Origin of the sequence: Haloplanus sp., assembly GCF_028275055.1 — an archaeon.
In the GTDB taxonomy this organism is placed as follows: domain Archaea; phylum Halobacteriota; class Halobacteria; order Halobacteriales; family Haloferacaceae; genus Haloplanus.
The window spans coordinates 1-57,671 of the sequence record NZ_JAQCNJ010000071.1 but is presented as its reverse complement, the minus strand read 5'-3'; the positions used below and the strand labels follow the sequence as shown (position 1 = coordinate 57,671).

Annotated in this window: 51 protein-coding genes (1 of these 51 running past the window's edge); 15 read left to right on the top strand and 36 right to left on the bottom strand. The window is 66.0% G+C overall.

Features of this window, described 5'->3' with window-relative positions; translation table 11 throughout:
- A protein-coding gene (gene mdh / locus Q0925_RS09330) for a malate dehydrogenase (RefSeq protein ID WP_299334583.1) crosses the window boundary here: on the bottom strand, positions 1 to 150 show its beginning. Its footprint begins 765 nt before the window's first position; 150 of the gene's 915 nt are visible here — the first part of the coding sequence; its start codon is at positions 148 to 150; the stop codon falls past the left edge of the window.
- A gap of 140 nt (positions 151 to 290) precedes the next feature.
- On the opposite strand from mdh, the gene Q0925_RS09325 reads away from it, so the two are divergent.
- Positions 291 to 938, top strand: coding sequence for an Sjogren's syndrome/scleroderma autoantigen 1 family protein (locus Q0925_RS09325; RefSeq protein ID WP_299334580.1), 648 nt, complete (start codon positions 291 to 293; stop codon positions 936 to 938).
- A 40-nt stretch (positions 939 to 978) separates the two neighbouring features.
- Here Q0925_RS09325 and Q0925_RS09320 read toward each other — a convergent pair whose 3' ends face one another.
- From Q0925_RS09320 to Q0925_RS09310, 3 genes are all read right to left on the bottom strand, one after another.
- Entirely contained in the window at positions 979 to 3,399 is a 2,421-nt protein-coding gene (locus Q0925_RS09320; RefSeq protein ID WP_299334578.1) for a DEAD/DEAH box helicase, read from the bottom strand.
- Positions 3,400 to 3,516: 117 nt separating this feature from the next.
- Positions 3,517 to 3,759, bottom strand: a complete 243-nt coding sequence (locus Q0925_RS09315; protein ID WP_299334576.1) for a ferredoxin — start codon at positions 3,757 to 3,759, stop codon at positions 3,517 to 3,519.
- Positions 3,760 to 3,825: 66 nt separating this feature from the next.
- Entirely contained in the window at positions 3,826 to 4,512 is a 687-nt protein-coding gene (locus Q0925_RS09310) for a DUF5828 family protein (protein WP_299334573.1), read from the bottom strand.
- A 215-nt stretch (positions 4,513 to 4,727) separates the two neighbouring features.
- Between Q0925_RS09310 and Q0925_RS09305 the strand changes: the two genes are divergently transcribed.
- Both Q0925_RS09305 and upp read left to right on the top strand, forming a co-directional pair.
- Positions 4,728 to 5,099 (top strand): cupin domain-containing protein, encoded by a 372-nt coding sequence (locus Q0925_RS09305; protein WP_299334571.1) that lies wholly within the window; start codon positions 4,728 to 4,730, stop codon positions 5,097 to 5,099.
- Between the two features lie 257 nt (positions 5,100 to 5,356).
- On the top strand, positions 5,357 to 6,034 hold the full coding sequence (gene upp / locus Q0925_RS09300; RefSeq protein ID WP_299334568.1) for a uracil phosphoribosyltransferase: 678 nt from the start codon (positions 5,357 to 5,359) through the stop codon (positions 6,032 to 6,034).
- 108 nt (positions 6,035 to 6,142) lie between these two features.
- Here the strand turns inward: upp and Q0925_RS09295 are convergent, their stop codons facing one another.
- The 3 genes from Q0925_RS09295 to Q0925_RS09285 all read right to left on the bottom strand — a co-directional run bounded on the left by Q0925_RS09295 (position 6,143) and on the right by Q0925_RS09285 (position 7,530).
- Positions 6,143 to 6,748: an IMPACT family protein gene (locus tag Q0925_RS09295; RefSeq protein ID WP_299334565.1), complete on the bottom strand. Its 606-nt coding sequence runs from the start codon at positions 6,746 to 6,748 to the stop codon at positions 6,143 to 6,145.
- 1 nt (position 6,749) lies between these two features.
- Positions 6,750 to 7,250: an amino acid-binding protein gene (locus Q0925_RS09290; RefSeq protein ID WP_299334628.1), complete on the bottom strand. Its 501-nt coding sequence runs from the start codon at positions 7,248 to 7,250 to the stop codon at positions 6,750 to 6,752.
- A 118-nt stretch (positions 7,251 to 7,368) separates the two neighbouring features.
- A complete protein-coding gene (locus Q0925_RS09285) occupies positions 7,369 to 7,530 on the bottom strand; it encodes a hypothetical protein (protein WP_299334563.1) in 162 nt (53 codons plus the stop codon).
- 217 nt (positions 7,531 to 7,747) lie between these two features.
- Here Q0925_RS09285 and Q0925_RS09280 point away from each other — a divergent pair, with 217 nt between their 5' ends.
- The 6 genes from Q0925_RS09280 (at position 7,748) to Q0925_RS09255 (ending at position 12,618) form a co-directional block, all read left to right on the top strand.
- Positions 7,748 to 8,071, top strand: coding sequence for a hypothetical protein (locus Q0925_RS09280; protein ID WP_299334560.1), 324 nt, complete (start codon positions 7,748 to 7,750; stop codon positions 8,069 to 8,071).
- A 114-nt stretch (positions 8,072 to 8,185) separates the two neighbouring features.
- Positions 8,186 to 9,964: a nitrite/sulfite reductase gene (locus Q0925_RS09275; protein ID WP_299334558.1), complete on the top strand. Its 1,779-nt coding sequence runs from the start codon at positions 8,186 to 8,188 to the stop codon at positions 9,962 to 9,964.
- Position 9,965: 1 nt separating this feature from the next.
- Complete coding sequence (locus Q0925_RS09270) at positions 9,966 to 10,250, top strand: DUF6360 family protein (protein WP_299334555.1); 285 nt, start codon at positions 9,966 to 9,968, stop codon at positions 10,248 to 10,250.
- A gap of 91 nt (positions 10,251 to 10,341) precedes the next feature.
- The gene (cobA, locus tag Q0925_RS09265) at positions 10,342 to 11,175 is read left to right on the top strand and encodes a uroporphyrinogen-III C-methyltransferase (RefSeq protein ID WP_299334552.1); all 834 of its coding nucleotides are present in this window, start codon (positions 10,342 to 10,344) and stop codon (positions 11,173 to 11,175) included.
- On the top strand, positions 11,172 to 12,245 hold the full coding sequence (locus tag Q0925_RS09260; protein WP_299334549.1) for an anthranilate phosphoribosyltransferase: 1,074 nt from the start codon (positions 11,172 to 11,174) through the stop codon (positions 12,243 to 12,245). The genes cobA (Q0925_RS09265) and Q0925_RS09260 overlap by 4 nt, the downstream gene beginning before the upstream one ends.
- A gap of 37 nt (positions 12,246 to 12,282) precedes the next feature.
- A complete protein-coding gene (locus Q0925_RS09255) occupies positions 12,283 to 12,618 on the top strand; it encodes a ferredoxin (protein WP_299334547.1) in 336 nt (111 codons plus the stop codon).
- Here the strand turns inward: Q0925_RS09255 and Q0925_RS09250 are convergent, their stop codons facing one another.
- Positions 12,619 to 13,266 carry a precorrin-2 dehydrogenase/sirohydrochlorin ferrochelatase family protein gene (locus Q0925_RS09250; RefSeq protein ID WP_299334544.1) on the bottom strand — a complete coding sequence of 216 codons (648 nt, stop codon included), beginning with the start codon at positions 13,264 to 13,266 and terminating at the stop codon, positions 12,619 to 12,621.
- A gap of 79 nt (positions 13,267 to 13,345) precedes the next feature.
- Here Q0925_RS09250 and Q0925_RS09245 point away from each other — a divergent pair, with 79 nt between their 5' ends.
- Together Q0925_RS09245 and Q0925_RS09240 are read left to right on the top strand one after the other, a co-directional pair.
- Entirely contained in the window at positions 13,346 to 13,534 is a 189-nt protein-coding gene (locus Q0925_RS09245) for a DUF7554 family protein (RefSeq protein WP_299334541.1), read from the top strand.
- Positions 13,535 to 13,573: 39 nt separating this feature from the next.
- Positions 13,574 to 14,095 carry a 2'-5' RNA ligase family protein gene (locus Q0925_RS09240; RefSeq protein ID WP_299334538.1) on the top strand — a complete coding sequence of 174 codons (522 nt, stop codon included), beginning with the start codon at positions 13,574 to 13,576 and terminating at the stop codon, positions 14,093 to 14,095.
- On the opposite strand, the gene Q0925_RS09235 is transcribed toward Q0925_RS09240, so the two are convergent.
- From Q0925_RS09235 to Q0925_RS09155, 17 genes are all read right to left on the bottom strand, one after another.
- A complete protein-coding gene (locus Q0925_RS09235; protein ID WP_299334536.1) occupies positions 14,092 to 15,447 on the bottom strand; it encodes a cytochrome P450 in 1,356 nt (451 codons plus the stop codon). The two genes, Q0925_RS09240 and Q0925_RS09235, sit on opposite strands and share 4 nt — an antisense overlap.
- Positions 15,448 to 15,714: 267 nt before the next feature.
- On the bottom strand, positions 15,715 to 16,308 hold the full coding sequence (locus Q0925_RS09230; protein WP_299334534.1) for a hypothetical protein: 594 nt from the start codon (positions 16,306 to 16,308) through the stop codon (positions 15,715 to 15,717).
- A 45-nt stretch (positions 16,309 to 16,353) separates the two neighbouring features.
- Complete coding sequence (locus tag Q0925_RS09225; protein WP_299334532.1) at positions 16,354 to 18,519, bottom strand: ATP-dependent DNA helicase; 2,166 nt, start codon at positions 18,517 to 18,519, stop codon at positions 16,354 to 16,356.
- Positions 18,520 to 18,691: 172 nt separating this feature from the next.
- Positions 18,692 to 19,165, bottom strand: coding sequence for a histidine kinase (locus Q0925_RS09220; protein WP_299334529.1), 474 nt, complete (start codon positions 19,163 to 19,165; stop codon positions 18,692 to 18,694).
- A 153-nt stretch (positions 19,166 to 19,318) separates the two neighbouring features.
- Complete coding sequence (gene argF, locus Q0925_RS09215; RefSeq protein WP_299334527.1) at positions 19,319 to 20,218, bottom strand: ornithine carbamoyltransferase; 900 nt, start codon at positions 20,216 to 20,218, stop codon at positions 19,319 to 19,321.
- On the bottom strand, positions 20,215 to 21,288 hold the full coding sequence (locus Q0925_RS09210) for a [LysW]-lysine hydrolase (protein ID WP_299334524.1): 1,074 nt from the start codon (positions 21,286 to 21,288) through the stop codon (positions 20,215 to 20,217). The genes argF and Q0925_RS09210 overlap by 4 nt, the downstream gene beginning before the upstream one ends.
- Positions 21,285 to 22,409 carry an aspartate aminotransferase family protein gene (locus tag Q0925_RS09205; protein ID WP_299334521.1) on the bottom strand — a complete coding sequence of 375 codons (1,125 nt, stop codon included), beginning with the start codon at positions 22,407 to 22,409 and terminating at the stop codon, positions 21,285 to 21,287. Before Q0925_RS09205 ends, Q0925_RS09210 begins: the two co-directional genes overlap by 4 nt.
- Positions 22,406 to 23,230, bottom strand: coding sequence for an acetylglutamate/acetylaminoadipate kinase (locus Q0925_RS09200; protein WP_299334518.1), 825 nt, complete (start codon positions 23,228 to 23,230; stop codon positions 22,406 to 22,408). Before Q0925_RS09200 ends, Q0925_RS09205 begins: the two co-directional genes overlap by 4 nt.
- Entirely contained in the window at positions 23,227 to 24,264 is a 1,038-nt protein-coding gene (gene argC / locus Q0925_RS09195; protein ID WP_299334516.1) for an N-acetyl-gamma-glutamyl-phosphate reductase, read from the bottom strand. Before argC ends, Q0925_RS09200 begins: the two co-directional genes overlap by 4 nt.
- Positions 24,261 to 25,127: a lysine biosynthesis protein LysX gene (lysX, locus tag Q0925_RS09190; protein WP_299334626.1), complete on the bottom strand. Its 867-nt coding sequence runs from the start codon at positions 25,125 to 25,127 to the stop codon at positions 24,261 to 24,263. Before lysX ends, argC begins: the two co-directional genes overlap by 4 nt.
- Before the next feature lie 2 nt (positions 25,128 to 25,129).
- On the bottom strand, positions 25,130 to 26,350 hold the full coding sequence (locus Q0925_RS09185; RefSeq protein ID WP_299334513.1) for an argininosuccinate synthase: 1,221 nt from the start codon (positions 26,348 to 26,350) through the stop codon (positions 25,130 to 25,132).
- A gap of 273 nt (positions 26,351 to 26,623) precedes the next feature.
- Positions 26,624 to 27,445: a uroporphyrinogen-III C-methyltransferase gene (gene cobA / locus Q0925_RS09180; protein WP_299334511.1), complete on the bottom strand. Its 822-nt coding sequence runs from the start codon at positions 27,443 to 27,445 to the stop codon at positions 26,624 to 26,626.
- 29 nt (positions 27,446 to 27,474) lie between these two features.
- Positions 27,475 to 27,777 carry a DUF6360 family protein gene (locus Q0925_RS09175; protein WP_299334508.1) on the bottom strand — a complete coding sequence of 101 codons (303 nt, stop codon included), beginning with the start codon at positions 27,775 to 27,777 and terminating at the stop codon, positions 27,475 to 27,477.
- Positions 27,777 to 29,540 (bottom strand): nitrite/sulfite reductase, encoded by a 1,764-nt coding sequence (locus tag Q0925_RS09170; protein WP_299334506.1) that lies wholly within the window; start codon positions 29,538 to 29,540, stop codon positions 27,777 to 27,779. Before Q0925_RS09170 ends, Q0925_RS09175 begins: the two co-directional genes overlap by 1 nt.
- A 408-nt stretch (positions 29,541 to 29,948) precedes the next feature.
- Positions 29,949 to 30,548 carry a dolichol kinase gene (locus Q0925_RS09165; RefSeq protein ID WP_299334503.1) on the bottom strand — a complete coding sequence of 200 codons (600 nt, stop codon included), beginning with the start codon at positions 30,546 to 30,548 and terminating at the stop codon, positions 29,949 to 29,951.
- Between the two features lies 1 nt (position 30,549).
- A complete protein-coding gene (glyS, locus tag Q0925_RS09160) occupies positions 30,550 to 32,367 on the bottom strand; it encodes a glycine--tRNA ligase (RefSeq protein ID WP_299334500.1) in 1,818 nt (605 codons plus the stop codon).
- Positions 32,364 to 33,209: a CBS domain-containing protein gene (locus Q0925_RS09155; protein WP_299334497.1), complete on the bottom strand. Its 846-nt coding sequence runs from the start codon at positions 33,207 to 33,209 to the stop codon at positions 32,364 to 32,366. The genes glyS and Q0925_RS09155 overlap by 4 nt, the downstream gene beginning before the upstream one ends.
- Positions 33,210 to 33,307: 98 nt before the next feature.
- Here Q0925_RS09155 and Q0925_RS09150 point away from each other — a divergent pair, with 98 nt between their 5' ends.
- Together Q0925_RS09150 and Q0925_RS09145 are read left to right on the top strand one after the other, a co-directional pair.
- Positions 33,308 to 33,472, top strand: a complete 165-nt coding sequence (locus tag Q0925_RS09150) for a DUF7556 family protein (RefSeq protein WP_299334494.1) — start codon at positions 33,308 to 33,310, stop codon at positions 33,470 to 33,472.
- 55 nt (positions 33,473 to 33,527) lie between these two features.
- The gene (locus Q0925_RS09145) at positions 33,528 to 35,072 is read left to right on the top strand and encodes a sulfatase (protein ID WP_299334492.1); all 1,545 of its coding nucleotides are present in this window, start codon (positions 33,528 to 33,530) and stop codon (positions 35,070 to 35,072) included.
- A 20-nt stretch (positions 35,073 to 35,092) separates the two neighbouring features.
- Here the strand turns inward: Q0925_RS09145 and Q0925_RS09140 are convergent, their stop codons facing one another.
- From Q0925_RS09140 to Q0925_RS09120, 5 genes are all read right to left on the bottom strand, one after another.
- A complete protein-coding gene (locus Q0925_RS09140; protein ID WP_299334490.1) occupies positions 35,093 to 38,236 on the bottom strand; it encodes a PQQ-binding-like beta-propeller repeat protein in 3,144 nt (1,047 codons plus the stop codon).
- The gene (locus Q0925_RS09135; protein WP_299334488.1) at positions 38,233 to 40,002 is read right to left on the bottom strand and encodes a hypothetical protein; all 1,770 of its coding nucleotides are present in this window, start codon (positions 40,000 to 40,002) and stop codon (positions 38,233 to 38,235) included. Before Q0925_RS09135 ends, Q0925_RS09140 begins: the two co-directional genes overlap by 4 nt.
- Before the next feature lie 80 nt (positions 40,003 to 40,082).
- Positions 40,083 to 41,576: a sulfite exporter TauE/SafE family protein gene (locus tag Q0925_RS09130; protein WP_299334485.1), complete on the bottom strand. Its 1,494-nt coding sequence runs from the start codon at positions 41,574 to 41,576 to the stop codon at positions 40,083 to 40,085.
- A 3-nt stretch (positions 41,577 to 41,579) separates the two neighbouring features.
- On the bottom strand, positions 41,580 to 44,948 hold the full coding sequence (locus Q0925_RS09125; RefSeq protein ID WP_299334482.1) for a tubulin-like doman-containing protein: 3,369 nt from the start codon (positions 44,946 to 44,948) through the stop codon (positions 41,580 to 41,582).
- Between the two features lie 151 nt (positions 44,949 to 45,099).
- Positions 45,100 to 47,157, bottom strand: a complete 2,058-nt coding sequence (locus Q0925_RS09120; RefSeq protein WP_299334479.1) for a hypothetical protein — start codon at positions 47,155 to 47,157, stop codon at positions 45,100 to 45,102.
- Positions 47,158 to 47,465: 308 nt separating this feature from the next.
- Between Q0925_RS09120 and Q0925_RS09115 the strand changes: the two genes are divergently transcribed.
- Positions 47,466 to 48,404: an NAD-dependent epimerase/dehydratase family protein gene (locus Q0925_RS09115; RefSeq protein ID WP_299334475.1), complete on the top strand. Its 939-nt coding sequence runs from the start codon at positions 47,466 to 47,468 to the stop codon at positions 48,402 to 48,404.
- A gap of 304 nt (positions 48,405 to 48,708) precedes the next feature.
- On the opposite strand, the gene Q0925_RS09110 is transcribed toward Q0925_RS09115, so the two are convergent.
- Positions 48,709 to 50,001 carry an MFS transporter gene (locus Q0925_RS09110; RefSeq protein WP_299334473.1) on the bottom strand — a complete coding sequence of 431 codons (1,293 nt, stop codon included), beginning with the start codon at positions 49,999 to 50,001 and terminating at the stop codon, positions 48,709 to 48,711.
- Between the two features lie 128 nt (positions 50,002 to 50,129).
- On the opposite strand from Q0925_RS09110, the gene Q0925_RS09105 reads away from it, so the two are divergent.
- Entirely contained in the window at positions 50,130 to 50,423 is a 294-nt protein-coding gene (locus tag Q0925_RS09105; protein WP_299334470.1) for a hypothetical protein, read from the top strand.
- Between the two features lie 87 nt (positions 50,424 to 50,510).
- On the opposite strand, the gene polC is transcribed toward Q0925_RS09105, so the two are convergent.
- The 5 genes from polC to Q0925_RS09080 all read right to left on the bottom strand — a co-directional run.
- Positions 50,511 to 55,631 carry a DNA polymerase II large subunit gene (gene polC, locus Q0925_RS09100; RefSeq protein ID WP_299334467.1) on the bottom strand — a complete coding sequence of 1,707 codons (5,121 nt, stop codon included), beginning with the start codon at positions 55,629 to 55,631 and terminating at the stop codon, positions 50,511 to 50,513.
- Positions 55,628 to 56,044, bottom strand: coding sequence for a PPC domain-containing DNA-binding protein (locus Q0925_RS09095; RefSeq protein ID WP_299334464.1), 417 nt, complete (start codon positions 56,042 to 56,044; stop codon positions 55,628 to 55,630). The genes polC and Q0925_RS09095 overlap by 4 nt, the downstream gene beginning before the upstream one ends.
- Positions 56,045 to 56,158: 114 nt before the next feature.
- Positions 56,159 to 56,551, bottom strand: coding sequence for a NifU family protein (locus Q0925_RS09090; RefSeq protein ID WP_299334461.1), 393 nt, complete (start codon positions 56,549 to 56,551; stop codon positions 56,159 to 56,161).
- 25 nt (positions 56,552 to 56,576) lie between these two features.
- On the bottom strand, positions 56,577 to 56,912 hold the full coding sequence (locus tag Q0925_RS09085) for a DUF5783 family protein (RefSeq protein WP_299334458.1): 336 nt from the start codon (positions 56,910 to 56,912) through the stop codon (positions 56,577 to 56,579).
- Positions 56,913 to 57,196: 284 nt separating this feature from the next.
- Positions 57,197 to 57,671 (bottom strand): DHH family phosphoesterase (locus Q0925_RS09080; RefSeq protein WP_299334455.1); only part of this gene is annotated, 475 nt, incomplete at its 5' end.

The window sequence follows — 57,671 nt, the reverse complement described above, 5'->3', positions numbered from 1 at the left end:
GTTCGTGTCCGCGGCCTCGCCGATGGTCTCGGACTCCTTGTCCGGGATGTCGACGAGAACGAGTTCGTCTGCGACCTCCCGCAACGCGATGTTGTACCCCGTCGCGGCCCCGACGGTCCCTGCCGCACCGATGACGCTCACTTTCGTCATATCGCATACAACTGGCTCGGGATTCCGATTAAACGCTTCGGAAGACCGGGCGACGACCACAGACCGGCCGCCACGGTCGGTCGTTCCCGTGGCGTCCCGTCCCCGTGGGGTTTTTCGACGTCGGTCGCCTCCCTCGATGTATGAGCGGGTTCGACAAGGAGGCCGAACGTGAACGCCTCCGGGAGAAGTACGAACGGGATCAGGAGAAGCGTGCCGCCACACAACGCATGAGCGAACTCCTACTGAAGGGCGCGACGATGACCAACAATCACTGTGACACCTGTGGCGACCCCATCTTCCGCCACGACGGGCAGGCGTTCTGTCCGACGTGCCAGGCTGAGGGTGACACCGTCGACGCGGCCACCACCGACACAGACACACAGACCGGGACCGACTCGGCCTCGGTTTCGGCCTCGGCTCCGACCGCCGAGGCGACAGACCACGAACCGGCCACCCCCGACGGTCCCACCCCCGATGCCGATGCCGATTCCGACGCCGACACCTCCCGCCGGGCCCCGTCGAACGTCGATGCCGAGCGGTCGCCCGTCCGGCCCGACGACGCTCGGGACCGCGTCCCCGTCGACGGGAACGGCGATGTGTCGGCGGCGCAGACCACCGACTCCCGTCCCGACGCAACCGTCGAGACGGCCCGCGGGTCACTTTCCCGGACGCTCGTTCGGTACGCCCGCGCCGCCGAGGACGCGGATGATCCCGCCCGGGCCGCGGAACTGCTCGGGGCCGCCCGCGAGGCGGCCGAGACGCTCGCAGCACTCGAACCTGTTCGTTGATCGAGATTCGACTCGCCGCTCACCGCTTACCGCTTACCCTTCACCGATAATCGCTACCCACCACGTTCCGGATCCGCTCCGCGGTCACCTCCCCGACCCCGTCGACCTCCATCAGATCCGCCTCGCGTGCGGTCATCACGGCCTCGACGGTCCCGAACTGTTCCAACAGGGACCGCGCGGTAACCGGCCCGATGTCCGCGATAGCGCCAACGACATACTCCTGTTGTTCGGCCAGCGTCTTCGAACTCTTCTCGCCGTGGACGCTGACCGCTCGGTCTTTCGTCGTCTGCTCGCGTCCTGCGATAACCGCGAGGAGGTCGGCGGTGTCGGCCTCCCCGTCGGTTCGGAGGACGCTCACCCCAAAGTCGACCGACAGTGATGCCAACGCCCCCCGAATCGCGTCGGGGTGGACGTTTCGCTCCTCGTAGAGACCGTCGCCCTCGAGAACGACGACCGGCCGGGCGTAGTGGCGCGTGAGGTCGCCGACCTGTTCGAACAACGAACGGTCACCCCCGGTGAGAGTATCGAGAAAGTCGGCGACGGATTTGCGCTCGACCGCCACCCGGTCGGAGACGACGTAGTCGCCCACCGCAAGCGTCTCCAGTCGTGTCTCGATCCCTTCTCTGGTCGAGAGGTCGCGCGCGATGGTCGAATCGAGTTCGCGTTGATCGACGACGATCTCGACCGCCTCCTCCTCGTCGGTGCCGGCGGTGGCGACGACCCCGTCACCGGCTCCGTCGTCGGCCTCGCCCGTCTCCGAATCGCCCCCGTCCCCCCCACCGAACGCCCCGAGTCCCGGCTGGGCCGCCGTCCCCCCGTCCGCCTCCGATTTCTCAGTGGCCACGGTTCCGGTCTCGTCCGCTTGGGCGCTGCCGTCGAACGAGTCCAGTGCGGTCTGTGAGTCGTCGAGGTCCGCCGCCACCTCGTCGGCGACCCCTTTTAGTTGCATCAGTTCGTTCTCCATCTCCCGCTCACGGCGGCGAGAGATCCAAAAGAATGCCTCGTCGCGGGTGTCTTCTGCCATGAGCACGACCACCCGACCCTCCTCCTGTCTCCCGGTCCGGCCCTTCCGCTGGATCGACCGGATCGCCGTCGGTACGGGTTCATAAAAGAGCACGAGGTCGACCTCCGGGACGTCCAGTCCCTCCTCGGCGACGGAGGTGGAAACCAGTACCTCGAACTCGCCGGCTCGGAAGGCGTCTAGCGTCTCGCTTTGCTCCGTCTGGGTCATCCCGTCCGACCCTTTCTTGTCGCTCTGTCCGACGAACCGCCGGACGTCGAAGCTCTCGCCCAGAAAGTCGGTGAGCGCCTCGGCCGTGTCGCGGGACTCGGTGAAAACGATAACGCGTTCCCCCCCGCCAATGCCGAGCGTCCGGGCCAACAACACGCGTGTCTGGCGAAACTTGGGGTGGAGGTCGTCGAACGACTCGGCGTTTCGCATCGCCTCGCGGACCGCCGGCTCCGCGATCAGTCGCTGACTCGCTTTTGACGCCCCAGAGGACCGGGCGGCGTTGCGTTGTCGCTCGAAGTACCGCCGGAGCGACTCCACCGACTGTGTCTCCGCGAGTTCGACCGCCCGCCGGAGTTTCATCACCTCCGCGTGGATCGACATCCCTTCGTATCCCTCCGACTGGTCGGCGTCGATGAGCTTTTGTAACTCTCCGCGCATCCGGTTGAGGTCGCGCTGGGAGAGGTCCGGGCTCGTTGCGTTGGTGACGCCGAGTTGTTTCAGTTGCTCCAAGCGATCCGTGATCACCTCGTTTATCCCGTCCCGGATCTCGATCACCTCGTCCGGCAGCGTCACCCGCTCCCACTCCACCTCGGTATCGTGGGTGTAGTCGGCTACGTCTGCGTCGTTTTCGGTCATCACGGTCACCTCCCCGAGACCGAGATTCTCACACACCGTCCGGATCGCCTCCTCGTCGCCGCCGGGCGAGGCGCTCATCGCCGTCACCAGCGGTTGCTCGGCGTCGGCGTGGTAGCGCTCCGCGATGTAGACGTACGCGTAGTCGCCGGTCGCGCGGTGGCACTCGTCGAAGGTGAGGTGTGTCACGTCGGCAAGCGAGATCCGGCCGCCGATCAGGTCGTTCTCGACGACCTGTGGCGTCGCGATGACGATCCGACTGTCCGCCCACAGATCGCCCCGGTCGTCCGGCCGCACGTCGCCGGTGAACACCGTGATTTCGTCGTCGGGGATCGTCAGCGCCTCGCGGTAGAAGTCGGCGTGTTGTTTGACCAGCGGTTTTGTCGGCGCGAGAAAGAGCGCCGTCCCGCCCGTCTCGTGGAGGCGGTCGGCGGTCACGAGCAGGCTTACCGTCGTCTTGCCCAGTCCCGTGGGGAGGCAGACGAGCGTGTGGTCGCCGCGTGCGGTGTCGGCGAGTCGCTGCTGGTACTCACGCCGCTCGATGAGTCCCGAGGTAAGCAACGGGTGGTCGACGTGGCCGCCGTCGGGAACCGACATCGGCTGTCTTTCGTCGTCGTCGTGGTTAAGGGTTGGCGAACCGCGGTGAAAGTAATAGCGTGTGCGTGTCCCGGCGTGCCAGGCGAGATTCGCCCCTTATCGATCGAGCTCCCGAACTCACACGATCTGCTCACCGTCGTCGTCGTAGAGGCGGATCGCATCGACGGGACAGGTCCGCGCGGCGAACTCGGCGTCCAGTTCGGCGTCCTCCGGTACCTCGCGAACGAACAGGTCGGGGTCCGTCTCCTCGCTCCCGGCAAAGTCCGCCTTCCCCTCGTCGCGGTTCTCCTCGAACGCCTCCCACTCCTCGACGCACTGGAACATCCCGATGCAGGTATCACGGTCGAACTCGACGTGCATACGCGACGTTGGACCGAGACGGGCATAGGTGTGGTGGATCGCCCGACCGATCCACGGTCGACGGTTTCAGTTCGTCGTTGACCCCGAACCGTCCCGTTCGGGGGGTGCTTCGACCCCTTCGACGGCCTCGGCGACCGACGTTTCCTTTTCGATGTCGACGTGCCAACGGTCGATGTCGTTCTCGTAGTCGGCGAGACGGTCGCTCACCGCCGTCTTGAGGTCATCGTCGTTAACGTTCACCTCGAAAATAAACTGGTCCTCGTCGCCCCCCCGGGTCGTCTTCTGGATGTTCGCGCTCACGAGCGCGTTATCGAAGTAGTATGGCGCAAGCTGAGTCATCACCTTCCGGTAGACGGTGCCCTCGACCGCCCGAAGCGCCTTCCGGCCCGCGGAGTCTGCCGCGCGGGCGACGTAGTTGATCGAGTCCTGCCACCGCTCGACGGCCTCACCGTTGTCACCTTCTTCGACGTGGTTGTACGACTCGGAGAGTTTTTCTCCGGCCGTCCGGAGATCCTCATCCGGCTCTTTGCCCGCTTTCTCACCTTCACCCTCGCCGACGCTTGCCTGTTCTGCGGTTTTTTGACTCACGTCCTCGCCGAGGCGTTCGTGGGATTTGGGCCGCCACTCGTCCCACTCCTCGAACGCCTCGCCCTCTGCGCCGGCGTCGCGGAGCGCCCGCGTGATGCGCTCCCCGTGTTCGACGATCTCTCCCCACGCGCCCCGGCGTTTGAATCCGGATACGCTCTCTTCCATCGCTCGTCAGTCTCCCATGGTGTTGCCGTATAAAAGGATTCCGTGCCGCTACCGACCGCTCCGCCGGATCGAACCGACCGAAGCAGCCGTTACACGGCCATACGTTCGCGTTCCGATTCGAGCCATCGTGCCCGTCGATACGGGTGGCGAGCGATTAAAACTTACCGCCGATGACGACGGCTGGATTTTTATCCGCCCGCCGATTCGGGGTTCGCATGGGCTATCACGTCGTCGACACGGACGAGGTCGATCCGGACCCCGACCGCCCCTGCATGCGCCGTTCGTTGTCGGAGGTGGCCGGTATCTCGGAGATGGCGATCAACCGCTACACGGCAGAACCGGGCGAGGAACTCCCACTCGCGTATCACTACCACGACGAACAGGAGGAGGCCTTTTATGTCCTTTCCGGAACGCTCCACGTCGACACGCCGGAGGGAACCCTCAAAGCGGGCCCCGATACGCTGCTCACGGTCGAACCGGACAACCCACAGTTCGCGTACAATCCCGAGGACGCCGCCGACACCGTCGACGTTGTCGCCATCGGCGCGCCGGCCGTCGACGGCGACGTCCACGTCTACGAACCGTAGCCACTCCTCATGACCGAGTGAACGACCGTCCGACGCCGTTCGAAACACCCGTGGGTGTGGCCGATGCCCTCGGCCCGACAACACCGCGACCGACACGGGGTGGGCACACGCGCCGAGATGGGGGTTTCCACGCTCCGTGGGTCGTGGGGCGAGCGCTGTCGGTCCCCGATATCGCCCCAATCCACACCGGTGTGACCTCCCTCACCACGCGGTCCCGCGTCAGTCGTTTTAAGTTGTCTCCGGTCGGTTCACCGACGATGACGATAGAGGACCGCGACGAGGCACACCTCGTCACCCACGCACTCGCAAAGGACACGTTGTCGAAGATCCGGGATGTCGACACCGAACAGGTGGCGTTTCGGAAGGGACTGGTGAAACTCGGCCGCATCTGTGGCTACGAGATCATCGACGGCGCGATGGACACCGAGTACGTCGCCCTCGAGACGCCGCTGGCCGAGACGACCGGCGAACGGGTGCGGGGACTCGACAACGTTGTCATCATCAACGTTCTCCGGGCGGCGACGCCGTTCGTCGAGGGCCTGTTGAAAGCGTTCCCGCGCGCAAAGCAGGGCGTCATCAGCGCCGGCCGCGACGAGGCGGCCGGCATGAACGAGTCGGGTGAGTTTCCCATCACCGTCGACTACGTGAAACTCCCGGAAATCGGCTCGGACGACACCGTCATCGTCGCCGATCCGATGCTCGCCACCGGGTCGACGATGTGTGCCGTTCTCGGGCACGTTCTCGAGGAGGCGACCGGCTTCGAGAACCTGTTTGTCCTCTCGGCGGTCAGCGCGCCGGACGGTCTCCTCCGGGTCTCCGAGACCGTCCCCGAGGCGGACCTCCTGACCGTCGCCATCGACGACCACCTCGACGACGACGGGTTTATCGTTCCCGGCCTCGGCGACGCCGGCGACCGCGCCTTCCGAACGACCTGACCCCCTCATTTCCGGTCGAGAACCGCCAAACGGCGAGGCGATGTTCTCCCTCTGAACCGCTACCGAAGCCGACCCCGGTAGCGCTCCGGAGCACTCGGTAGACGGCCGTTACGACAGGTCGACCCGTCCGCTCGTTGCGCTCCGGAGGCGGTCCCGAAGCGCGTCGGCCTCGCCGACCGGCACCCGCACGTCGAAGGCAGCCCGCGTCTCGTAAGCCGCCTCGAACGCGACGCCCTCGCTTTCCAAAATGCTTCGGACCGTTCCCGAGTCGTCGTAGTCGACGGTGACGGTCACGCGTTCGTGGGGTCGCTTCTCGACGACACCTGCGTCCTCGACGGCGTCGCTCACACCTCTGGCGTACGCCCGTGCCAACCCCCCGACACCGAGGTTGACGCCGCCGTAGTACCGGGTCACCACCGCGACGACGTGTTCGATATCACGCTGGACGAGAACGTTGAGCGCCGGATCTCCCGCCGATCCCGTGGGTTCGCCGTCGTCGCTCGCCCACTCGCGGAGCATCTCGCCGCCGGTCGCCGGGACGCGGTAGGCCGGGACGTTGTGTGTCGCGTCGGCGTACGCCTCCCGCACTTCGTCGACGAACGCCTCCGCCGTCTCGACGGAGCCGGCAGGCGCGACGTGACCGATAAACTCCGACCCCTTCACCTCGAACTCGGCCTGCCCGCGCGCCGGAACCGTCCGGTACGTGTCGACCATCTCAGAACTCGACCCGGCGGACGTACGGGAGATCACGGACCTCGACGAGAAGCTCTCCCGGCAGGGTGGCGTCCGTGATGACGTAGAGTTTGGGGTCGTCGACAAACTCGGGGTCCTCGCTGATCACCTGCCGGATGGAGATGTCGTGGTCGGCGACGGCCGCGGTCACGTCGGCGACGATACCGGACTCGGTCTCGTCGTCGACCCAGATCGTCAGCACGGTCAGATCGAGAACAGGTGCCAGATCCATCAGGCTCGGGATCGCCGTGATATTCTGGAAGATCCGTCGAAGCTGTGGGTCATCGAGAATGACGTTTGTCGTTGAGTCGACCACCCGTCGGTCGACATCGATCTCGCGGGCGATCCCCGTGTTGGGGATTTCGATGCCACCGGAGACGACCCGCCCCTCGTCGTTGACAGAAAAGCCCCGCTCGAGCAGCAGCCGAATCACGGCCTGTTGGCTCGGGCTCCCCTTGAACTTCTCCATGATCTCGTCGAACATTCCTCGTCGGCCGTTGACCGGGACGCCCCATATACTCTCGGCTCCTTGCCGCCCGACGGTCGCGTCGCTCATCTTCGCTCGGGTCGGTGTCCGGTCGTGAAAAGCCGTAACTCCGGTTTCAGTCCTGTTCCGCGCCGTCGCGGGTTTCGCTCAGATGCTCCCAGATCTCCGTACAGCCTGCACCGGCCTCGACATCGGAGAGGTGGTTTCGCTCCTCGGCGGCGTCCCGGTCGGTGTCCGCGTCCGACGACCCCGTCACGGTCTCGCTGTTCTCGCTCATCGAACACTCGTACACCGTGTGTACGTATAATACCGTGTGCCGGCGTAATCGCTACCCATTCTCCAACATTGAGGCGGGGATTTCCGGTACCACCGACACCTCGATTCGGGTAAATCGACCGGGGGCGACCGATTAGGGGGGCCACCGCCGCCCGTGACGGGCGGCAATCGTCGCCCACGGCGACGGCCTTAGAACGGTCGGGGCCCAACCGACGACAGTGACCACCGACGTTCACCAGCTCGACGACGGGGCCTGGGTCAGTGTCAACGACTCCCGCGAGGTGAACGTGAGCGACCTCTGGCGGCTTGCAACGCACGATTTCTGTTCCTGCCGCCTCGCGGACTTTCTCGCAGAAGGGTTCGTCGAGGTTGGTGCCGACGGCGCGAACGTCGAGGCACGGATCGCAGGCCGGTGTATCCAGTGTGGCGAGGAAGGCGTCACCGACTGGCTGACGCTCGGTCGCGTCGATCCGAGAACCGACGAGTTCAGACCCGTAGTCCCCGAAAGCGTCCACCTTTCTCGCCGTCGGACGCGTTCCTGACGGATGAGCTGAGTCTCCGACATAGCAGCAATATTTGTCTGCTCCCCGGAGAGGCGGGAAGGTTCCGGGTGGGACCGACGGTATATATGTTCGGATCCATTCCGTGTTAGTATCATGCCATCCAAAGTCGAGCGCTGGAAAGACGAAACCTACGGAATGGAGATACGCGACCATCTCCTCCGATTCGCGGAGGAGGGCTGGGAGGCGATCCCCGAGGACGAACACGACGCCTGGTTCGAGCGGTTCAAATGGTGGGGCCTGTACCACCAGCGGAAGGGTCAAGAGAGCTACTTCATGATGCGAATCGGGACGCCGATGGGCCGGATGACGCCGGACCAGCTCCGGACCGTCGGCGAGGTGGCCCGCGACTACGCCACCGGCCCCGTCGACAACCCCGAGTTCGGGTCGGCGTACGCCGACTTCACCACCCGGCAGTCGATCCAACTCCACTGGATCAAAGTCGAGGATATCCCGGACATCTGGGACGAACTCGAGTCGGCCGGTCTGTCGACGATTCAGGCGTGTGGCGACTCGTGGCGCAACATCGTCGGCTCGCCCGTCGCCGGCCGCGACGCCGACGAACTCATCGACGTCTGGCCGGTCGTTCAGGAACTCCACGAGACGTTCAAAGGCAACGACCTCTACGCCAACCTGCCCCGGAAGTGGAAGGTCGCGATGACCGGCGACCGCCGTGGCTCCGGTCAGGGCGATATCAACGACCTCGCCTTCGAACCCGCGATCAAAGAGATCGACGGCGAGGAGGTCGAGGGGTTCAACGTCAACGTCGGCGGCGGCCTCTCCCGCAAGGAGCCCCGCTTCGCCCGCGATATCGACGTCTTTTGCCGGCCCGAGAACGCCGCGGACGTGGCCGCCGGGATGTCCGCGTTGTTCCGTGACTACGGCGACCGAGACGACCGCTTCAACGCCCGAATCAAGTTCCTCGTCGACGAGTGGGGCCCGGAGAAGGTCCGCTCGGTCCTGCAGGAGGAGTATATCGACTACGAACTCCCGACCGCCGGGGAGGGGCTTCGCGACGAGTACGACTACAACGCCGGCCGCTCGGACGCCCACGGCGACTACGTCGGCGTCCACGACCAGAGCGACGGCCAGAACTTCGTTGGCCTTTATGTCACCGTCGGTCGGATGGGCGCCGACGACGTGATCGAACTCGCGGACCTCGCAGAGTCGTACGGCTCCGAGATGATCGGGCTCACCCAGCGTCAGAACGTTATCGTCGGCGACATCGCCGACGAGGATCTGGACGACTTCCTCGGCGAGGACCTCCTCGACGAACACTCGCCCGACCCACATCCGTTCATGCGTGGTTCCATCGCGTGTACCGGAACCGAGTACTGCTCGCTCTCGATCGTCGAGACGAAAAACCGGATGGTCCGGTACGGCCGGTGGCTCCGGAACAACGTCGAACTGCCCGAGGGCGTCGACGACTTCCATATCCACCTCTCGGGTTGTACCGCCTCCTGTGCACAGCCCCAGATCGCAGACATCAGCCTCCGCGGCATGAAAACGCGCAAGAACGGCGACGCGGTCGAGGCGTTCGATGTCGGCCTCGGCGGCGGCCTCGGCGAGAATCCGACCTTTGCCGACTGGGTGAAGATGCGCGTCCCCGCCGACGAGGTCCCTGGCTACATCGCCAACCTGCTTGCGGCCTTCGAGGCGGAACGTGACGGCCCAGAGCAGTCCTTCCGCGACTTCGTCGCCGAACGCGACGAGGACGAACTCGCTGCCCTCGCCGACGGCGAGGAGACGAGCTACGAGGACCCCTACCTCGGCAACACGAAGCTGACGTGGTATCCGTACGCCGAGAACACCGACATGGGTGCCTCGCCCGCGCCGACGGACCCCAACGATCAGCCGCTCCCATCGGACGACTAGCATGGCCGACCGCGTGATGAAGGTCAACGCCTTCACGACGTTTGACCTTCTCGACGGGAGCGTAGAGGGACACGGCTTCGAGGAGGAGGCCTTCGCCACGTTGAACGTGCGGACCCCCCGGAAGGATCCCGACGAGGTCACACTGGAACTCGAACTCGACAACACGCAACTGCATAACGTTCCCGCCCACGCGGACCGCGCCACCCTCTCGGCCGACGAGGCACGCACCCTCGCGACCGAACTACAAAAGGCGGCGGAGCGCGTGGACGGAACCGAGGACACATGACCGACCGGACGAACACGCTTGTCTCGGCGCCGGTCGACGCGACCCACACGCCGCACGAACCGGTACCGAACCACCCCGACACCCCTCAACGATGAGTACTACGACCACCGGCACGGTGTATCTCGTCGGAGCCGGCCCGGGCGACCCCGAACTCATGACGGTAAAGGCCCGCCGGCTTCTCGACGAGGCGGACGTCGTTCTCCACGACTCGCTCGTGGGCGACGGCGTGATCGAATCGATTTCTGACTCCACCCGCGTCGAACACGTGGGCAAACGCGCAGACGGTGAGCGGACACCACAGGCGGAGATCAACGACCACCTCGTCCGCGAGGCACGGGCTGGTCACGACGTGGTCCGCCTGAAGGGCGGCGATCCGACCATCTTCGCCCGCGGCGGCGAGGAGGCCGAACACCTCGCACGCCACGGCGTCCCCTTCGAGGTGGTGCCCGGTGTCACCAGCGCTATCGCCGCGCCCGGTGTCGCCGGCATCCCCCCAACCCACCGCGACCACGCCTCGACGCTCGCGGTGGTCACCGGCCACGAGGATCCGACCAAAGCCGACAGCGCCCTCGACTGGGGGGCACTCTCCGACCTCGTCGCCGCCGGCGGGACGCTGGTGATTCTGATGGGTGTTGGCCGCCTGCCCGACAACGCCGCAACCCTCCGTGAGGAGGGTGTCGATCCCGAAACACCCGTCGCCATGGTTGAGCGGGCGACCCTCCCCGACGAGCGAACCGTGACGGGCACCCTCGATACCATCGTCGACCGCGTCGACGAGGCCGGCATCGATCCCCCTGCAGTCACCGTCGTCGGGGGGGTCGTCGACGTCCGTGAGACGGTCGCACACTGCCTCGGCGAAACCGACGCGGCGACCGACGGTTCTCCGCCGTCCGGCGTTGAGGTCGTGGAGGTGAACCGACAATGAGCGACGCCGATACCGATATCCAAGCCGGGGAGTCGTGGCCGCTGAAACGCCTGATGACCGAAGTGGTCGGTTCCGGAACGAAATCCGCAGAGGACATGACCCGCGTCCAAGCCGGGGAAGCGATGACGCGGATTCTCGACGGTGACCCCGATCCGACGACGCTCGGGGCGTTCTGGCTCGCCAACCGTTGGAAGCACAACACGCCGGAGGAACTCGCCGCCTTTGTCGACGAGATGTGCGGGCGCGTCGAGTACGCGACCCCCGACGCCGACCCCGTCGACTGCGGCGCCAACTACGACGGCAAGGGTCGGACGGCAATCCTCGGTCTCGCGGCCGGTGTCGTCGCGGCCGCCGCGGGCACGCCCGTCGTCGCCCACTCCGGCGACCGCGTCCCCACGCAGAAACAGGACGCGTACAAACACGTTCTCGACGAACTCGGCGTGGCGACCGAACTCTCGCCCCGTGACTCCGCGGACATGGTCGACGAGACGGGCTTTGGCTTCTACTACCAGCCGGCGTTTAACGCCGTTGTCGACGACCTGTTCGACCGCCGGGATCGGATGGGCGTCCGCACGTTCGTCAACACGGTCGAGACGCTCGCAAACCCCGCGGGCGCGAGCGTCCACCTCGGCTCCTTCTACCACCTCGCCTTCGCGAAAAAGGTCGTCGAGACGTTCGAGCGAAGCGAGTTCCACGACTTAGACCGGGTCGTTATGTTTCAAGGAATGGAGGGGTACGACGACATTCGGCCCGGCTACACGAAGGTTGCGGACTGGTCGGCCTCGGGCGAGTTCGACGATTACGAGATAGAGACGGCCAGCTACGGCATGGATTTCGAGGAGGCGGATCTGGGGGTCGACGACGTGGCCGTAGACAGCGCCCGCCTCACCCGCGAGGTTCTTGCTGGCGACCGGGACGACCACTGGCGCGACGCCATCGCGCTCAACGCCGCAGTCCGGATCCACGCCGGCGGCGACGCCGACTCGCTTGACTCTGGGCTTGACGCCGCGCGCGCCGCCATCGACAACGGTTCCGCCGCGGCCGTTCTCGACGACCTGCGGGCGTTCTGACCCACCCGTTTAACAGCCTCCCTCGACTACCACACTCATGAGCGACGACGGTATCCGGCCAAGCGACGTTGGCGGCGACGACGCCCCGCCAGTCGAGACCAAACCGTACAAGATCATCTTCGAGGCAAGCGGCTGTATCGGCACCGGGAAATGCGCGGAGGTGTCCCCGAACTGGGACCTTTCTCTCGACACCGGGCTGGCACGCCCCCGGACCTACTACGTCGGCGAGGAGGAGTTGTCCCACAACGTCCGTGCCGCCGAGGTCTGCCCGGCCAAAAAGGGGCGGGGAGTTATCCACGTGATCGACCGCCGGACCGACGAGGAGATCGCCCCCGACCCCGAGGGCGACGGTACGTTGAGCGTCGACTGGTGATCAGCCGTCGAGTGTGTCGGCGACGATCCGGTCGGCGACCTCACGAACCCGCCGTTCGTCGCCGGTTTCCCGTGCGACCGCCCACACGGTGTCGGCCTCGGCGACGGCGCGGACGGCCTCACGACGACGCGTCGGGTCGATCGACCGCGTTTTGAGTGCCGCCCGCAGGTCGGCGACGACCGTCGCCACCGCCCCTGCACCCTTTATGCTCGATTCGAGTTCCCGGCGTAACCGCCGGCTCACGGCGGGACTGGTTCCGCCCGTGGTGACGGCGACGCCCACGGGGTCGTCCCGCACGGTCGCGGGGACGACGACGCTCCCTCGCTCCCGCCCGCCGCTCCGGTCCGCGCGGTTGACGAGAACGCCCGCCTCCCTTGCCGCCCGTCCGACCGCGGCGTTGAGGTCGTCGTCGTCGGTGGCGGCGACGACGAGTGCGGGGTCTGTGGCCTCGATCCATCCCGACACGTCCGCCGGGTCGGGCGCGGCGCGGACGAACTCGCTCTCGCCGAACGCCTCGTCAGCGAACACCGGGCTGACGACGACGACCCGTGCCTCCTCCGCAAAACGCCGCGCCTTCCGTGCGCCGACGGGCCCGCCGCCAAAGATCAGCACTACCTCGCCGTCGAAGTCGTGAACCAGCGGGATCACGGTTTCTTCTGGGTGCCGGCGATCAAAAGTCGCCCGGACGGCCGCTACCCTTTTATCGGGACCGTTCCCACCTCCGGCCATGACCCGCGCCTCCCTCGACGTGGAGTCGCTGTTGAAGATCGTTCTCGTTCTGGTGGTGATCTGGATCGCCCTCGAGATCGTCGAGGAACTTTTCGACATCCTCTTTGGCCTGCTCGGGCTGCTTCGCCCGGTCATCGGCCTGTTGATCGTCGTCCTCATCGTTCTCTGGCTGTCCGACCGAATCTGAGCCCACAATCCTCTTTTCGGCGCCGCCGCATCCTCCGACGTGTACAGTCTCAACGTCCCGGTCCCGGGTCGCGTCGACCGCCTCGCCGCCGACCTGTTGTCCGACCTGACCCCCTTCGACCGGATCCGGGACCGCCACACCCTCGTCTGCAAGCGGTTCGAGGCCGAGGCGGACGAGTACCACCACCTCCGGGAGCGACTCCGGGGCGCGCTTTCACCGGCGCCGGCGTTCGAGGCGTCGGTGACCGGGATCGGCGCCTTCGAGACGCCTCCGCACGGTCCGGGACCGGTCGTCTACCTCGCCGTCGAAAGCCCCGGACTCGCCGACCTGCACCGCCGGCTGGTTGAGGCGTTCGGCGTTGTCGACGACGAGTTGGAGGGCGAGGCGTACGTCCCTCACGTCACCCTCGCCCGCGGCGGCGACGCCGCGGCGGTCGGCGATGCCATCGACCGCCTCCACGCAAAGAACCTCGATTCCGTGACGTGGACGGTGTCGGAACTCGACCTCTGGAGCCGCGCCCGGCGCGAGGCGGGGTGGACCGTCTCGTTGCCCCGGCCCTAGCTCCGTTGCTCGACCCGCATCGGCATCCCGCCCTCGGGGTGCATCGTCAGCGACCCCCGAAGGTCGAACGGTCGGTCGCGGTCGTACCGCAGGCGGAACTCCTGCCCGACGACCCCGAGGATGAGTTTCGCCTCCAACAACGAGAACTGCCGTCCGATGCAGGCCCGTGGCCCACCGCCGAACGGGAAATGGGCAAATCGTGGACGGTCGGCGGCACGGCCGCGTTCCCAGCGGTCGGGATCGAACGTCTCGGGGTCGTCCCACCACCGGGGTGACCGGTGGACGGCCCACTGGGGACACATCACGGCGGACCCTGCGGGAACCCGGTAGCCTCCGAGTTTCACGTCTACCGTCGGCTCGCGGAAGATGACGTACACCGGCGGATAGAGCCGCATCGTTTCCTGCAGTACCTTATCGAGGTAGCCCAGTTCGCGGGTGTCGGCAAACGTCGGCGGGCCGTCGAGAACGACGTCGAGTTCCTCATGAACGCGGCGTTCGACCGCCCGGTGCTCCGAGAGCAGGTAACTGGCGTAGGTAAGCGTCAGCGCCGTCGTGTCGTGGCCTGCGAGCAACATCGTCATCACCTCGTCGCGGATCTGCTCGTCGGTCTGGTTACCGCGGTTCTGAGCGCGCAACAACGCCGACAGCAGGTCCATCGGCGGGTCGTCGTCGTCCGCGTGTCCCTCGGTCCCTCGCCGCTCCGCGACGATATCCGCGACCACGTCCTCCAGTTGCCCGACTGCGTCCTCGTAGGCACGGTTCTCTTGGGTCGGGAGCCAGTCCGGCGTGACAAAGCGGAGCGGATCCGGTTCGAACCGTGCGCCGAGCGGTTCGAGGGTCTCCTGGATCGTCCGAACCCGCGTTTCGGAGAGATCGATACCGAGCATGGCGTCGGCGATGATCCGCACCGTCAGCCGCGCCATCTCGATTTCGAGATCGATCCGCTCGCCGTCCTTCCACTCGGCGACCGCCTCGGTCGCGTGCCGGCTCATCGTCTCGGCGATACCGGAGAGCCGTGACATGTTGAACGACGGGTTCGCGATCTCGCGCTGGTTCCGCCACGTCTCCCCCTCGCTCAGGAGGAGGCCGTCGCCGAGGAGGCGACCGAGCGCATCGTCCTGAAACTCCGGCTTCTGGAACTTCTCGTGGTCGCCAACCAGCACCCGTTCGATTTCGTTCGGATCGGTGAGAACGTACGTCTCCATCGGCCCGAGATCAACCCGCGCCACGTCACCGTACGCCGCCTCACAGGCGGTCAAAAAACCGAACGGATCCTTCGCGTACTGCCTGCTATTGCCGAACAACGGCTCCCCGCTTGGACCGGGTGGCCGCGACCGTGGCTTCTGGGGCATCGCGGGTCGTTAGGATGGCAGCGACATAAACGCGTGGCCGGTCCCGATGGTTATTCCGAAAACGAGCGTCCGATGCCGATGTCTACGCCCGTGGTGTCTCGGTTCCCGGGACCCGCCACGCCTCCCGCCACATCGCGGTGCCTGTCTCGTCCGGGTTCGTCGAGACGCCAGCCGCTTTCGGTCCCGCCCGTCGGCTGTCCGACCGGCCGTCGCCGGGCGCTCCGTTCGAGGGAGCCACAACCTCGATGGCTCATCTGAACACCACCGTCACCCCTCGCGCTCGCCGATAACCCAGTAGTCGTATGGGCGGTCGCTCCCGCGGTACGACGACACCGAGAGCCGAACGCGGTAGGGGCCTGCCGGCGCCCCTTCGACCACCGACACGCGCTTGTCGACCCGAATCCCGTCGACGACCGTCCCGTTCGCGTGTGTCGCCGTCACGTTCGTGACGAGGAGCGCGTGTCCTCCGTCGAACCGACCGGGGGCGGTGACCCGACCCAGCGACCGCTCGCCGTCGATATCGGCCGGGTCGAGGGTAATCGGCTCCGACCGGTGACAGTCGCCACTCGGCGGCCGGATGGGCGTCACCGTCGGCTTGTACGGCCCGGAAAACGTCTCCCGCCAGCACGGCCCCACGTCGTCGCGCCGGTCGACAAAGACGACCTGTAGCGTGATGCTGACCGAGGCGATGTCGTCGGGTACCGCTCCCGCGCGGACGACGTGCTCGACGCCGGCGGGGTCGGACACGGCTGTCGTCGTCGACGCGTCCGTCGCGTCGGGTGTGGCTTCGGGTGCCAGCCCCACACAACCGGCACCGAACAACACGATCACCACGACGATGGCGCGTCTGCCTCGTCGCATACGAGGGCCCATCGACGGCACATCAAAATGCGTTTCGGCGGTCGCTCACGGCGCCGGCGGGTCACCATCGTAGGCATCGAGGTCGGCGTAGAAGTTCAGCATCGCGAACTGTAGTTTCTCGGGGGCGACGTCGATGATCTCGTCCCGTTCCTCCGCCGGGAACGAGTCGCGAACACCGTACTTCCCCATGTCGCGCCCGGCGCGCGTGTAGCGTTTATCGAGAAGGACACGAACGCCGAAGTCATCGGGCGATCGGATCACCCGCCCCAGCGCCTGTCGGGTCTTGCGGATCGTCGGAATCTCGACCGCGTATCGCCAGCCCGCGTCCGAGGTCCGGTGGCCGTACTCGCGGTCGTAGGCGTCTTGGACCGCTTCGAGACGTGTCGAGAGGCTGGGATAGGGAACGCCGACGACGACGACGGTCCGGGCGTCGTTGCCGTCGAAGCTCACCCCTTCGCCGAGCGTGCCCCACAACGACGTGAACAAAGCGGCGTCGTCGGCTTCGACGAACCGCTGACGGAGGGTCTCGGTCGGTGTTCCCGCCTCGTCGAGATAGGCGTTCGAAAGCGAGAGGCGGCCGTGGTACCGCTCGGCCTCCGCGTACGAGGGACAGAACACGAGCGTGTTGCCCGGCGTCACTCCGATAACGCCGGCGAGCGTCTCCGCGACCGTCGCCTGTGTCTCGGGGTCGTCGCGGTCGCTAGAAAAGAGCGCCGGTCCCGTGACAGCGTAGGTCCGCCGGCGCTTCTCGGGATACTCCAGCCCGTAGGCCAGTGTCGCCGGCGACTCCAGTCCCAACACGTCCGAGAGAACGTCGAACGGCCGCAACGTCGCGCTCATCAGCACGCTCGCGGCCACCTCATCGAACAACCCTTCGGTCACCTCCCGAGGGATGGCGGTGTACAGTTCCGCCCGGCCGTACACCTCGTTGCTCCCCCGGTCCCGGCGCACCGCCGCCATCGGGCGGCGGCCGAGGTCCGCCCCCATCCCCATCCAGTCGGCAACGAACCGCGCCGCCTGGAGCGTCGACGACTCCTGTCGGGTCGTCGTCTCGCCGCGGCGGTACGCCTCCTCGTAGGCCTCGTCGAGTGCTCCACCCAGTTGGAGCGCGAGGTCGAGTTCGGTGTCGATTCCTTCGCCCTCGTAGGCGTCGAGAAACCCAAGCGTCAGGTCGTCCCGGCGGTCGTCGTTGTCGATATCGAGGTCGTGCCACTCCTCGCCGACCTGGTCGCGTTCTCCAAAGCCCAGCGCACCGTCGACGGCCCTCTCCAGTCCGGTCAGAAACGCCTCGATAACGTTTCGAGCGCTCGATGCCCGCGAGTCGTCGGCGTCGTCGAGTTCCGCGATCGCACCCTCGAGTGTCCGCGCCGAGAGCGTCCGGGTGGCGTGTTCGCGGGCCGCGGCCTCGATGTTGTGTGCCTCGTCGAAGACGGTGATCACCTCCGAGGGATCACGATCCAGCCACCGAAAAAAGTGTTCGCGGATCGAGGGATCGAGCAGGTGGTGGTAGTTGCAGACGACGAGGTCGATTTCCTCCATCCCCTCTTTCAGGAGTTCGTAGCCACAAAGCCCCCGTTCGTCGGCGTAGGCGTAGATCTCCTCTGGGGTGCGAACGTCCTCGAACAGCCATTCCCGGAACTCCTCCGTGTTCCGGGTGAGGTTCGCGCGGTAGTGTTCACAGACGTTCGCCGCCTCCAACCCCTCGATTTCCTCCTCCAATTCGTCGAGTTCGTCGACAACGGCAGTCCGGGCCGCTGCGGCCTCGTCGTCCCCGTCCCGCACTGCGTCGAGGAGGGCGTCGCTCCGGTCGGCGAGTTCCCGACGGTCCCGTTCGGCCTCGACCAGCGATTGGGTGGTCTCCTTGAGACTCCGACACTCCTCGTACCCCACGTCGAGGTGACACATCGACGCCTTTCCCTTGAAAACGACCGCCCGGATCGGCGCCTCGCGAGCGATGGCGCGGGCGTCCTCGACGAACTGGCGCATCTGCTGGTGGACGTTCGTCGTGATGACCACCGTTCGGTCCTCGTCGCGGGCGTGGGCGAGTGCCGGCACGAGTGCCGACAACGTTTTGCCGGTCCCCGGTGCGCCTTCGAGCAGTACGTCCTGTCCACGGGCCAGCGAGTTGGCGATCCGGTCCATCGCCTCACGCTGGTTCGGGTACGGTTCGTCGTAGGGAAAGAACCGCTCGTGTCCCGCCGTGTCTGCCACAGAACCGCGTTACGCGTGCCGGGATTAAAACCCTCGGGCGGGGCGTGGCACGCTGCTCTCGGTTTTCGACCCGGAACGGTTCGACCCGACCGACCGGTTGCACACGGTCCCGACCACTGCCTCCCGACACACCGACCGAGGTCCACGCAGGCCGCGCTCGCTCCCGGCGCACTCAGAGCGCGTCGGCCGTCGCGGCGTAGACGCCGCCGAGAACGCCGCCATAGACGACGTGCCACAGGAGCGAGGGCGGCGCGAAGTTGGGGAACGGCGGCGAGGCGGGCGAGCCAACGGCGCTCAGCCATAGGGGCATGAGCAACGCCGCCAGAACGGCCCACGTCGCAACGCCCCACGCGACACCTAGCCCGAGGAGTTTACCGGTCGAGTTCAGGTTTAGCGCGCCGACGGCCGCCGCGAACACGACGCCCAGAACCGCTCCGTGGGAGGCGTGGACGACCATCCCCACCCCCGGGTTCGGGGGCGGCGCGAGCGTGTACAGCGAGGGGATCGCCACCGCGAGCGTTGGCGCGTTCATCGCGAGAACAAGCCCGCCCATCGCCAACGCGCCGACGATGCCGCCGATGACGCCCGCCTGCCAGTTGCCGTTCGATTCTCTCGTCGCCACCGTCGAATCGGTTTGTGTCGCCATACCGCAACCGACCACCTGTGGGTACAATGACGTTCGGGGATCGGACGCCTCTCACACACGCCGGTGGGCGTATTATATATCATGACACCGAAAGCACAGAACCTTGTTGGATACGTCGCCCCACGGTCAACATCCGGCGTCCCACGGCCCACGTCACGCGAGCAGTTCGACGAGCAGACCGGCCTGTGCGTGCAGGCGGTTCTCGGCCTGTCGCCAGATCAGCGTCCGGTCGTCTTCGATCACGTCGTCGGTGATCTCCTCGCCGCGGTGGGCGGGCAGACAGTGCATCACCCTCGCGTCGCCGCCCGCGAGAAGGTCGGCGTTCACCTGATAGCCGTCGAACGCCGACAGCTTCTCATCTCGGATGTCCTCTTCTCCCATCGACACCCACACGTCGGTGTAGACAACGTCGGCGTCGGCGGCCGCGGTCTCCGGGTCGTCGACGAGCGTCGGCGACCGACCCAGTTCAGCCGCCCGATCCAGTACGTCCCCGTCGATTCCGTACGCCGGTGGCGCCGTCACGGTGCAGTCAAGCCCCGCAAGCGCCGCGCCGAGGACGAACGACTGGGCGACGTTGTTGCCGTCACCGATCCACGCGACGGTCACATCCTCGAAGCCGCCGAACGCCTCCCGCACCGTTAGCAGATCCGCGAGCGTCTGACAGGGGTGGGCGTCGTCGGTCAAGCCGTTGATCACCGGCACATCGGCGTATGTGGCCAGCGTCTCGGCCGCCGAGTGGTCGAACAGTCGCGCCATGATGGCGTCGGCGTACCCCGCAAGCGCGCGGGCGGTGTCTTTGATCGGTTCGCCCCGGCCGAGGTGGATGTCGTTCGGCCCGAGAAAGATGGCGTGGCCGCCAAGCCGCGTCATCGCCGTTTCGAAGGAGGTCCGGGTTCGCGTGCTCGGCTTCTCGAACACCATCGCCAGCGTCCGCCGGGTGAGGTCGGTGTCGTCCTCGCCGGCCTTGATCGCGGCCGCGCGGTCGAGAACCGTCTCCAGTTCCCCGGCCGTGAGGTCGTCCACGTCGAGGAGGTCGGTCGTCTCGACGCTCATCCGCCGCCACCCTGCAGGCGCTTGCAGGCGTCGATCAACACCTCGATAGCACGGTCGTACTCGGCCAGCGGGATGTGTTCGTCCGGCGCGTGATCGAGGTCCGAGTCGCCGGGGCCGTACGTGATCATCGGGCAGTCCCACGTCGACGCGAAGACGTTCATATCCGCCGTCCCCGTCTTCCGGAGAAGGCGAGGGTCGCCCCCCGCAGACCGGATGGCCACCCGAAACGCCCTGGCAACGTCCGTCCGCGGGCTCTCCATCACCGGCGGGACCGCGTCGTACCAGTGGACGGTGCCGCCGTCGAGTCGGCCGGCCGCCATCTCCCGGACGTCGTCGACGGTGTACTCCGGCGGAACGCGGAACTGGACTTCCATCGTCGCTTCGACGGAGAGCCCGTCGACGCTGGTTCCACCCTCGAACTCCGTGGGCTTGCAGGTCACCTGCTCGAAGACGGGCAGGTACTCGTCGGGGTCGAACTCACGTTCGACCTGCGACCACCAGTCCATCGCGTCCTGAATCGCGTTGTTCTCGGGGCGTGAGGTGTGGCCCGACTCGCTGGTGGCGACGTACGTCCCCGCCAACAGGCCACGGTAGCCGAGGGTGATCCCCGTCCATCCGCTGGGCTCGCCGTTGACGACCGCGTCGGGTTCGGCGCGGCCGTTTTCGACCACGTGGCGCGCACCGCGCGAGTCAACCTCCTCGCCGACGACGCCGAGAAAGCTGACGCCCGTTTCAACTGCGGCGACGGCCATCGCTGCCAGCGATCCGGTCGCGTCGACGCTTCCGCGCCCCCACAGCGACCGTTCGCCGTCCGCGCCGTCGTCGATTTCGACCGGGATGTCGCCCGGCACGGTGTCGATGTGCGAGGTGAGAAGAACGGCGTCGTCCGCCGGCGCGTGGACGTTCCCCACCTCGTCGCGCCACACCTCGCGGCCGTTGGCCTCGAAAAACGCGACGAGGCGCTCGGCCGCGGCGTCCTCCTCGCCCGACGGTGAGGGTGTCTCAACGAGGTCGACGAGGAGCCGCTGTGCGGCGCTCAACTCCGCTCCACCCGTCTCGCTGACCGTCATCCGAGCACCGCCTCCAGCGACTCGACGAGGCTGTCTGCCTCCTCCTGCCCGATCGTCAGCGGCGGCAACAGTCTGAGGACGGTCCGCCCCGCCGGCAAAGCGAGCACCTGTTCTTCGAGCGCCAAGTCCCGCAGGAGCCGGTTGGCCCCCCGCTTCACCTCGACACCGATCATCAACCCCTGTCCGCGTACGTCGCGCACCGGGAGGTCGGCGTCGTCGATGGACTCCATCAGATAACTCCCCACGTCGGCGGCGTGGGTTGGCAGATCCTCCTCGACGACGACGTCGAGGGTGGCGTTTGCGGCCGCACACACGACCGGCCCGCCGCTGAACGTCGAGCCGTGCTCGGGGTCGGCGTCCGCGATCCAGTCCGCACAGACGGTCGCACCCAACGGGAGGCCGCTGGCGATCCCTTTCGCCGTCGTGAGGATATCCGGGGCCACCTTCACCGCCTCGCAGGCCCACATCGCTCCGGTGCGGCCTACCCCCGTCTGAATCTCGTCGAAAACGAGCGCCGCACCGGCCTTCCGCGTGATCGACCGAGCCCGTTTCAGATACGGCTCCGACGCGGGGTGGATCCCCCCCTCGCCTTGGATGGGTTCGAGAAAGACCGCCGCCGTCTCCTCGTCGACCGCCTCGGCGAGTTCCTCCTCGTCGCCGTAGGAGACGAACTCGATGCCACCCGCGAGCGGTTCGAACGGCTTTTTGTATTTATCCTTCCACGTCATCGCCAGTGCGCCGAGGGTTCGGCCGTGGAATCCACGACGGGTGGCGACGATTTTCTCCCGCCCGGTCGCGTTGCGAGCGAACTTCATCGCCGCCTCGTTGGCCTCGGTGCCGGAGTTACACAGCCAGACGTTGTCCAGTCCGGGGGGCGACACCGTCGCCATCTTCTCGTACAGTTCCGTCCGCGCCTCGACCGGGTACGACGCCTGGACGTAGACGAGGTCTTCGACCTGTGATTTGATCGCGTCGACGACCCGTGGGTGGCTGTGGCCTACGGACGCGACGGCGTAACTCGCGCCGAAGTCCAGGTACTCTGTGCCGTCGTCGGCGTAGAGGGTGGCCCCCTCGCCGCGTTCGATGCCGATGGGTTTCTCCGAAAAGATGAATCCGCTCATGTGTCTTCCAGTGCGCTCGCGTGGATGTGTGTACCGCTTTCGCCCAGCGCGGCCGTGACGGGCGCGTCGGCGTTGGCGTCGGCGACGACCACCTCGGTCGCGCCCCGTTCCAGCGCCTCCGTCGCGGCCATCACCTTCTTTATCATAAAGCCCTCCGCGGCGTCGTCGAGCGCGTCGTACTCCGCGGGGGTGGTTACCGCTTCGATCAGCGTCGACGGGTCGTCGGGGTCGGCGTACACGCCCGCCACGTCCGTGAGAACGACCAGTCGGCCGCCGAGTGCGCCTGCGACCGCCGCGGCCATCCGGTCGGCGTCCGTGTTCACCGCCACACCGTCGTTGGCCAGCATCGGTGGCCCCGCGACGGGGGTGTAGCCGTCGCCGAGCAGACGCTCCAACAGACCGGTGTTTACCGACTCGATCGTTCCCGAGTGGTCGCCTCGTTTGATCTTCTTCGTGCCGTTCTCGATCACCCGCACCGCCGACTTCCGCGCGCCGGTGACGAGGCCGCCATCGACACCGGAGAGTCCAACGGCGTCGACACCCGCCGCCCGCATCGTCGCGACGAGGTCGTTGTTCACTCGGCCCATCGCCATCGTGAACGCCTCCATCGTCGCCTCGTCGGTGAACCGGCCGACGACGCCGTCCGGCGTCTCGACGTACGTGGGTTCGATTCCCAGGCGGTCCAGTAGGTCGTCCACGGCGGTCGACCCGCCATGAACGACGACGACGGGTTCACCATCTGCCACGAGGTCGGCCACGTCGGCCACCGCCCCTGCCGGGTCAACCGCCTTTGCACCGCCGATCTTCACCACGACCGTCATGGCGAACCTACGGGGTGGAATCCCTGAAAGTCTAACCCTGCGGTTTCCTCGATCCCGAGAGCGACGTTCGCAGCGTGGACGGCCTGCCCGGCCGATCCTTTCATCATGTTGTCGATGGCCGAGAACACAACCAGCCGCCGGTTTCCGGGATCGATCTCGAAGCCCACCTCGGCGTTGTTGGTGCCGGCTACCGTTTTCGGTTCGGGGTAGCGGTAGACGCCGCCGCCGCCGGCGACGGTGCGCACGAACGGTTCGTCGCCGTAGGTCTCACGATAGGCGCTCCACAACTCCTTTTTGTTCACCGGCCCGTCGGGGAAGACGTGACAGGTCGCGGCCGCGCCACGGGTCATATCCACCGCGTGGACGGTGAACGAAACCGACAGGCCGAGAAACTCCTCGATTTCGGCCTCGTGACGGTGGCCCGTCGGCGCGTAGGGCCGGACGATGCCCGACCGCTCGGGGTGAGACGAGGCCGCCCCGCCGCCCGCGCCGCCCTCCGAGGAGCCGACCTTTACATCGACGACAACGTTCTCGTCACCGGAGAGGATCCCAGCGTCGAAGAGGGGTTTCAGCCCCAGAATGGTCGCTGTCGCGTTACAACCGCCCGAGGCGATCAGGTCGGCCCCGATGAGGTTCTCCCGGTTGAGCTCCGGCAGGGCGTACTCGGCCTCGTTGAGCAGTTCCGGCCGGTCGTGACCGTCGTACCACTCGTCGTACTGCGCCTCGGTCGAGAGCCGGAAGTCTGCGCTCAGATCCACCACGGTCCCTGCGGCGTCCCGGAAGGCGTCGATGCGTTCCATCGAGACGCCATGCGGTGTCGCCGCGAAGAGGACATCGACCGACTCCAGATCCGCCGGATCGCTGAACCTGAGGTCCATCCCCCTGAGATTCGGGTGTTGGTGGCCGACGGTCTTGCGCTCGTAGCTCCGACTCGTCGCCTGCGCCACCTCGAACTCGGGATGACCGTCGAGCAGGCGAAGGAGTTCGCCGCCGGTGAAGCCGCTCCCACCGACGACGCTCGCGGTGTGGCTCACGCCTCCGCCTCCACGCTCCGGTCGGCCTTCCGTTCGAGCCAGTCGACGATGGCCGCGGGCACGTCGAAGTCGACACAGGAGTCGAGCGCCTTGAACTCGACCGTGTGGTTCACCTCGTGGACGGTGTAGGAGTCGCCCGTCTCCATCAGGTCGACGCCGAGCAAGCCGCCGCCGACGGCGTCGGAGGCGCGTTCCACGAGCTCTGCCACCTCCGAATCCACCGCGAACTCGTTGACCTCGCCGCCCTTCGCGGCGTTCGTGAGCCAGTGATCCGAGCTCCGGGTCATCGCGGCGACGGGATCGCCGTCGGTGGCGACAACGCGGATGTCCCGCCCGGGCTTCTCGACGAACTCCTGAATGTAGAACACCTTGTGCTCGTAGTGGCCGAGGGTGGCCTTGTGTTCGAGGATCGCCTCGGCCGCGCTTCGGCTCTCGACTTTGGCCATCAACCGTCCCCACGACCCGATCACGGGCTTCAGCACACAGGGGTAGCCAAAGGCCTCGATGGACTCGAGGGCGCTGTCGGTGGTGAACGCCACGTCCGTGTTCGGCGTCGGCACGCCCGCGGCGTCGAGAACGAGGCTGTTTTTCACCTTATCGGCACACAGCTCCGCCGTGTCGGCCCCGTTGACGACGGGGACCCCGTAGGCGTCGAGAAACCGCGTCACGTAGCGGCTCCGACTCGTCGCCAGACAGCGATCGACCGCGATGTCGATGTTCTCGAACGCCGCCGGCGGCTCGCTGATGTTGAACCGCTCCTTTCGAACGTCGATCTTTGTCACCTCGTGGTCGCGCTCGCGTAGCTCCGAGAGAAGCAGTTTCTCGTCCCGTCTGATCCGCGAGTAGAGAAGCCCGACGTGCATGCTCACTCCGCTCCCGCGCCGTCGGTCAGCGCTTCGGTTTCCTTCGCCTCCGCGAGCACCTTCGCTGCGAGGCGTTCTTGGAAACCGTGGTATTTCGCGACACCCGTCGCATCCGCCTGCGTGATGTCGCCAACATCCTCCGTGTTGAACGAGGCGAACGACTCGTCGTACACCGCGTGGTCGCTATCGCGCCCGACCGGGCGGGCCTGGCCGCCCTCGAACCGGATCGTTACCGTGCCGGTCACTCGGGTCTGGGTCGCCTCGATGAACGCCTCCAACGCGCTCATCAGCGGCGCGTCGACCAGTCCCTCGTACCCTTTCTGTGACCACTCGTCGTCGACGAGCTTCTTGAAGTCGCGTTCCTCCTTGGTGAGTACGAGGCTCTCCAAGGTCTCGTGGGCGTTCAACAGCGTCGTCGCCGCCGGATGTTCGTAGTTTTCACGCACCTTCAGCCCGAGCATCCGGTCTTCCATCATGTCCGTTCGTCCGACGCCGTACTCGCCGGCGACGTCGTTGAGGTGAGCGATCAGACCGATCGGGTCCATCTCCTCGCCGTCGACGGCGACCGGATAGCCGTTCTCGAAGGTGAGTTCGACCTCCTCGGTGTCGCCGGCGGGCGAGCGTGTCCACTCGTAGATCTCCTCGCCCGGAACGTGACCGGGGTGTTCGAGGTCGCCCCCCTCGACCGACCGGCTCCAGAGGTTCGTGTCGATGCTCCAAACACCCTCGTTGCCGCCCTCCACCGGCAGCTCCTTCTCGTCGGCGTACTCGATCTCCCACTCACGGGTCAACCCGAGTTCACGCACCGGTGCGACGACATCCAACTCCGAGGCACGCCACACCGCCTCGAACCGGAGTTGGTCGTTCCCCTTGCCCGTACAGCCGTGAGCGACGGCGTCGCAGTCGTTTTCCTTCGCCACGTCGAGGATGGACTCCGCGATGACCGGCCGCGCCAACGCCGTTCCCAGTGGGTAGCCTTGGTACGTGGCGTTTGCGCGCACCGAGTCCAGACACATCGACGCGAACTCCGCCCGTGCGTCCACGACGTGGTGTTCCAACCCGAGAGCGTCGGCCGTCTCCTCGGCCTCGGCGAACTCCGCTTCCGGCTGGCCCACGTCGACCGTAACGCCGACCACCTCGTCGTACCCCCACTCCTCCTCGAGGAGCGGAACGCACACTGTCGTGTCGAGTCCGCCGGAGAACGCGAGTGCCACACGTGTCATTACCGTCTTCTCGACGCCTCATGGACTTAAATTCTACGTTTCTGTAATTGAAATAAAATGAGATGCGTCGCGCTCACGACGACGGTTGTGGATGGTCTGGGAAACGGAACGGAACGGGAAATGAGAGATAGGTGGGCCTAACGGCCCGGTCGTCGCGGTCGACGGGCCACGAGCAGCGGGCGGACGAGTTCGGACGGCACAGCCGGTGTCCGATCCATTGATATTATTTTCTGATGTTCGGTACTAATATCTTGCGAACCCGACGGGGCGGCCTCACTCCGTGGAGATGGGTGACCCGTCCCCGGCCGTCCCGCCCGACTGTCGGGCCGTCCCCCCGGCGTGCAGGAACTCAAAGACCCGGTCCCGCACTGACACCACGTCGCCGACAACGGTGACGGCCGGCGGGTCGGTCCCCACCTCCCGTGTTCGGTCGGTGATGGTTTCGGTCGTTCCGGTGACGGTGAACGCCGACGCCCGGGAGGCGTCTTCAACCACGGCAACGGGCGTCCCCGGATCGACCCCTCCTTCCCGAAGGGCGGCGACGGTGTCGGACGGACGGGCGACCCCCATCGGGATGATCAACGTTCCGCCTGCCGTGACCGACCGTGCTAGTGCCGTCCAGTCCAACGCGCTGTGTTCTTCTGTTGGGTCCTCGTAACCTGTCACCACGGTCACACTGGAGGCGTGGTCGCGGTGAGTCGGTGGGATGCCGGCCACCCCCGGGCCGGCGACGGCGCCGGTCACGCCGGGGACGATTTCGAACGGGATACCGGCCGACGCGAGGTGCTCGGCCTCCTCGCCGCCCCTACCGAACACACAGGGGTCGCCGGATCTGAGCCGAACCACGTCCTCGCCGGCGGTCGCCCGCCGGACCAGCGGGCGGGTGATCTCCGCCTGTGACGCCCGCTCGCCGTCGGAACACTCGTCCACACCCACGAGACGAGTCGCGTCGGGGATGGACTCGATCACCGCCTCGCTCACGAGCGAGTCGTGGTAGACGACAGCCGCACCGTCGAGAACCCGACGCGCCTTCACCGTCATGAGTTCGGGGTCGCCCGGGCCGGCCCCGACGAGATACACCGTACCGGGCCGCATCTACGCCACCTCACGACCCGTTCCGACGGTCACCGGCCCCGCCCTCCCGGCACGTCCTCCTCCGTCTCGGCGTTCGCCGCCTGCCGTTTCAGATCGGCGGCCAGCGCCCGTGCCTGATCGGGCGAGAGCGAGACACCGTCCGCGTGGTGGTCGACGTGTGTCACGTCCTCCCCGTCGAACTCGAGCCGGAGTCTGACGTGTCCCGGGGCGGCCTTCGACCGGTCCACGTCGACGACGGCCGCCGCGTCGTCGCTCCAGTCGGGACCGAACACCCGTCCGGTCACGAAATCGAGCGTCGTGTACGCGCTCACGTCGAGCAGTCTGATCGCCATCAGTCCGACGAGATGGGGACGTCGTCGGCGGTGGTCGGTGCGGGGCTTTCCTCCTCCGCGAACGGGTACCACGACTGTTTGGCGTCGTACATGTACGGGTCCGCGTAGGTGGTTTCCTCGGGTTCGCACAGATCGACGATGGATTCGGCTCCGATATCCTCGACCCACTCCCGGAAGGTCTGGCCATCGTCGCGGTGGGCGGCGAACGCACCGATCAGGCTCCGGATCGCACCCGGCACCTCGTCCGCGGGGACCCGCTGACTGACCCACTCGACGAACTCGGGTTTTGCCCCGAGGCCGCCACCGACGCCGATATCGAGTGCCTCGACGATCTCTCCGTCCTTTTGCGCCCGCATCCCTTGGAGACCGATGTCGGCGGTGTAGGCGTGGCCACAGTCCGCGGTACAGCCGGAGTAGTGGATCTTGACCGTCGCCACGTCGTCCGGCACGTCGACGTTCGCGTTGAGCCACCGGAGGATCCGCGTCAAGCGCAGTTTCGTCTCCGTGAGCGCGATGCTACAGAACTCGGTGCCGGTACACGCCATCCCGCCGCGCTCGAACGGCGACGGCTCCGGCCGGTGGGTTTCAAGCAGGGGTTCGTCGAGCAACGCGTCGACCGCATCCGCTTCGACGTCCATGATCAGCGGGTTCTGCCGGCGGGTGAGACGGAGTTCGCCGGAACCGTACGCCTCGGCCACGTCGGCCAGTGCGATGGCCTCCCGTGCTGTCATCCGGCCAACCGGGGTGTTCAGGCCGACGTACTTCCGACCGTCCGGCTGGTCGTGGACGCCGACGTGGTCGATCTTCCCCTCCTCGGGCGGGCGACCGGCGTTGTAGGTGTACTCCTCGCGGAAGTTCCGCCCCGCCTCGTGGAGGTCGAAGTCGACGTACTCCGTGAGGAGGTCGCGGATCTCGTCGGTCCCGTGATCGTCGACAAAGAACCGACTCCGGTTCTTTTGTCGGTTGTCCCGACGGCCGTGTTCGTGGTACAGTTCGACGAACCCCCGAACGAGGTCGTAGGCGTTCTCCGGGCGGACAAACGTGTCGATGCTCCGCGCACGCCGAGGTTCGCGGCTTCCCAACCCGCCTCCGATACGGACGTTGAACCCGGTGACGACCTGGCCGTCGATCTTCTTTTCGGCCGGCTCCAACCCGATCCCGTTGATGGCGTCCTGTGCACACCCTTCGCGACAGCCCGTGACGCTGATGTTGAACTTCCGGGGCATGTTGGCGAGGTCGTCATCGCCACGCAGGTCCTCCTGAAGCCGTTCGAGAAGCGGTTGTGTCTCGATCAGTTCCGCCTCGTCCTTGCCGGCGACCGGACAGCCGACGATGTTTCGCATCGTGTCGCCTCCCGACGACCGCGTCGTCACCCCGACCGACTCCAGTTTGTCCCAGATATCCGGTACGTCCTCTAGGTTGATCCAGTGGAGTTGGATCGACTGCCGGGTCGTGAGGTCGATCCACGCGTCGCCGAACTCGGGATTGTCGACGGGGCCGGTGGCGTAATCACGCGCTACCTCGCCGATGGCCCGCAACTGCTCGGCGTTCAACTGGCCGTTGGCGTTCGTCAGTCGCATCATGAAATACGATTCCTGCCCGTCGCGCTGGTGGAAGACGCCCCAGAACTTGAACCGCGAGAACCACATGTCGCGTTCGTCCTCGGGGATCGACTCCCACCCCTTCTCGGCAAACTCGAGGATCTTTTCTCGAACCTCGTCGCCGTACATCCCTTTCTTCCACGTCTCCTTCTTGTTGCTCATCGGGGCGCACCTCCGGAACCAGCCGTGTGTCCATTCTTCCCCGTCGCAACCTCAGATACCTCAATATTTCTCATGGGCGAGTATCTGTTGATCGCTCCGTATAAGCATATCTGTTTACAAAACGGTAGTTATTTTTTCTTCAGTCGATGCTCGTTCGGTTTATTATGACGTATGACGTGTATAAGGGTGTAATTCGCCGGCCTACCTCCAGTACGGTGGACGATCATCGTCCAACCGGCCCACTGTGGTCCACGGATACCCGCTTGACCGAACCGCAGAACGCCCCGCTGGCCGACGCTTGTGTTGCCGAGGCCTGCGCGTTGCCGAACCACCGGACGGGCGCTGAAACGCGTCGTGAACTCGCAGGCACTGAGTGGCCGACCTCCGGCACCGGCCGGGTCGCCGACCCTACCCGCCACCCGCCCACAGGACGAGTTGGATCCCCAAACACGCCACCGGCGGGATGGTGAGGTTATCGTCAACCACGTACCCCCGGACCACGGGAGTAAACCCGTCGGCAATCGTCGCCCCGGCGCCGCCGACGGCCGCGGCGGCGAGTGCCGTCGGGAGCGCGACGTAGCCGACGAGGACCGGTGTGGCCAAACAAAAACACACCACAAACATCGCGGCGAGAACGCCGGCGCGCTTGGCGCGGCCGGCCTCGTTCGCTCCGAGCAGACCGCTGACCGGATCGCCGACGGCCAACATCAGCATACCGGGGACGGCGGCCGGCGGATCGAAAACCAGCGCCACGCCCGTCATACTGAACATATACAGCGCGTAGCCGGCGACGTTCTCCCGTTCGTACTCCCGGGTGAGCGCGTCGTACACCGCCCAATCGAGGCCAACGCCGAGTCGGACCGCCTCGAGGCCGGCCGCGACGACGGAGGCGACGACGAGGACGTAGCCGAGCGTCCGCCAATCGACCAGTTCGAGCAGATACAGCGCCGGGAAGCCGACCCCGCTCGCGTGGACGGCCCGCCGTCGGAGTTCGCCGCCGACCGCCATCTCAGGACCGCGTCACGTCGGTGTCGACACGGTCGTAGTTCGCAAGCAGTCGGTCGAAGCTTCCCTCGCCTTCGAGAAGGGTTCCAAGCGCCGTCACCAGGTCGTCGACCGGGACACGGACCTGCGCCGTCGTGTCTCGATCCCGGACCGTCACCGTCGTCGGCTCCGTCTCGACGCTCTCGTGGTCGACGGTGACCGACAGGGGCGTGCCAACCTCGTCCTGCCGGCGGTAACGCCGGCCGATATTGCCGGAATCGTCGTGAGCGACCGACAGCCCCGCCGCCCGTAGGTCGGCGACCACCTCGTCGGCCAACGTCTCCAACGCGGCGTCGCCCACGAGGGGAAAGACGGCCACATCGGTCGGAGCCACCTCCGCCGACAACGAGAGGTAGGTCCGCTCCTCGCCGTCGACCTCGTCGCGTCCGAAGGCGTGTGCGATCAGCGTGTACACCGTCCGATCGACGCCGAAGGACGGTTCGATCACGTACGGCATGACGTGTTCGCCCGCCTCGGTCTGCGTCTCGATCCGGAAGCCCGCCACCTCTGTGTCGACGGTCACGTCGTCGCCGTCGACCCCGACGGTCACCGTCTCGCCGCCGAACGCCCCGGGGTCACGCCCCGCGAGGTCACGCAGGGCGTCGGCGATGTCGTCGGCCCGACCGCCGAACTCCGGGCCGAGAACGCTCATGTCGGGGTCGGCGACCGCCCGTTCGACGGTCCGGGGCTCGTCGTACTGCGTGAAAACGGTGAAGTCGTCGTCGCCGTGGGTGGCGTGTTTCGAGAGGTCGTAGTCGCCCCGCGAAGCGAAGCCGGCGATCTCGATCCAGTCGCCGTCGGTCGGGTCCTCGGGGTTCTCGGCCGCGCCGCTCACCTCGCTCTCGGCGTCCCAGCAGTCGGCGGCGTAGTGGGCACGTTCTCCGGGGAGGTGCTGGCGGAAGCGAAACCGGTCCATGTCGACGCCGATCCGGTCGTACCACTCCCGGGCGACACCCAGGTAGTACGCCACCCACTCGCTGGTGACGATGCCATCGTCGACGGCCTCCGAAACGGTCGCCTCGACGTAGCCGCCTCCCTCCGCCTCCTGTTCGGTCGCCGGGTAGAGGCGGAGTGACACGTCCGCGACCCGCGAGAGCGGCGGATCGTCGTCGTCCGGATCGACGAACTGCTCCAACTCGGCCTGGGTGAACTCCCGGGTTCGGACGATCCCCTTCCGTGGACTGATCTCGTTGCGGTAGGCGCGGCCGATCTGCGTGATCCCGAAGGGGAGTTTATTACGCGCGTACTGCTTCAGTCGGGGAAACTCGACGAAGATGCCCTGTGCGGTCTCCGGGCGGAGGTAGCCCCGTTGTCCCGATCCGGGGCCGATCCCCGTTTCGAACATGAGGTTGAACTCCTCGATCGAACGGCCGGCGAGTGGCGCGCCACACGTGGGACAGGCCACCTCGTACTCCGCGACGAGGGTCTCGACCTTCGGGACCGGTAGGCTCTCTGCCTCCTCGATGTCGCTTGCGTCCTCTATCAGGTGGTCTGCGCGGTGGCTCTCGCCACACTCCCCACACTCGACGAGCATATCGTCGAAGCCGTCGAGGTGGCCCGACGCCTCGAAGACGGGTTCGGGGGCGATGGTCGGTGCCTCGATCTCGTCGTTGCCCTCACGGACGGTGAAGCGGTCGCGCCACGCCGACTCGACGTTGCGCTTGAGCGCCGCACCCTCCGGACCGAACGTGTAGAAGCCGGCGACGCCGCCGTAGGACTCGTTCGCCCGGAAAAAGAAGCCACGTCGCTTTGCGAGTTCCGTGATGGTTTGGGCGTCGCTCATACACCCTCCAGTAGATCGATGTCGCGGACGATACCCGCGAGCGACCCGCCGTCGACCAGTGGCGTCTGTTCGATGTCGTTCGAAAGCAGAAGCTGTGCCACCTCCTCGGCGGTTCTGTGGCCCGACACCGTCACCAACTCCTCGCTCATAAAGGTCGCGGCGGGTTCGCGTGGAATCTCGACGCTTCGGGTCGGAAAGTACCGGTTACCGACGGCCTTGATGCCCTCCCACATCCACTCGTCGTCCTCGTTGGCGAGGCTCTCGCCGGTGTCGTCCTCGCCCTCGACGACCCGGGCGACATCGATGATGTCCACCTCGGTCAACATCCCCGCCATTCCGCCCTCGTCGTCGAGAACGACCGCGTACGGCACGTCGGCGTAGTTGATCTCCCGTTCGACGACCGTCAGCGGTGCCTCGTGGTAGGTGGTGTTGATCTCCCGCCGTGCCAGCGTGTCGACCTGCGCGCCGCCCTCGACGTCGCCCCGGGCGATGGCCCGCACCACGTCCGTCACCGTGAGGATCCCGTCGAGTTCGTCGTCGACGACCGGCACCCGACGGGCCCCTTCGGCGACCATCATCCGTGCCACCCCGACGAGGTCGGCGTCCGTCGTCGTCGTCGGCACGTCGCGCATCAGCATCGCCAGTTGGTCCTCGTCGGGATTCTCGATGAGATCGTCCCGCGAGACGAGCCCCCGGTAGGTTTCGCCGTCGTCGGTCGGTTTGACGACGGGAATCGAGGAGAAGCCCCGTTCCTGTAGATACTTGAGGGCGTCGTCCCGGGTTCCGGGAAGTTCCACCGTGACGACGTCCTCGCGGGGCGTCATCGCGTCGGCTACATGCATGTCCCCCGTTCGACCGTCCATCCTCTAATACTCTGCGAACACGCCGACCCGGTCGTCGTATCGATGTATTTATATGCGATTGTGAGTATCTAACACACATGGCGACCGATGTGACGGCAGCAGAGGGGCAGTGCTCTGATGTCATGGCCTCGGTGGATGACGGCAGCGGCTCCGCGGAGTTCGTCATCGCCGACGTGTCCCGCGACGATGCGTGGGTCTCTATCGACCTGCCCGACGCTCCGACCCTTGACGACTGGCGGTAGCCGAGGCTGTCCCGGATCCACGACCTTTATTCACCAGACCCGCTCAGAAGGTGCTATGTCCGACGCCCCCGGGAACGTGCTTTTCATCATCATGGACACGGTTCGGGCGGACCACCTGACGCCCTACGGCTACGACCGACCGACAACGCCCGGCTTGGCCGACTTCGCCGCCGAAGCGACCGTTTTTGAATCGGCCGTCGCTCCAGCCCCGTGGACCCTCCCCGTCCACGCCTCCCTGTTTACCGGCTTGTACCCCAGCCAACACGGCGCCGATCAGGAAAACCCCTATCTAGAGGGAGCGACTACACTTGCCCAGACGCTCTCGGCGGCCGACTACGACACCGCGTGTTACTCCTCGAACGCGTGGATCACGCCATATACACGTCTCACCGACGGCTTCGACGAGCAAGACAACTTCTTCGAGGTGATGCCCGGTGACCTGTTCTCCGGCCCACTCGCCCGCGCCTGGAAGACACTGAACGACAGCGACCGGCTCCGCGCGATTGCGGATAAGCTCGTTTCCCTTGGCAACGTCGCCCACGAGTACTTCGCCGGCGGCGACGGGGCCGACTCCAAGACACCAGCCGTCATCGACCGCACGAAGTCGTTCGTCGAGGACTCGGAGGACTGGTTCTGCTTTCTCAACCTGATGGACGCCCACCTCCCGTACCACCCGCCCGACGAGTTCGCCGAGAAATTCGCCCCCGGGGTCGACTCGACGGCAGTCTGCCAGAACTCAAAGGAGTACAACTCGGGTGCACGGCCAATCGACGACGACGAGTGGGGCGATATCCGCGCCCTCTACGACGCCGAACTCGCCCACATCGACGCCCAACTCACCCGCCTGTTCGACTGGCTCAAAGCCGAAAACGAGTGGGACGACACGACGGTGATCGTTGCGGCCGACCACGGCGAACTCCACGGCGAACACGACCTTTACGGCCACGAATTCGGGTTGTACGACCCGCTGGTGAACGTCCCACTACTGGTCAAACACCCCACCCTCGACGGCGGCCGCCGGACCGACACCGTCGAACTCATCGACCTCTACCACACCGTTCTCGACGCCCTCGACGTCGACGGTGGCGACCCCGCTGTGCCGGGCGACCGCGCCGTCGCCCGCGACCCCACGCGCTCCCTGTTCTCCGACCGGTACCGCGCCTTCGACGCCGTCACCGACCCCGACCCCGGACAGGCCGCCGCTCCCGACGGAACGTACGGCTTCGTCGAGTACTCTCGGCCCGTGGTCGAACTCACGCAACTGGAGGAAAAGGCCGCCGCCGCAGGGATCGACCTCCCCGAGGAGTCGCGGTTCTACGCCCGGATGCGCGCCGCGCGCCGCCCGGACGCGAAGTACGTCCGGATCGACCGGATCGACGACGAGGCCTACCGTCTCGATGCGGATCCCGGCGAGACGACGAACCGCGCCGGCGACGACGACCCGGCGATCACCGAAACCGACCGCGTTCTCGCTGCCTTCGAAGAGGGCGTCGGCGGCGCGTGGACCGCCGCCACAGACACCGCCGTGACCGACGACACGGTAGCGGACATGGACGAGGAGACACAGGAGCGGTTGCGGGATCTGGGGTATCTAGAGTAACGGCCGACGGCCGACGGCCGTCAGTCGAGATCGAGTGCTCGAACGCGCCCCGCCGTCGTCGCGACGAACAAGCTCCCGTCGCCGTACGCTGGCTGTGCCCGAACCTTCTCTTTCAGCCGGAAGCTCCACGACTGCCTCCCAGTCAACGGGTCGAACGCGTACACACGCCTGCCGGCCGGGACATAGAGGTTACGCTCGTCGAGGAGAAATGGCGCGAGGATTCGATCCCCATGGTCGGTCTCGGCACTCCACCAACGGCGTTCTAGATCGGTTCCGACCGCGATCACCGTCCCCGTTTTCGTCCCGACGAACACCCGCCCGTCGCCGACCGTTGGCGAGACGGGATCGGTTCTCCCCATGGGGTGTGTCCCCACCTCCGCTCCGCTCTGTGTCGGATCGTAGCGATGGATGACACCGTTTCGGTCAACGACGTACAACGACCCGTCGTCTATCGCCGGGGCGGTGGTGATCCCGTATCCTGCACCGGCCGACCAGATCCGTCCGCCACCGGTATCATACGCTGCGAGCAGTCCCTTCTCGTTCGCGGCGAACAGCCTCTCACCGTCGATGGCGAGTTTCCCGTATATCGCTCCGTTTGTTTCATCCCGCCACACCTCGCGGCCGGTCGCTGCGTCACGCGCGTGGATATTTCCCTCTATATCCCCGACGTAGACCGTACCGTCGGTGACTGCCGGCGGCGTGATTATTTCTGCGGTCCCCCCGGGGAGCCGTCCGGATGACGCCCCGATCCGCTCGTCCCACAACCGGTCCCCGGACGTATCCATCGCGTACAGCGTTCCGCTTTCGCTCCCGAAATAGAGTTTGTCGTCGTGGAGGGCCGGCGACGAGTTGATCTCGTCGTCGACCGCCGCAGTCCACCGTTTCTCGCCGGTTTCGTCGACGGCGTAGATTCTCCCTCCTCGGTCGACGATATACACTGTTCCTCCGCTAACAACGGGAGCGAGCGGTTCATCGTCGGTGTTGTACTCCCACCTCAAAGTCGGACGTGCTCCGGACCCATGCCGACACCGAACGTACCCGCTGTTCGCCCCGTCGTACCGGAACTCGGCGAACCCGTTCGAGGGGTCGGTCACCGACGCGTCGGCTGTCGTCCCCCGTGACCCGTCGTCCGCCGGAGCGTTGCCGGTCCCGCCCTCCTCCGGCGTGTCGGCGTCGCGCCCAACACCGGGGTCTTCCGGCGTGGACGATCCTTCGGCTGGCGTGTCGCCCGTCGGTCCCGGACTCCGGTCCGAGTCGTCGCCGTGTGCCGGGCCGCCCCGGCTCCGTCCCGGCGGATCGTCCGTCCCGGCCACATCGGCGTCGGGGCGGTCGGCGGACGAACCGGACCGATCACCGGACGACGGGAACCCCGAGGACGGCTCGATCAGGCCCCGCTTCTCCGGCGGAACGACCTCTTCAGAGATGACGTTTTCGTACCTCCGCAGTAACTTTTTGATGTCGTCCCGCTGGGGATTCTTTTGTACTTCCTTGAGCAAGCTCCGGGGCTCGATCCGTTGTTTGAGACGTTTGGGGTTGTTCATCATCCCCCGAAGTTCCTTGACCGTCCGCGGTGAGACATCGCTTTGTCCACCCCGCCGGGACTGCCGGCCCTCATCCCCGCTTCCGGTTGCCCCGGCCGGCCGGTCTGTCCGGGACCGCCGGCTTTCTTTCCCGGTCCCGTTCCCGCTCGTCCCGACCGTCCCGGTCGGCCGGTCGGTCGTTCGACTCCGGCCAAGCGCCGCACTGACCGCGGCGCCGACGCCGGCGACGACGACGACGAGAGCGACCCCAACCAGCCCGTTCAGGACGAGCACCCACGCTCCCGAGAGCAACGACACCAACCGCCGCACGAGGAATCCGCCGCTGAGGTACACCGCCGCGCTGACCCCGACGCCGGCGACGACACCCAGCGCCCGGGCACCGATCGAGTAGAGCGACGCCTCCCGCTCGGACAACACGTCGACGCCCCGCCCGTCGAGTTCGGCGGACAGGCTCTCGACGGCCGTCTCCCGGCCCGCGGCGTCAACGAGCCTGTCGAGACACTCGCCGATGCTCTTTTGTGGCGCCGTGAGCGTCGGGTCGGTCACCGACGGCGGCTCCCGCCGTTCGCCGGCCGACGGGAACGGGAGCGAGAACCGCCCCGCGAGTGTCCGGACCCCGACCACCGAACAGAACGATCCACCGCCGACGGCGAGAAGGACTCCCGTCACCGCGACGACCACCCAACTGGGGAAGCCGGCCCCGCCCGACAGCACGTCGGGGATGGCGCTCGGAAGCGGTATCAACGGCGGCGTGAACGTCACCTCCCGTCCCAACAGGCCGAGTACCTCGTCCGAGACCGTGGTCGCGAGGAGGGACGCCGCCACGAGGACTGTCCCGGCGACGGCGGTCGCCACGAACCAGCGTCCCCCCGGATCGGCCCACGACGCCGAGGTCGGACGGGCGACGATGCCGAACCGGTCGTCGAGTCCCTCCCGCCGGATGTGGCCGATCAGCCGGTCCGTGCGCACGGCCGTTCCGGTCCCGTCGCTCAGTTCGGTGACCGTCGCGCTCAGCTCCCCCCGCCAGTACTCGACCCGCACCCGCTCGAGCCGTTCCTCGGTCGAACCGGTCAACCCCGTGTAGGACTGGTCCGGGACGACCACGAAGTCGGCGTCAGCCACCGGGCGGACACGGCCCGCGCGGCTGATCGCGATGCTGTGTTCCTCGCCGAACGTCTCCCGGAGATACGGCACCAGCCCGACGGCGGTCGTCCGGTCGGTCGCGGCGAACTCGATCCGCTCGTCCTCGCTCAACAGCGCCTGTACGTCGTCCTCGTCCGTCTCCGGTTCGGTGTAGGGCCCCGACTCCAACGCGGTGAACACGGCCGAGTTCTCGTCGATAATCCGCCAGTTCGTCTTTTCGACCTCCCTGCGTGCGTCGCTGACGAACGCGCTGAAGATGTCGGTGTCGGGTCCGCCGTCGTGTTCGTACTCGAACGCGAACTGCTCGGGTTGTGCCCGTTGCACCTGCACGTAACAACGAAGAAATGATCGGCTCGGGTCGTAATAGAGCAACACCTCCTCTTTCATCGACCGCCGGATCGCGTCCGTCTCGTGGTCGACGTCCGGGCCGGTGTTCAGCAGGCACGCGCCCGTCTCGGCGTAGATACGAAGATCGCTCATCGTTCGAGTTTCGTCAGGAGTTGCTCCGAGCCGCGGAGAACGGGGATGGTGTCCATGTCCGCCGTGGTGATTCGTGGCTCGTCGCCCCCGACACCGTCCGGATCCTCCACCTCGTACCAGAGCGGCCAGAACTCCTCCGGTTCGTCGAAGTCCTGACTGAGCAGGTTGCTCGCGTCGTGGACGATGTCGACGACGTGGTGACGGAAGTCGTCGTAGTTACGCAACGGCAACGGGTTGTGGTTGCCGTGTTCTCGCTCGGCCGCCCGGTAGTCTCGTAGTGCGAGGTCGGCCTTTGTCACGGCGTAGGTGAACTCCGTGTCCTCGAACCCCTCGTGTTTCATCAGATCCCGGTACCACGTGACGTAGTCGGAGGGGTGGTCCCGGAACTCGTCGCGATCCGGGAGGTAGAACAAGCCCCCATCGTACTCGAACGGGTTGGGCAGATACTGGCTCTCCGTGAGGTCAAGCGCCGACCGGAGTTCGGCCTCCGTTCTCGACCCGTCGTCTCTGACGACCTCGATGTACTCCATCTCGGTTCCGTTCTCGATGATCGGTTTGAGAAAGTCATCGAGCGGGATGGTGAGGATGATGCGATCGGCGTGTCTGACGCAGTCCCAAACGGCCGACGCGATCTCGTCCGACTTGACGACCTCGCCGCCGTCGGTCTCGCCTTCCTGTTCCATCAAGCGCCGGTTGACCCTGTCGACCTGCCGCCGCGCCTCCGTCCAGTTGCTCGCTCGCTCTTCGATGGCCAGTTTCGTGTCCGACCGGACGTTCGCGAGCACGTCGCCGAGCAACGCGCCGCCGTAGTCGATGCTCTGGAGAAAGAGCTTCTCCGGAAAAAGAACCCCGGCGTTGTACTCGATTTCGAGCCACTGCAGCCCCGCCCGGTTTCTGGTCGGCTCCGGGAATTCGCCTTCGACGATGTCGTCTCGGAGCGAGAGAACGTCGTCCGAGGATTTGAGCCACGCGTCCTCGTCGCGGAACTCCTCAACGGTCAGGTGTAGGCCGCCGAAGCCGGCGCTTTTTCCGCTTCGGGCCGGCCCGATCTGGATCACCTTCACGTCGCTTTCGTAGGACGTGAACTTGTACAGTCCCGCCAAACACATGACTCCGAACACGGCGTCGGTGAACGCGTGGGAGGGGTTCAACCCCCAAAGACGAGGGGTCTGTGTCGTCAGCCCGGTTGGGGTGATGCGAACGACCGGCCGGTAGTCGATGTGGAAGTCGAGAAAGCCGATAACGATGGCCGCGAGCGTCACGACAAACAGCAGCCGCGGCGCCCGGTTGAACTCGTACGGCGGATCGTCGTCGATCACGTCGGTCGTGACACCGGCCGCTCGAAGGCCGATGCCAACGAACACGAGGAACGCGACCGTCCCGCTCGGCCCCATGCCGCCAAAGAGCGTCCCGAGCAGTTCCGTGCGACTCGCCAGCACGAAGACGCTGCCCAAGAGGATTCCGATCCAGAAGATGACGCCCTGTGCCCGCTTGTACGAGTCGGCCACGAGTGCGAGTCCCAAGCCGACGTAGAGGCCGACGGGCGCGTAGTAGAACAGCGCCGGCGCCAACCCGGTCGCGTTGATCGCGCCCTGAATGATGATGCGGACGTGTCCCCACGACTGCCACGCGCGAACGAGCATCTCGAACACCGGGATCGCCCCCCCGAGAATCAGCGCCATGTACGCGCCGAGCAAGAGCAGTTCCGCCCGTCGCTGTGGGGACAGCTCCCCAACCCCCCTCAGCCCTGCCAACCCCGAATCCATAGATATCACACGGACGACGACTCATATAAACCCTACTGTCGTCTCGCCACAGTCCGGCGATTCTCCCGGATTGAACGGCCTCAGACGCTCCGCAACACCGCATCCGCCCCCTTGATCTTTTCTCCTTCTTGCTCGTCGAACCGTCGGTCGAACGGAAGCACGGTACAGTGATCGACCCCGATGAGGTCGGCCACGTCCTCGCGGAACTCGTCGGCGTGAAAGACGATCGGCCCATCGGCTCCGTTTTCGGCGGCCATCAGCATCTCCCGGATCTCGACGGCGCCGGTGACCACGACACACACCTCGTGTCCCGGAACGTCGCGATACATCGCACAGAGGCGGTCGTACACGTGCAAACACTCCGCGGTGTCGTCGACCACGTCGGAAAGCGACTGGTACGTCCCGGCCTCGTACCGGTCGCGGTCGACGAGATCGTCGAACGAGACGACCAGTAACAACGTGTTTGCCCGGTCGATCCGCGTCAGAAACTGGTCGGCGTTCGACCGGAGGCCGTCGCGGAGCCACCCGGGGAGAAGCAGGCGCGCCCCACGGGAGAGATACTGAATCCCCCTGCCCACCACGGTCCGCCGCTTGCCGACGCGGTCCTCTAAACGCGTCACCTGCGTCCTGCCCGGGGGGCGCTGGCTGTCGACACGAACGACCGTCCGGCGGTTGAGCGGCCCGCCCCGCCTGAATTTGAACGCGGTCGACTCGATGTCTTCCGGCAAATCCGCCCTGCTCCGTGCCTCGGTGGCGTCGTTCAGTTGCTGGGCCCCGATCGGATCGGCGTCGGCTATCGGCTGGACGCCCCGGTACGCGTCGTGGCCCTGCGCGTGGTTGTACAGCCCTCCGACCAGGTTCGCCTTCGCCGTCCCTGCGGTGTCCGGGCCGAGAACGAGCATGGTCGTGCTGTCGGAGTATTTCGTGAACACGTTGAAAACGACCACCAGCGCAACGACGCTGACTGTGTTCACGAGCAACGACTCACCGCGGACCGACACCGGACCGACCGCCTGCGTGGTCACCTGGCCGGTCTGGAGGTTCCACAGTATCGGACTCGCATACGTCAGGTGAAACTCGGCGAAGGCGACGAGTGCCGTCACCGACACCACCGCGTACAACGCCTTCGAGGCCGTCGGGAACCGCCGAAGATCCCACCGGTTGGCCCGCTTCGACCCGAACCCGCCCGACACCAGTCCGATGAACGCGCCGGCCAAGAACGCCCACCAGTACCCGAGCCAGTCGACCGTCTCGATCCACTCGCCCCGCCGGGACAACGTCCACAGAAACGCCGGAACGGCGACGAACAACAGGACGAGCCCCTGAACGGTTTTGTGACCGTCGAGCATGAACAGAACGAGCCACGCGCCGACGACCCCGGCCGGAAACACGACTGCAACGTCGATGTTCACCCCGATGGACCCGGTCACGAGGTATGCCACGTTGAACACGAGATCGCGACTCTGCCACGCCTCCCCCATCATCCGCGTCGCCTGTGCAAACGCCACGATGATGATGAGCATCGCACCGAGAACGGTAATGACCTCCCGGCCCCGCGCTGAGACGTCCACCATCGCTCAGCCCGAGTCGTCGAGGTCGACCGTGCTCTCGAACGAACTGACGGTGGTGTGTGTCTCGAAGATATCAAGCCGGTCGTCCTCGGTGGCGTCGACGAAGTCGTTGAGCTCCGACGGGTCGTTGAGATTGATCAGATCGTGCCGGTAGAGGTACGCGCCCCGCCCCCGTTCGTCGACCATCGTGCGGTCCCGTCCGTCGAGTCCGTGGGTGTGACGCACCTTGATATCCTCGGAGAGCGTGTCCCGTTGTGTCATGTACACCGACTGATAGCCCGAGGTCGACCCCCTGACCGGCGCGAGATTATCGAGAAAGACTCCCCCCACGAACGTGATCAACGAGGTGTCCCACGGGCCGCCAAACGGACAGACATTTGCCTTGTACCCGTCCTCGCTACTCTGTGCGTACACGCCGCCACGGAGCGTCTCCTCTATCTCGTCGGCGACGCCGTACTCATCGTCACGCGCCGCGAACGCACGACCCATAAACAACGGGACGATACGGTGGCCGTCGTACGCGCTCGTGATCTCTATGGTCTCGTCATCGTCGAGGTAACTGTTGTCGGCCTCGATCGTTCCCGCCTCGAGCGGAAGCCGCCCGTCGAGTCTGGCGACGTTTTCGGCGAAGTTCGTGAGACGGTGTGCGATCAGGCCTCCTTCGTCGTGGTGTAACTCGGCCCCGACGAGGTCCTCCCGACCGAGCAGCGTCTCCTGATCGCCCGAACTGATCGTGCTGATGTACTTGTTCTCTGAGGTGTTGCGCTCGAACGTGAGATTCGGGCGTTTCGGACCCATCCCGCCGTCGGAGAACGTCCGACCCTCCTCGTTCATGATCTCCTTGAGCCGCTGGATCCGTTGTTGTCTGCCCCGTACCGTCTCCCGATCCGCTTCGAACCGGTCGATAAGGTCGTCTATGGGCGTTACCAGCGCCGACCGCAACCCCGCGTGGACGGTCCCGGGATCCTCGCCCCGTCCGCCCCCGGACCGCGTGAGTTCGTCCACGAGAGCAGGTGCAGATGTCCCCGAGAGGTCGCCGCTGAGTCGGTTCCGCAGCGTCGTCGTGTGGCCGCTGGTCTCGCCCGGCCACGAGATGTCGGGGAGAGTTCCTTCCCACTCCTCCCCGACCTCGTCTTCGAACCACGTCCGATCGAGTCGCGGGCTTCGCAGTCGCCGCTCGAACGCGTCGACGACCTCGTCCAGATGGGTGCTGCGCCGCTCGGTGAGGTCGTTTGCGATCTCGGTGTACACCCCGTCCTGCTTGAACACACAGTAGAAGTTGCTGTCGAACGACCGTTCGAACTCGAACAGCTCGTCGTCGACCTGTTCGATCACCTCCTCGAACGTCCGACGCTCCGAATCCGCCCCGTCACCGACCCACGGGAGCAGGGACGACAGCCCACTGCCGGCCTGTTCTTCGGCTCTGAGACTGGCCCGTTTCGCCATCCGAAGCCCGCCGATCGACGTGTTGATCGCCGTCTCGTCAACCGGCTCCTCACCGATCTCACGAAGCTGACGGTTCAGCTCGCCGAACCGGTCGAACTCGAACACCTCGGTGTCGAGTTGTGCCGACGCGTCCGCCCCGTCGATGGCGGTGACCGCGCTCGTGATCGACTGCTCCAGGTCGGCGAGAAGTGTCGATAGTTCGTCCTGATTCTCGTCGATCTCGATGATCGCCTCGATCGACGACCGAACCTCGTTTTCCCACCCGGCTTTCGTCTCCTCAAGTTCCTCGGCCGCCACGTCACGTTTGAACGTCTCGAGGAGAGCGATGTTGGTCCCGAGGCTGTCGATCCGTTCGGCGAGTTCGCTGTCGGATTCGGTCAACCCGTACAGTTCGACGTTGAGGGCGGGATCCATCGTCCCCTTGATCCCCTCGGCGATATCGTCGTTGTCGACGAGCGAGAGGGTGCGATAAAGGTTGCCACGGCGCGTGATCGCGGTCAGTTCGTTCCGGACGAACTGTTCGAGCGCCTGATCCTTCTCCTCCCGTGGGTAGCGTTCATCAACCGGGTCGAGCCCCTCGGCGGGCTGAGCGGCGCTGGTCACGACCGCCTCGTCACGCTCAACCATCGCGTCCTCTCCGACGGCGTCCTGCTGTTGTGCGACGAGTTGGCTGAGCGTATCCCGCCATTTCAGCGCCGACTCGTACCCCAGTTCGTCGAAGATTTCCTCCTCGAGTATCTCCTGTAACCGGTCGAACCGAGACCGCAACTGCCCCGCCTGCGCCTTGCTGAGGCTGAACTGATCCGACACCACCGGCTGGCCATCCCGTGCTCGGCGCAGACTCTCGGCGGCCTCGTTGTCGAACTTGCCGATAACGAACCCTTCGAGCGCGTCGTACAGGGCGTGTTCGGCCTCCAGCGGATCCTCCTTTGCTGTGAGAAACTCGTCGATCTGTTTCTTTGCCGTCTCGGCGTCGTTCACCGCGAACCGGGCGGTCTGTGGCACCGCGACCGTGAACGGGGCGTACTTCGGCGCGCCGACGTCGGAGGTCACGTCCAACCGATCCTCCTGATTCGACGCGAGGTTCCGGTGAGCCATGATCGTCTGTGCGACCGCCTGATCGAACTCGTCTTCGTCGTTGACGGGCCCGAACGGCACCAGAACCACGTTTTTGAACGGGCTTTGGCCGGTCCGCGAGAGGTACTCGACCTCCGAGAGTGCGGCGTGGGCGTTCGCCCGGAGCTCGGTCGCCTCATCCTCGCCGGGGATCACGGCGAACAGATGGACGGTGCTGACGCTGTCGTTGATCCGGCGGGCGATGTCGAGAAACATCCCCGACCCCGTCCCGCCGCCGAGTCCGACGACCATGTACACGTCGTTCGCCGTCGTGTTGAGAATCGGATCCAGCGGGTTGTTTCCGGTGTTGCTCGCGTGAAACAGCGCCTTGCTGAGTGCTCGTCGCCGGATTACACCCTCCTCGTATGAGTCGCCGACCAACATCTCGTCGTTGTTTTCGAGCCACCACGCCTGTAGTCCGGCACCCTTGGCGATATCGCGGACCGTCACCTCCGCCGTAAGCCCCGTTCGACTCGTATACCGCTCATCGATCCCGTCGAGGGGATTGATATACTCCACCGCCGTGTCGAGCGTCTGTGTGTTTCGGTTCAGGTCGTTTGCCATCCGCTCGATTCGGTCGTTGATATTCTCGATACGAACCCGGTCGTTCGACTGCTCGTCGCTCGCCGTGTCGACGACGTAGCCCTCGAAGTTCGGTGTTCGGTCGTCCTGTCGCGGATCGATCCCCTCCTCGACGATCCAATCCGTCTCCATAAAGTCGTACACGACCTGTTTGCCGGCCCACCCCAGTCCGACGATCATATCGGGAACGCTCGCACGCACCTCACCGCCGTTCCCCTGCGAAGCGACCATGTCACAATGCATTCCGCCCGATGTAATGAATGTGGGTGGTGGCCGCCCCCGGAATCGGGCGGCGACGATGTTTCACGCCACGTCGCGACCGCCGGAATCCTCGGTCACACAATCCATCATGAACGACACCGCAACGCGTCGGTTCCTGCGGTCAAAGCAGGTCTGCGTCGTCGAAGCGGTTCACCGCCCTGGTCGCCTCCCGTTTCACGTCGGCATCGGACGCCAACCGCAGGTCGCGGAGACGCCGTATAGCGTCGGAGTCGCTGTCGGCGATCAGTGTCGGCCGCCGGCTCACCACCCGTTGTAGTATCCGGGTCGCCATCACGACCCTTTCGGTTTCGTCGGCGTCGAGTTCGTCGACGACCGCCGAGACGCCCTCGGCGTCAAGTCCGTCGACGAACCTGGAGAGGGCGTCGTCGTCGACCGCCGTGGCGGAGTGCTCCATGATAAAGCGATCGACATCGGTCCCTGCGGCCGGTGTCCCGGTGTCGTCGATCGGTTCGGTGTTCTCGGCCGTCCCGTCGTTGGCCACCGCCCCGTCGCCGCCCTCCGGGCCGCCGTCGAGACTCGGAGACTCGCCGGCGCCGGCGTCGGCGTCGGCGTCGGCGTCGGCGTCAACCCCGTTCTCCGTCCCCGCACTCGGAGGACCGCGGTCCCGATTCCGGTCCCGGTCCGTGGTGTCGACGTCCGGCGGTTCCGCCAGCGAGAGCGACCCCCAATCGATCCGGCGGACACCGACGACGAGCAGTCCGACCCCGACGAGGAGAGCGAGTACCCCCGGATCGGGGATCGGAACCGACGATCCACCGTCGCTCCCGCCGCCGTCGGAACCGGACCCTCCCCCACCTTCGGTCGGCGTTTCGGTTGCCGCCGTCGTGGGCGTCGCCGTCGCCGTCGCCGTCGGCGTGGCTGTGGGCGTCGCCGTCGGCGTCCCGACGGTCAGCGACTCGCGGTATTCGCCACCGTCGACGTCGATTGCACGGATCACGACGGTCGTCTCACCGTTCGCCGCGTCGACCCGTCTCCGGACCGTAACCTCCGCTCTTGGCTCTCCGTCGTAGGCGGTGGCCGTGTCAACGGTTGTTCCGTCGGGACCCCGGGCCTCGACGACGACCCGCGTGACCCGCCCGTCGTCGACGCGCCCCTCGACCGCGATGGCGTCGCCGTCGACGCGGGTGGCCGCCCCGTCGACCGTGATCGTTGGCGCGACGTGGCCGCGATAGTCGATCGGTAGCTCACGGCTTCGGGTGTTGCCCGCCACGTCGGTCGCCACCAGCGTGACCGATTCGGTGTCCTCGTTGACCGTGGCGGTGAACTCGAACTCGGTTTCGAGTCGGTCCCGTGTCGGCTCCTTCGACGTCGGGTTCACGGCGTACTGCTGGTCGCCCGTGTTCTCGATCCGGTACTCAAGCGAATCCACCTTGACATCGTCGCTGACGGTCCCCCCGATCTTGAGACGGCCGTCGGAGATCCGCTCGAACCGATCCAGAACGATCGTCGGCCGTCGGTCGTCCTCGACCGTGACGGTCATGTCGTGGGTGCGCCGGTGCCCGTGTTCATCGATGACCACCACCTGCAGGTCGTTCTCGCCGAGACCGAACAGGAGCGGCTTCGAGACGTTCGTCCCGGGATCGTCGATGCGGTACACCGTCTGGTCGCGTCTCGACCTCTCAGCAAACGTCCACTTGTAGTTCCGCTCGATCCGCACCCGACTGATGTTGCTCTGGTCGGATATATCGGCCGCGAGCGTCGCATCCCCGGTTTCGATCGTCACCGCTCCGTCCGACGGATACCCCCCCGACTCGAACGGCGACGTGTACGTCAGCAAAGGCGCCGTCGAGTCCTTCCGGACCGTCGCGGTCACCTGGCTGGTGTCGTCTGCCTCGACGACGACCGACACCTCGTGTTCGCCGTCGCTGAGGTCGAGCGTGACCCGTTCGGAGAAGGTTTCGGTCCCCGGTTCGAAGGACCGGCGCGTCTCGCCGTCGACCTCGACCGTCACCGACTCGATTGCCGCGTCTGCCGAGGCGTCGATTTCGACCCGCGGATCGTCGGTGACGGTAACGGTCTCGCCGTCCTGTACACCCGTTCTGTCGATGCTCACGCTGAGGCTCGGCTCCGCGACGACCGTCGGCGCGAGTGCGGTCACGAGTGCGAGACAACACACCGCGGCCGCGACGCGACTCCCACGACTACGACTCCCCCCCATACTCCATCGGTAGGGACCGATTACACTAAGTGTTCTGCACGGATGATCGCCCGCCTGCGAACCGCCGAGACCGACCCCACTCACCGCCCTCGAGAAGCGAGTCTGCGGTGTGTGGACCGACGCGGCCGTCGACCACGTTGGAGCGACACGCACGGGTGTGGGCACTCGGGAGCCGGAACAGCCTCCAACGCCCCGGATTCCGGATCGGACGGTGACCCTCCCTCACCGCTCCGCTCCCGGTCGGGTTCGACGCATCCCCGCCCGTGGCGACCAATACTCATTTGAACCCCTCGAAAATTGTAGTCAGTGTGAAAGACAACCGTGTCCTCGTCACGGGTGGAGCGGGGTTCATCGGCTCGAACCTCGCGAACCACCTCGCCGCCGACAACGACGTCATCGCTCTCGACGACTGCCACCTCGGGACGCCCGAGAACCTCGACGGCGTCGACGAGACGGGCAACGCCAGCGGCCCTATCGAGTTCGTCGACGCGAGCGTTCTCGACGACGACCTCCCGACCGATGTGGACGTCCTGTTTCACCTCGCGGCGTACTCCTCGTACACGATGGTCGAGGAGAACAAACGCGAGGCCACGCGTGTCAACGTCGAAGGATTCGTCAACACGGTCGAACAGGCACGCAAGAACGGCTGTGACACCGTCGTCTACGCCTCCACGTCCTCGATTTACGGCTCCCGGACGGAGCCCTCGCCCGAGGATATGGCTATCGAGGCTCACACCTGCTACGAGGCGTCGAAACTCGCCCGCGAACGGTACGGCGAGTACTTTGGCAACCACTACGATATGCGTCTGGCAGGCCTGCGCTTTTTTTCCGTGTATCAGGGGTACGGCGGCGCGGAAAAACACAAAGGCGAGTACGCAAACACGGTCGCACAGTTCACCGACGACATCGCCAACGGCGAGTCGCCGGTCCTGTTCGGCGACGGCTCACAGACCCGGGATTTCACCCACGTCGACGACGTGGTCCGGGCGCTTGAACTCGCAGCCGACCACGAACTGGACGGTATCTACAACGCCGGGACCGGCGAGAGCTACGACTTCAACACGATGGTCGAACTGATAAACGACGAGCTCGGGACCGATGTCGAACCCGAATACATCGAGAACCCCCTTCCGGTCTACGTCCACGACACGATGGCCGACGCAACCAAACTGCAAGCGGAGACGGGGTGGGTCCCAGAGGTGAGCTTCGAGGAGGGGGTCTCACGGGTGTGCGACCCGTACAGGTGAGGACTCGGGCGTGACGACCGGAGCATGGGTGTCTCCCCCATTCCCGTTCTCGGCCCCGATCGACGACGGGAGCCGTCGCCCGCGCCGACACTCATGCTCGGTCAGAGAACGTGGCGCTCGGTGGGGCGAGGTGACAGCACCACCGGATCCGACCGGACGACCCCGCGGTAACGCTCCGCCGAAAAGCCCGGCCCGTGGCTCGGTCACGTCCCACGCCGGAGGAACGGGAGCCACCCGCAGGGACGCGGTTCATCGCGAACGAGGCCGAAATTTCCGGCGGCGGCCAGTCTCCACTCGGCCGCGCTCAGTCCGTCGCCGCGGGGGTTAAAGGCGGGTTGGCCGTCGGTTCGCGCACCTGTGTGTAGACCAACACCAACCCGACCGCCCCGCCGCCGGTCGCAACGACGAAGGGGACCGCGAAGCCGAAGCCGACCAAAACGCCGGACAGGAGCGTTCCGAAAGCGATGCCGAGGCCGAACCCCATCGTCAGCAGCGAAAGCGTGGAGCCCGACTGGCCCTCGTCGGCGAGTTCCCCGGCCAGCGCCAGCGACGGAGCGAAAACGGCGGCGACGGAGGCTCCCTGTACGAATCGCAACACCCCCATCGCCAGCGAGGAGGCAACGAACCCTTGAAACAGCGTCGCGGGAAGCAGGAGAACGAACCCGCCGATCAGGAACGGCCGGCGGCCAAAGCGGTCGCTGAGTCGGCCGACCGGCAACTGAAAGAGCACGTTCGCCAGAACCGCGGCGCCGAACTGCAACGAGAATATCAGGTCGCCTTGCCCGAGTCGTTGATTGATCGTGTTGGCAAGCGGGGCGAAGATAGCGAAACTCATCGCCATCACGACCGTGGTGAGCGCGAGTGCAAACACCGAGTCAAGCCCCGATCCGTCGCGGTTCCACACCCGCACGGATAGGTCCTCGCCGGCCTGTGCCGTGGTCTCGTCGGGGTCGCCGATGAGGGCGGTGACGAGCACGAAACTGACCGCCGCCGCCACAACCGCGATCAAAAAGGCCGCGTCGAACCCGGAGATGACGACGCCACGGAGGTCGTACGGGCCGAACTCGACGACAACCCCAGCGACGACCGGTCCGGTGCCGAACCCGAGCAGGCGAAACGTGTTGAACAGTCCGAAGTTTCCCCCACGCTCGCCTTCGGCGGAGTACTCGTTGACAAGAGCGACGGTCATCGGCACGGTGAACGCCGCGCCGATGCCCTGTAACGCCCGCAACGCGAGCACCGAGACGTAGTCGGCCAAGACGAGAAAGCCGAGGCTGCCAACGGCGACGAGCGCCAGCCCGAACAGCAGATAGATCTTCCGTTTCCCGGTCCGATCCGAGAGCCGCCCGGTGAACGGTTGTCCGAGGCTGTTCAGAAACCCAAACAACGAGAGCACAACGCCGATCAACAACGCCTCGGTCAGCCGGAAGGAGACAGGCCCAACGGCGACGACCCCCCCGACGTACCCGGGCAGCGCGACGATCCGACCGATGTACAGCGGCAGAACGACAACCAGAAACGAGTTTGCGACCGCGTCTACCATCCGGGCCAGCGCCAGGGTCAACACCCGCGAGTCCAGGTTCGGATCGGGAACCATCGACGGATCGTTCGAACGGGAGAAAATTATGCGCCTCGCTTACCCTCCGCCGGCCGCTACACCGTGCAACCACCCGCCCGTCGGCACCCTGTGGTCACCTTCATACGCGAGCGGCCCCAACGCCGTGTGTGTCGGCAGATCCAGTCCCCATCTCGCGTCTCGAATCGGCGCTCCCGTCTCCACCCGGTGCGTGGGAGCGCCACGACGACGGCAGCGTCGTCCAGTACCGCCTCCCGGGCGATAACGGCATCTGCATCGACGCCAAACTAACCGTGTGTCCGGACCTCGTCGGCCCCGCAGCCGTCCGTATCAACCGTGTCTCGGGCTGTCAGAGTGCGGGAACGACACGACACGACGAACTCGGGGGTGCCGTCGACGCCGTCGAGGCAGAACTGACCGACGCGCCGGCGACAACGGAGTAGCGACGAGTGGCGGTCGGCGTGCTTGGCGCTCGAACGCCGTTGTGGTTCGGTTGAAGCGTGGCGGCGCCGACCGGTTCGGTCGATCCGTCACATGAAATCGTCGAGCCGCGAGGGTTTGTTCCGGTCGTTCTGGAAGACGCTCTCTAGACTCTTTTCGAGCACCTCCAACCGTTGTTTCGTGTACGGCCGACAGCCGAACTCCTCGGCCACCTCGATGGCGGTGTCCATGTACTTGTTCACCGATCCCTCGTGGACGGTGAGGTTCACCCGCCCCCCACACTCCCGGCAGTCGCCCGAGAGCGGGACGCGGCGGTACGTCTTGCCACAGTCCAGACACCGGGTTTCCTGTCGGGAGAAGGCCCGGAGATTGCCGATCAGATCCGGGAGAAAGTGGTACTCGATGACCCGTTCGGCAACGTCCGTCTCGTCGACGGCCCGTAGGTTCCGGGCCAGTTCGAGTTGGGCGTCCATCTTCTCCATCATCGACCCCAGCGTCTTGTACGCCGAGAGGTCCGGTCCCAGCGCGATGTCGGCGGTGTCGTGGGTGTGGTCGAAGCCGCGGTACTCCGACTCGGTCCCCAACGACGCCGCCGCGATCTCGACGTCGATGTCCTCGGGATCTGCCATTTCCCTGGTCGCCTCGTAGAACTCCCGGGGGTACTCCCGCACCACGTCCATGTTGTGTGCCTCGTCGTCGATTTCGGTCGGATCGATCCGGGAGGACATGACGAGAGGGGCGTCCATTCTGCCCCCCCTCTGGTCGGGAAGGAACTCCTGACTGAAGTTGAGGAGGCCGTCCATGAGGAGCATGACGCAGTCTTCGTCGCCGTCGCACTGTTTTTGCGACGTGTCGTTCGCTATCAGCGAATGCGTGTCCGCGACGGTGAGACAGTACGTGTGGTCGACATCGGATTCGACATACGAGACATCGACGATCTCGTCGACGAGATACTCTCCACTACCGCCGTCGAAGACGCGTCTGCTTCTCGGTTCGATCTCCTCGATTCGTGCCTCCAGTCGTTCCCGTTTTCGTGAGAGGTGGAGGTCAACGGTTTCCGCGAATCGGTTCGCATCTTCGGAGGTGATGTGAAGGACGTAGGCTTTTGGGGACATCGGCTCGCAGTCAACGTCGGAGAAGTCGGGGAACTGCTTGGCGAGCGAGACGGGATCGGTCGTATCGACTCGGGCCGCAACGCCGATCCGCGTGAGCAACGCGAGCAGGTCTTCTTTCAATTCCCGACTGATGATCGTCGCCGACACTTCGAGCCGACTCTTGTCGACAGTTCCGTCCCCACTGAAGTAGCCGCCGAGATACGCGGTGACGACGTCGTCCGGCGCGTCAAAGATACACGGCGGAACCCGTTTGTTTCCGGCCCCGACTCCACAGTCGAGCACCGTCTCGAAGAACAGTCGTGGCAACCTCCCCGAGACGGTTACTTTCACGTCGTTTTCCCTGTATGCCTCGACGCCGAACGCCGACTCGAACGCCTCGATGAAGAACTCTCGCGCCTCGGGTTCGATCCCCGAAATGGTCGTCTGGTGGCCCACTCCTTTGGACGTTTGTTGATCGCGGACGAACCCTTCTGCCGCGTAGTACCCCAAGAGCGTCGCACACTCCTCGTCGATGTCGACGAAACGGGTGATCTCGACTCGATCCCGCTTCATCGCGAGCGTCACATCGTCGGGGACGCGTTCAACGACAGCGGTCGGTGAGCCGAATACCTCGACGAGCAGGGACGCTGGGATACTTTCCCGGTAGACGTAGTTGCTCAGCGCTTTCTTCGTCAATCCGAGGAACTCGGCTGTACTCTGTAACGGATAGAACTCGCCCTCGTGGTCGTCCTCCAGTGCTTCTCTGAAGAGGTCGTAGAGCTGATCTCTGCCGATCCCCTTCACCATGAGCGAGTCAGTCGGAACCTCGTCGATCGCCACGAACTTCTCCAAGAGGTCGAACCGAGGCATTGACCCGGGTACGTCTACCTGTGTCGGCGTCACCAGCGCGTCTACGGTCGTGAGTTCGCTGGCTCGTTTGGCGACTGCTCCGTCCCCGTCGAAGACGTGGACGTCGTGATCCGGGGTAACCGTTATTTCGCGGCCACCCCGCGTTGTGAGTGAGACGAGGTGATCGGGTGATGGATGCTTCGAGACGGCATCGACGGGTTTAGCGACGATTTTCCCGTCTTCAGTCAATGACGGGACTCGAACCGATCCATCGAGTTTCTCCACGAGCGTCCCGAAATCATCGACTTCTGGATCGTCGAGCCGATCCTCGACCAACCGTTCGATCCGCTCGTGGTTCCACCCGCCATCCTCGTCCCGGAACCACACCTTCGTCTCCGGATGGAAGCAGTTCCGCCGCTTCGCCGCGTGGAAATACGGATGTGCGTAGCCCACCGACGCCGAGGTGAACCCGACGACGCGACCGACCACCGCGGCGGAGGTGTGTGGCGCCATCCCGAAGACGAGTTCGCCCACCAACTCCGACCGCTTTTCGACCTCGTAGAACGCCGGGAGGTCGTAGAAGTCGGTGAGCAGGTCGTCGACGAAGCCGGCGGTTCGGAGCAGGTGGTCGGCCGCCCCGTCCGAGAGAACGACGTCCTGCACCTTCAGTTCGACCAGTTGGTCGTCGAACTGGAGCGGTTCGCCGTCGATGTCCGTCTCGTAGCCGAGGCCTTGGAGGTCAGCGGCGGTCACGTCGAGTTCCTCGGGCCGCACTGCGGTCACCGGCAGGTCCGTCATGTCGTACCGGACGGTACCGTCTTTAAACGCGCTCACGCCGTGTTTGGCGCGGAGAATCCCTTTTTCGATGGGTTCCGGGGTCTTGTTCGCGGAGGTGAGCCCCTTCACGCCTTTCAGGATGTCGAACGCCGCCTCCCGTTCGCCGACCGCCGCAAGCGCCTCCCGGTATCGCTCCCCGACATCGAGGGGCCGACGCTCCGCGCTCGTCACGTCCCGATCACAGCGCCCGCAGTGGACCCGCCCCGACTCGTCGGGGTCGACGATCCGTTCACACGAGCCACACTCATACACCGGTTCGGTATGCGCGTCACAGTCCGGACAACGCGCCCGGTAGGTCTCTCTCCCACAGTCGTCACACATCCGGCGACCCACCTCGGTGGACACCACGCCCCGCCCTTCGTCGGTCCGGGCGGTCGCCGCGCCACCCACATCACGCTGACTCCCGCCGGCCTCGCCGATGGGAAACAGCGTGTGTACCGCCGGCGAGAGGTCGCGGCTCTCGGATTTTTCGGGGCGGCCCATCCGGTTGCCGATACGGGTCGGCGCACGTTCTCTGACCGTGAAGGGAGCAACCGCCTCGACGGCACGGACCGCGTTCTCGCCGCCGTCGTACTCGCGGGCGACTGCCGGCAGGTCGTCGGTCGACCACTCACGCTCCAACGCCGTCGTCACGCCGAGCGATCGGGCGAGTGGCCGCCACTCCGGGATTCGGATCCGGCCGTCGTCGGCGACGTGTTCGACGAGCAAGCGTTCGAGGATCCGTCCGACCGAGTCGTCGATGACCAACCTGTCCGCGGTCGGATCGCCGTTTCCCGGGGGCACCGACTGTACCCCACCGTCGCCCGACAGTGCCGGGTCCGGACCGGTGGCGTCTCGGGTCGCGACCACCTCGCCCGCGGCGACCGCCGCTGCAAGCGTCTCGAACTCGTCGACGCTCACGTCGTGCCAGAGGTAGGTGTACGCCGGATGCAGCGGGCAGTCGAAACCCGTCGCCCACCGGAGCGCCGCCGCCGGCGTCGGCTCCGAGAGGTCGACCCGCGGGTCGTCCCGGAGCGCCCGTACGTCCGCACCGCTGTCCTCGAACTCCTTCACCCACCACTCGACGGTGTAGGAGGCGGGCGCGAGCGGGTGGTTGTTCTCGACGAACTCGCCGTAGTTGACGAGATACTCGCCGAGGTCGAGAATCTCCTCGACGCCGTTGCGGACGGCAAGCGCTTCGTCGGGGTCGTCGATCCGCCGCACCTCGCCGTTCGCCAGACGGACGGTCGGCCCCTCGATGGTGTCGACGGGGACGACCCCCGCCGCCTTTCCCGGGCGCTCGGTTTTGATCTGTGTCCCGGGCGCGAGAAAGTCGTCGACGAGATGCATCGTCGCCGGGTGGACGCCCGCCGTCGCGAAGCCGTGGTTCCGGGCGCGGCCGTACCGAAGGCGAAAGCCCCCAGGCTCCGAGGGGTGACCGAACACCGGGCGCCCGGCGATCAGGTCGCGAAGATATTTCTCCGAGGAGTCGACCCGCGGTGGGCCCGTCGATGCCGGGTCCGCGTCGGTTCCGTCCGCGTCTCCGGTCGCCTCCGCGCCCGCCTCGTCGCCGGTGGTGTCGGCGGCGTCGTCGGCCGCTTGGTCCGACGCGCCGACCGTCCCGTCGATGAGATCCTGGAGCCACGGCCACTCGACCGCCGCCAGATCGCGGGTGTAGCGCTGGATCTTCGGTGCCTTTAGCGCAATCCCCTCCGCGAGAACGAGACACATTCCCCCCCGCGCGGCATTGGTGTCGATCCGTTCCAGATCCCGGAAGCCGGACACCTCCTCGTCGCCCGTCGCCTCGCCGTCCAGCATGATCGGGGTGTGTTTGGCGATGAACTTCGTTTCCTTGTCCTTTGGCGTGTACTGGAGTCCGGTTTCGGAGTCGTAGAGGCCCACCTCCTCCGCGTAGCGTTCGACCTCCTTCTCGCGTGGCTTGAACTCCTCGATGTCGAGCAGCGACCGAGCGTAGTCCGCGACGAGGACCGACAACGCCTGTGCGGTCCCGCCGGCCGACCGGATCGGCCCGGCGTAGTAGACGTTGACAAACTCGGTTCCGTCGTCGTTCTCCAACAGTTCGACCCGGTCGATCCCCTCGATCGGCGCGGCGACGACCCCCTCGGTCAGGAGCGCAACCGCCGTCCGGACCGCGCCTTCGATCTTGCCCGCCTTTGTGTCGTAGTCGCCGACCGTTCCCTCGACGAAATCGGTGACCAGTTCGAGCGCGGCCTCCTCGCGGGACATCCGCCCGTCGAGGTCCCGGACCCGTTCGGCCACGCCATCGATGCCGAGAATGTTCTCGACCCGGTCGGCCATGTCTCTGGCGACCGGAATCTCGACCTCTGTCTGGGGGTCATCGCCCCGAGATTTGGCGCGTTCGGCCCGTTCGAACGCCTCGTCGAGGCGGCGTTCGATCCGCTCGAAATACCGCTCGTCCTCTGGCGTCACGATCCGGGTCGGAACGTCTCGGTCGTCATCGTAAACGGTGCGTCGTCCGCGAAGGCACGGAGGTGTATCCGCCCTTCGACGGCCGTCGCCGCGTTGAGATACCCGCCGAGCGCCTGCCCACTCGGCCGCGAGAGAACGGCGTGTGCTCGCGCGAACGGGTCGCCGTCCGGGCGCGAGACTCCACCGACGCAGGCGGCGACCGTCAACGGTTCGTCGAACCGGACGGATCGGTGGTCACCGGTTTCGGGATCGTACCACCAGAGGTCGGCGTCCCGGACGACCCCGGTGCCGGTGAACCACGCCGATGCGACCCCCTCGGCGGCGGCGGCTCCCTCGACCGCCCCGCGCCAGTCGTCGCCGTCCTCGACGGCGACGAGATACTCCGCACTCACGGCGAGTTCACGAGCGTCCATAGACGGCACACGACCGGGGCCGGATTAAACCTTACTCGGCGCGGTCGCTCGCCGATCAACGACGAAACAAAACGGAACGGAATCCGGAGACGACTCCCGTGGACGACGTGCCGATCAGAAGGGGGCCTGCGGCCCCTCGTCGCGGCCGTCGGCCCCGTCGTCGGTCGTCTCGCCGGGGAACGACGGCTCCATGCCGCCGCCGTGGCCGCCCTCGGCGCCTTCGCCGCCCATTCCCTCCATGCCTGTGTCGGCGTGGACCTTCGTGATCTCGGGGATATCCTTGACCATCCGGCTTTTGATCGCCTGAATCGTCATCGGCGAGATGCCACAGCCCGAACACGCGCCGCCGAGCTGGATGCTCACCTCACCGGTCTCGATGTCGATATGCTGGATTGCCGCGCTTCCGCCGTGCATCTGGATCTGCGGGAAGTTGCGGCGCAGGAAGTTCGTTACGCGCTCGCGGAGTTCGTCCTCGGCGTCGTCGGCGTCCTGAGCGTCGGTACTCATACACCACGGTTGCGTTCCGACAGGCTTAGACCTTTGGTTCATCCCCATCGTTGAGGCCGAACACGCTCCGAAGTTCCCCTTCGATCTCCTCAACGTACCGGTCCAGCGTCGCCTCGATCTTCCCGTCGTCGACGACGATGGCGGTCACCCGATCCGCCGGATCGTCCGGGAGTTCGATCCGGAACCCGCCGTCCTCGTAGAACGGTTCGGACTCGTTGAGTACCTGCTGGTCGATGGCGTGGACGAGTTCCGAGTCGAACCGCTCGTTCATGGTCTCGAAGGCGTTCTTGTAGGCCCGCTGGAGTTCGGTGAAGTAGTTTGCGTACTTGTCCTCGAACTTCTCCGGATCGAAGTCGGCCATACGGGAACGTTTCCGTGGCGCGGCCAAAAGTGGGATGGTCCGACCCGGGTGTCGGACGGGTCCGGACGCCACCCGTCGTTTCGTCGGGGTGGGCCCTCGTGTGCGATATCCCTGCCGGTGGCGCCTCGGTCTTCCGGATGCACACCTCGGCGACGCCGTCGGATCGAGGCACCGGTGTCCAGCCGGGCAGTTTCTCGATTACGCCAGTGATCCGTTCCGGTCGTTCCGTCGGACACGGCAGAGTCACCGAATGCCGGGGCGGGCGCCACGCCACACGCGGTGGCCTACAACTGGTCGGCGACGCGGTCGTTCGCCGCCTCGACGAATGCCGCCCGTGTTCCCACCGGAATGGTCGCCCCGGCGGCCACGTCGTGGCCGCCACCGTCGCCCCCGACCGACCGTGCGGCCTCCCGCATCACCGCCGAGAGGTCGAGCCCGCGCCGGACGAGACTGTGAGGTGCCCGCGAGGACACCTTCACCGCCTCGTTCTCGCCGTTCTCGTCTCCGACCGACGCGAAGGCGACGATCGGCTTGTCGGCCCGCACCCCGTCGGTCCCGAGCGCCATCCCGGCGACGATGCCGACGATGGTTTCGCGGATTCTCGTCCCCGCGTCGAACCATTGGAGATTCTCCTCGACGGTCACGCCCTCCGATGTCACTAGCTCCAGTCCTTCCGAGAGGTTCGTTCTGTGGGTTTGGAGGAGCGTCCGCGCCCGGTCGAGGGCGTCGTCACGGTCGCCCAGACACACCGCCAGCCCG

Coding starts and splice junctions, on each gene's coding strand:
- Q0925_RS09295 (WP_299334565.1), bottom strand. CDS start 6,748: ATGGTCGACACGTACCGGACGGTTCCGGCGCGCGGGCAGGCCGAGTTC.
- Q0925_RS09155 (WP_299334497.1), bottom strand. CDS start 33,209: ATGCATGTAGCCGACGCGATGACGCCCCGCGAGGACGTCGTCACGGTG.
- Q0925_RS09305 (WP_299334571.1), top strand. CDS start 4,728: ATGGGCTATCACGTCGTCGACACGGACGAGGTCGATCCGGACCCCGAC.
- Q0925_RS09310 (WP_299334573.1), bottom strand. CDS start 4,512: ATGGAAGAGAGCGTATCCGGATTCAAACGCCGGGGCGCGTGGGGAGAG.
- Q0925_RS09170 (WP_299334506.1), bottom strand. CDS start 29,540: ATGAGCAACAAGAAGGAGACGTGGAAGAAAGGGATGTACGGCGACGAG.
- Q0925_RS09085 (WP_299334458.1), bottom strand. CDS start 56,912: ATGGCCGACTTCGATCCGGAGAAGTTCGAGGACAAGTACGCAAACTAC.
- Q0925_RS09130 (WP_299334485.1), bottom strand. CDS start 41,576: ATGGTGGACGTCTCAGCGCGGGGCCGGGAGGTCATTACCGTTCTCGGT.
- Q0925_RS09275 (WP_299334558.1), top strand. CDS start 8,186: ATGCCATCCAAAGTCGAGCGCTGGAAAGACGAAACCTACGGAATGGAG.
- Q0925_RS09325 (WP_299334580.1), top strand. CDS start 291: ATGAGCGGGTTCGACAAGGAGGCCGAACGTGAACGCCTCCGGGAGAAG.
- Q0925_RS09165 (WP_299334503.1), bottom strand. CDS start 30,548: ATGGCGGTCGGCGGCGAACTCCGACGGCGGGCCGTCCACGCGAGCGGG.
- Q0925_RS09140 (WP_299334490.1), bottom strand. CDS start 38,236: ATGAGCGATCTTCGTATCTACGCCGAGACGGGCGCGTGCCTGCTGAAC.
- Q0925_RS09245 (WP_299334541.1), top strand. CDS start 13,346: ATGACCCGCGCCTCCCTCGACGTGGAGTCGCTGTTGAAGATCGTTCTC.
- argF (WP_299334527.1), bottom strand. CDS start 20,218: ATGAGCGTCGAGACGACCGACCTCCTCGACGTGGACGACCTCACGGCC.
- Q0925_RS09290 (WP_299334628.1), bottom strand. CDS start 7,250: ATGTTCGACGAGATCATGGAGAAGTTCAAGGGGAGCCCGAGCCAACAG.
- Q0925_RS09255 (WP_299334547.1), top strand. CDS start 12,283: ATGAGCGACGACGGTATCCGGCCAAGCGACGTTGGCGGCGACGACGCC.
- Q0925_RS09285 (WP_299334563.1), bottom strand. CDS start 7,530: ATGAGCGAGAACAGCGAGACCGTGACGGGGTCGTCGGACGCGGACACC.
- Q0925_RS09110 (WP_299334473.1), bottom strand. CDS start 50,001: ATGGTTCCCGATCCGAACCTGGACTCGCGGGTGTTGACCCTGGCGCTG.
- upp (WP_299334568.1), top strand. CDS start 5,357: ATGACGATAGAGGACCGCGACGAGGCACACCTCGTCACCCACGCACTC.
- Q0925_RS09135 (WP_299334488.1), bottom strand. CDS start 40,002: ATGGATTCGGGGTTGGCAGGGCTGAGGGGGGTTGGGGAGCTGTCCCCA.
- Q0925_RS09315 (WP_299334576.1), bottom strand. CDS start 3,759: ATGCACGTCGAGTTCGACCGTGATACCTGCATCGGGATGTTCCAGTGC.
- cobA (WP_299334511.1), bottom strand. CDS start 27,445: ATGCGGCCCGGTACGGTGTATCTCGTCGGGGCCGGCCCGGGCGACCCC.
- Q0925_RS09260 (WP_299334549.1), top strand. CDS start 11,172: ATGAGCGACGCCGATACCGATATCCAAGCCGGGGAGTCGTGGCCGCTG.
- Q0925_RS09205 (WP_299334521.1), bottom strand. CDS start 22,409: ATGAGCGGATTCATCTTTTCGGAGAAACCCATCGGCATCGAACGCGGC.
- lysX (WP_299334626.1), bottom strand. CDS start 25,127: ATGCACGTCGGGCTTCTCTACTCGCGGATCAGACGGGACGAGAAACTG.
- Q0925_RS09320 (WP_299334578.1), bottom strand. CDS start 3,399: ATGTCGGTTCCCGACGGCGGCCACGTCGACCACCCGTTGCTTACCTCG.
- Q0925_RS09270 (WP_299334555.1), top strand. CDS start 9,966: ATGGCCGACCGCGTGATGAAGGTCAACGCCTTCACGACGTTTGACCTT.
- Q0925_RS09090 (WP_299334461.1), bottom strand. CDS start 56,551: ATGAGTACCGACGCTCAGGACGCCGACGACGCCGAGGACGAACTCCGC.
- Q0925_RS09230 (WP_299334534.1), bottom strand. CDS start 16,308: ATGCGACGAGGCAGACGCGCCATCGTCGTGGTGATCGTGTTGTTCGGT.
- Q0925_RS09210 (WP_299334524.1), bottom strand. CDS start 21,288: ATGACGGTCAGCGAGACGGGTGGAGCGGAGTTGAGCGCCGCACAGCGG.
- Q0925_RS09125 (WP_299334482.1), bottom strand. CDS start 44,948: ATGGTCGCTTCGCAGGGGAACGGCGGTGAGGTGCGTGCGAGCGTTCCC.
- glyS (WP_299334500.1), bottom strand. CDS start 32,367: ATGAGCGACGCCCAAACCATCACGGAACTCGCAAAGCGACGTGGCTTC.
- Q0925_RS09235 (WP_299334536.1), bottom strand. CDS start 15,447: ATGCCCCAGAAGCCACGGTCGCGGCCACCCGGTCCAAGCGGGGAGCCG.
- Q0925_RS09220 (WP_299334529.1), bottom strand. CDS start 19,165: ATGGCGACACAAACCGATTCGACGGTGGCGACGAGAGAATCGAACGGC.
- Q0925_RS09145 (WP_299334492.1), top strand. CDS start 33,528: ATGTCCGACGCCCCCGGGAACGTGCTTTTCATCATCATGGACACGGTT.
- Q0925_RS09175 (WP_299334508.1), bottom strand. CDS start 27,777: ATGGCGATCAGACTGCTCGACGTGAGCGCGTACACGACGCTCGATTTC.
- Q0925_RS09095 (WP_299334464.1), bottom strand. CDS start 56,044: ATGGACGCTCGTGAACTCGCCGTGAGTGCGGAGTATCTCGTCGCCGTC.
- Q0925_RS09185 (WP_299334513.1), bottom strand. CDS start 26,350: ATGACACGTGTGGCACTCGCGTTCTCCGGCGGACTCGACACGACAGTG.
- Q0925_RS09200 (WP_299334518.1), bottom strand. CDS start 23,230: ATGACGGTCGTGGTGAAGATCGGCGGTGCAAAGGCGGTTGACCCGGCA.
- cobA (WP_299334552.1), top strand. CDS start 10,342: ATGAGTACTACGACCACCGGCACGGTGTATCTCGTCGGAGCCGGCCCG.
- Q0925_RS09120 (WP_299334479.1), bottom strand. CDS start 47,157: ATGGGGGGGAGTCGTAGTCGTGGGAGTCGCGTCGCGGCCGCGGTGTGT.
- Q0925_RS09150 (WP_299334494.1), top strand. CDS start 33,308: ATGGCGACCGATGTGACGGCAGCAGAGGGGCAGTGCTCTGATGTCATG.